The 55394-nt window shown below is 60.7% G+C and carries 65 protein-coding genes (1 of these 65 running past the window's edge); 29 read left to right on the top strand and 36 right to left on the bottom strand.

Features of this window, described 5'->3' with window-relative positions:
• Both Q7S58_RS12395 and Q7S58_RS12400 read left to right on the top strand, forming a co-directional pair.
• A partial coding sequence (locus Q7S58_RS12395) for an acyl-CoA dehydrogenase family protein (protein ID WP_304825790.1) occupies positions 1 to 714 on the top strand: 714 nt, incomplete at its 5' end.
• Between the two features lie 311 nt (positions 715 to 1025).
• A complete protein-coding gene (locus tag Q7S58_RS12400) occupies positions 1026 to 1394 on the top strand; it encodes a hypothetical protein (protein WP_304825793.1) in 369 nt (122 codons plus the stop codon).
• Positions 1395 to 1807: 413 nt separating this feature from the next.
• On the opposite strand, the gene Q7S58_RS12405 is transcribed toward Q7S58_RS12400, so the two are convergent.
• Together Q7S58_RS12405 and Q7S58_RS12410 are read right to left on the bottom strand one after the other, a co-directional pair.
• Positions 1808 to 2293 (bottom strand): hypothetical protein, encoded by a 486-nt coding sequence (locus tag Q7S58_RS12405; RefSeq protein ID WP_304825796.1) that lies wholly within the window; start codon positions 2291 to 2293, stop codon positions 1808 to 1810.
• Positions 2294 to 2770: 477 nt separating this feature from the next.
• Positions 2771 to 3370, bottom strand: coding sequence for a hypothetical protein (locus Q7S58_RS12410; protein ID WP_304825799.1), 600 nt, complete (start codon positions 3368 to 3370; stop codon positions 2771 to 2773).
• A gap of 930 nt (positions 3371 to 4300) precedes the next feature.
• On the opposite strand from Q7S58_RS12410, the gene mnmG reads away from it, so the two are divergent.
• The 5 genes from mnmG to Q7S58_RS12435 all read left to right on the top strand — a co-directional run bounded on the left by mnmG (position 4301) and on the right by Q7S58_RS12435 (position 11290).
• A complete protein-coding gene (mnmG, locus tag Q7S58_RS12415; RefSeq protein WP_304825802.1) occupies positions 4301 to 6178 on the top strand; it encodes a tRNA uridine-5-carboxymethylaminomethyl(34) synthesis enzyme MnmG in 1878 nt (625 codons plus the stop codon).
• Between the two features lie 624 nt (positions 6179 to 6802).
• Positions 6803 to 7525, top strand: a complete 723-nt coding sequence (locus Q7S58_RS12420; protein WP_304825804.1) for a 16S rRNA (guanine(527)-N(7))-methyltransferase RsmG — start codon at positions 6803 to 6805, stop codon at positions 7523 to 7525.
• Positions 7526 to 8087: 562 nt separating this feature from the next.
• Complete coding sequence (locus tag Q7S58_RS12425; protein WP_370655512.1) at positions 8088 to 8969, top strand: ParA family protein; 882 nt, start codon at positions 8088 to 8090, stop codon at positions 8967 to 8969.
• Between the two features lie 129 nt (positions 8970 to 9098).
• Positions 9099 to 10040, top strand: a complete 942-nt coding sequence (locus tag Q7S58_RS12430; protein ID WP_304825805.1) for a ParB/RepB/Spo0J family partition protein — start codon at positions 9099 to 9101, stop codon at positions 10038 to 10040.
• 323 nt (positions 10041 to 10363) lie between these two features.
• A complete protein-coding gene (locus Q7S58_RS12435) occupies positions 10364 to 11290 on the top strand; it encodes an IS1595 family transposase (RefSeq protein ID WP_304825807.1) in 927 nt (308 codons plus the stop codon).
• Between the two features lie 216 nt (positions 11291 to 11506).
• Here the strand turns inward: Q7S58_RS12435 and Q7S58_RS12440 are convergent, their stop codons facing one another.
• The 3 genes from Q7S58_RS12440 to Q7S58_RS12450 all read right to left on the bottom strand — a co-directional run bounded on the left by Q7S58_RS12440 (position 11507) and on the right by Q7S58_RS12450 (position 13975).
• Positions 11507 to 12202, bottom strand: coding sequence for a hypothetical protein (locus Q7S58_RS12440; protein WP_304825810.1), 696 nt, complete (start codon positions 12200 to 12202; stop codon positions 11507 to 11509).
• Between the two features lie 273 nt (positions 12203 to 12475).
• On the bottom strand, positions 12476 to 13489 hold the full coding sequence (locus Q7S58_RS12445; protein ID WP_304825813.1) for an LLM class flavin-dependent oxidoreductase: 1014 nt from the start codon (positions 13487 to 13489) through the stop codon (positions 12476 to 12478).
• A gap of 15 nt (positions 13490 to 13504) precedes the next feature.
• Positions 13505 to 13975, bottom strand: a complete 471-nt coding sequence (locus Q7S58_RS12450) for a nuclear transport factor 2 family protein (protein ID WP_304825816.1) — start codon at positions 13973 to 13975, stop codon at positions 13505 to 13507.
• A gap of 165 nt (positions 13976 to 14140) precedes the next feature.
• Here Q7S58_RS12450 and Q7S58_RS12455 point away from each other — a divergent pair, with 165 nt between their 5' ends.
• Positions 14141 to 14992, top strand: coding sequence for an MBL fold metallo-hydrolase (locus Q7S58_RS12455; RefSeq protein WP_304825819.1), 852 nt, complete (start codon positions 14141 to 14143; stop codon positions 14990 to 14992).
• A gap of 63 nt (positions 14993 to 15055) precedes the next feature.
• Here the strand turns inward: Q7S58_RS12455 and Q7S58_RS12460 are convergent, their stop codons facing one another.
• On the bottom strand, positions 15056 to 15835 hold the full coding sequence (locus tag Q7S58_RS12460) for a glutathione S-transferase family protein (protein ID WP_304825822.1): 780 nt from the start codon (positions 15833 to 15835) through the stop codon (positions 15056 to 15058).
• A gap of 136 nt (positions 15836 to 15971) precedes the next feature.
• Here Q7S58_RS12460 and Q7S58_RS12465 point away from each other — a divergent pair, with 136 nt between their 5' ends.
• The 4 genes from Q7S58_RS12465 to Q7S58_RS12480 all read left to right on the top strand — a co-directional run bounded on the left by Q7S58_RS12465 (position 15972) and on the right by Q7S58_RS12480 (position 18938).
• Positions 15972 to 17024 (top strand): LLM class flavin-dependent oxidoreductase, encoded by a 1053-nt coding sequence (locus Q7S58_RS12465; RefSeq protein ID WP_304825826.1) that lies wholly within the window; start codon positions 15972 to 15974, stop codon positions 17022 to 17024.
• Positions 17025 to 17128: 104 nt separating this feature from the next.
• Positions 17129 to 17437, top strand: coding sequence for a hypothetical protein (locus tag Q7S58_RS12470; protein ID WP_304825829.1), 309 nt, complete (start codon positions 17129 to 17131; stop codon positions 17435 to 17437).
• Entirely contained in the window at positions 17438 to 17611 is a 174-nt protein-coding gene (locus tag Q7S58_RS12475; protein ID WP_304825832.1) for a hypothetical protein, read from the top strand. It begins immediately after the preceding gene.
• Positions 17612 to 17735: 124 nt separating this feature from the next.
• Positions 17736 to 18938, top strand: coding sequence for an FIST N-terminal domain-containing protein (locus Q7S58_RS12480; protein ID WP_304825835.1), 1203 nt, complete (start codon positions 17736 to 17738; stop codon positions 18936 to 18938).
• A gap of 340 nt (positions 18939 to 19278) precedes the next feature.
• Here the strand turns inward: Q7S58_RS12480 and Q7S58_RS12485 are convergent, their stop codons facing one another.
• From Q7S58_RS12485 to gvpA, 15 genes are all read right to left on the bottom strand, one after another.
• Positions 19279 to 19920 (bottom strand): hypothetical protein, encoded by a 642-nt coding sequence (locus Q7S58_RS12485; RefSeq protein WP_304825838.1) that lies wholly within the window; start codon positions 19918 to 19920, stop codon positions 19279 to 19281.
• A gap of 80 nt (positions 19921 to 20000) precedes the next feature.
• Complete coding sequence (locus Q7S58_RS12490; RefSeq protein ID WP_304825841.1) at positions 20001 to 20717, bottom strand: GvpL/GvpF family gas vesicle protein; 717 nt, start codon at positions 20715 to 20717, stop codon at positions 20001 to 20003.
• A complete protein-coding gene (locus Q7S58_RS12495; protein ID WP_304825844.1) occupies positions 20714 to 21499 on the bottom strand; it encodes a GvpL/GvpF family gas vesicle protein in 786 nt (261 codons plus the stop codon). The genes Q7S58_RS12490 and Q7S58_RS12495 overlap by 4 nt, the downstream gene beginning before the upstream one ends.
• A 4-nt stretch (positions 21500 to 21503) precedes the next feature.
• A complete protein-coding gene (locus Q7S58_RS12500; RefSeq protein ID WP_304825847.1) occupies positions 21504 to 23654 on the bottom strand; it encodes a CDC48 family AAA ATPase in 2151 nt (716 codons plus the stop codon).
• The gene (gene gvpH, locus Q7S58_RS12505; protein ID WP_304825850.1) at positions 23651 to 24163 is read right to left on the bottom strand and encodes a gas vesicle protein GvpH; all 513 of its coding nucleotides are present in this window, start codon (positions 24161 to 24163) and stop codon (positions 23651 to 23653) included. Before gvpH ends, Q7S58_RS12500 begins: the two co-directional genes overlap by 4 nt.
• Positions 24153 to 24491 (bottom strand): gas vesicle protein, encoded by a 339-nt coding sequence (locus Q7S58_RS12510; RefSeq protein ID WP_304825853.1) that lies wholly within the window; start codon positions 24489 to 24491, stop codon positions 24153 to 24155. The genes gvpH and Q7S58_RS12510 overlap by 11 nt, the downstream gene beginning before the upstream one ends.
• Before the next feature lie 13 nt (positions 24492 to 24504).
• Positions 24505 to 24882 carry a gas vesicle protein K gene (locus tag Q7S58_RS12515; RefSeq protein ID WP_304825856.1) on the bottom strand — a complete coding sequence of 126 codons (378 nt, stop codon included), beginning with the start codon at positions 24880 to 24882 and terminating at the stop codon, positions 24505 to 24507.
• Complete coding sequence (locus Q7S58_RS12520; RefSeq protein ID WP_304825859.1) at positions 24875 to 25078, bottom strand: gas vesicle protein; 204 nt, start codon at positions 25076 to 25078, stop codon at positions 24875 to 24877. Before Q7S58_RS12520 ends, Q7S58_RS12515 begins: the two co-directional genes overlap by 8 nt.
• A complete protein-coding gene (locus Q7S58_RS12525) occupies positions 25068 to 25340 on the bottom strand; it encodes a gas vesicle protein GvpG (RefSeq protein ID WP_304825862.1) in 273 nt (90 codons plus the stop codon). The genes Q7S58_RS12520 and Q7S58_RS12525 overlap by 11 nt, the downstream gene beginning before the upstream one ends.
• A gap of 5 nt (positions 25341 to 25345) precedes the next feature.
• Positions 25346 to 26131, bottom strand: coding sequence for a GvpL/GvpF family gas vesicle protein (locus Q7S58_RS12530; protein WP_304825865.1), 786 nt, complete (start codon positions 26129 to 26131; stop codon positions 25346 to 25348).
• Positions 26128 to 26391 carry a hypothetical protein gene (locus tag Q7S58_RS12535; protein ID WP_304825868.1) on the bottom strand — a complete coding sequence of 88 codons (264 nt, stop codon included), beginning with the start codon at positions 26389 to 26391 and terminating at the stop codon, positions 26128 to 26130. Before Q7S58_RS12535 ends, Q7S58_RS12530 begins: the two co-directional genes overlap by 4 nt.
• 9 nt (positions 26392 to 26400) lie before the next feature.
• Positions 26401 to 26718, bottom strand: coding sequence for a hypothetical protein (locus Q7S58_RS12540; RefSeq protein ID WP_304825872.1), 318 nt, complete (start codon positions 26716 to 26718; stop codon positions 26401 to 26403).
• Positions 26719 to 27771, bottom strand: coding sequence for a gas vesicle protein GvpN (gene gvpN, locus Q7S58_RS12545; RefSeq protein WP_304825876.1), 1053 nt, complete (start codon positions 27769 to 27771; stop codon positions 26719 to 26721). It abuts the gene before it with no gap.
• Positions 27768 to 28055, bottom strand: a complete 288-nt coding sequence (locus Q7S58_RS12550; RefSeq protein ID WP_304825878.1) for a hypothetical protein — start codon at positions 28053 to 28055, stop codon at positions 27768 to 27770. Before Q7S58_RS12550 ends, gvpN begins: the two co-directional genes overlap by 4 nt.
• Positions 28056 to 28153: 98 nt before the next feature.
• Entirely contained in the window at positions 28154 to 28372 is a 219-nt protein-coding gene (gene gvpA / locus Q7S58_RS12555; protein WP_304825881.1) for a gas vesicle structural protein GvpA, read from the bottom strand.
• A 624-nt stretch (positions 28373 to 28996) separates the two neighbouring features.
• Here gvpA and Q7S58_RS12560 point away from each other — a divergent pair.
• From Q7S58_RS12560 to Q7S58_RS12575, 4 genes are all read left to right on the top strand, one after another.
• Positions 28997 to 29284: a helix-turn-helix domain-containing protein gene (locus tag Q7S58_RS12560; RefSeq protein ID WP_304825884.1), complete on the top strand. Its 288-nt coding sequence runs from the start codon at positions 28997 to 28999 to the stop codon at positions 29282 to 29284.
• Positions 29281 to 29418: a hypothetical protein gene (locus Q7S58_RS12565; protein ID WP_304825887.1), complete on the top strand. Its 138-nt coding sequence runs from the start codon at positions 29281 to 29283 to the stop codon at positions 29416 to 29418. The genes Q7S58_RS12560 and Q7S58_RS12565 overlap by 4 nt, the downstream gene beginning before the upstream one ends.
• 218 nt (positions 29419 to 29636) lie before the next feature.
• Positions 29637 to 30059: a TolC family protein gene (locus tag Q7S58_RS12570; protein ID WP_304826032.1), complete on the top strand. Its 423-nt coding sequence runs from the start codon at positions 29637 to 29639 to the stop codon at positions 30057 to 30059.
• Between the two features lie 178 nt (positions 30060 to 30237).
• On the top strand, positions 30238 to 30411 hold the full coding sequence (locus Q7S58_RS12575) for a hypothetical protein (RefSeq protein ID WP_304825890.1): 174 nt from the start codon (positions 30238 to 30240) through the stop codon (positions 30409 to 30411).
• Positions 30412 to 30679: 268 nt separating this feature from the next.
• On the opposite strand, the gene Q7S58_RS12580 is transcribed toward Q7S58_RS12575, so the two are convergent.
• On the bottom strand, positions 30680 to 31564 hold the full coding sequence (locus tag Q7S58_RS12580; protein WP_304825893.1) for a phytanoyl-CoA dioxygenase family protein: 885 nt from the start codon (positions 31562 to 31564) through the stop codon (positions 30680 to 30682).
• Positions 31565 to 31607: 43 nt separating this feature from the next.
• Positions 31608 to 32051: a pyridoxamine 5'-phosphate oxidase family protein gene (locus tag Q7S58_RS12585; RefSeq protein ID WP_304825896.1), complete on the bottom strand. Its 444-nt coding sequence runs from the start codon at positions 32049 to 32051 to the stop codon at positions 31608 to 31610.
• Positions 32052 to 32217: 166 nt separating this feature from the next.
• Here Q7S58_RS12585 and Q7S58_RS12590 point away from each other — a divergent pair, with 166 nt between their 5' ends.
• The 7 genes from Q7S58_RS12590 to Q7S58_RS12620 all read left to right on the top strand — a co-directional run bounded on the left by Q7S58_RS12590 (position 32218) and on the right by Q7S58_RS12620 (position 40034).
• A complete protein-coding gene (locus Q7S58_RS12590) occupies positions 32218 to 33519 on the top strand; it encodes a hypothetical protein (protein ID WP_304825899.1) in 1302 nt (433 codons plus the stop codon).
• Positions 33520 to 34021: 502 nt separating this feature from the next.
• Positions 34022 to 34525, top strand: coding sequence for a hypothetical protein (locus tag Q7S58_RS12595; RefSeq protein WP_304825902.1), 504 nt, complete (start codon positions 34022 to 34024; stop codon positions 34523 to 34525).
• Between the two features lie 220 nt (positions 34526 to 34745).
• The gene (locus Q7S58_RS12600; RefSeq protein WP_304825905.1) at positions 34746 to 35522 is read left to right on the top strand and encodes a hypothetical protein; all 777 of its coding nucleotides are present in this window, start codon (positions 34746 to 34748) and stop codon (positions 35520 to 35522) included.
• Between the two features lie 106 nt (positions 35523 to 35628).
• Positions 35629 to 36573 (top strand): alpha/beta hydrolase, encoded by a 945-nt coding sequence (locus Q7S58_RS12605; RefSeq protein WP_304825908.1) that lies wholly within the window; start codon positions 35629 to 35631, stop codon positions 36571 to 36573.
• Positions 36574 to 36633: 60 nt separating this feature from the next.
• Positions 36634 to 37503, top strand: coding sequence for an ion channel (locus Q7S58_RS12610; protein WP_304825911.1), 870 nt, complete (start codon positions 36634 to 36636; stop codon positions 37501 to 37503).
• 115 nt (positions 37504 to 37618) lie between these two features.
• Positions 37619 to 38731 carry an acyl-CoA desaturase gene (locus Q7S58_RS12615; protein WP_304825914.1) on the top strand — a complete coding sequence of 371 codons (1113 nt, stop codon included), beginning with the start codon at positions 37619 to 37621 and terminating at the stop codon, positions 38729 to 38731.
• Between the two features lies 1 nt (position 38732).
• Entirely contained in the window at positions 38733 to 40034 is a 1302-nt protein-coding gene (locus Q7S58_RS12620; RefSeq protein WP_304825917.1) for a cyclopropane-fatty-acyl-phospholipid synthase family protein, read from the top strand.
• Between the two features lie 93 nt (positions 40035 to 40127).
• On the opposite strand, the gene Q7S58_RS12625 is transcribed toward Q7S58_RS12620, so the two are convergent.
• From Q7S58_RS12625 to Q7S58_RS12655, 7 genes are all read right to left on the bottom strand, one after another.
• A complete protein-coding gene (locus Q7S58_RS12625; protein ID WP_304825920.1) occupies positions 40128 to 40607 on the bottom strand; it encodes a hypothetical protein in 480 nt (159 codons plus the stop codon).
• Between the two features lie 202 nt (positions 40608 to 40809).
• Entirely contained in the window at positions 40810 to 40935 is a 126-nt protein-coding gene (locus Q7S58_RS12630) for a hypothetical protein (RefSeq protein ID WP_304825923.1), read from the bottom strand.
• 25 nt (positions 40936 to 40960) lie between these two features.
• Positions 40961 to 42211, bottom strand: a complete 1251-nt coding sequence (locus tag Q7S58_RS12635) for a D-alanyl-D-alanine carboxypeptidase family protein (RefSeq protein ID WP_304825926.1) — start codon at positions 42209 to 42211, stop codon at positions 40961 to 40963.
• A 29-nt stretch (positions 42212 to 42240) separates the two neighbouring features.
• A complete protein-coding gene (locus Q7S58_RS12640) occupies positions 42241 to 42924 on the bottom strand; it encodes a lipopolysaccharide assembly protein LapB (RefSeq protein WP_304825929.1) in 684 nt (227 codons plus the stop codon).
• A 244-nt stretch (positions 42925 to 43168) separates the two neighbouring features.
• Positions 43169 to 43477 (bottom strand): hypothetical protein, encoded by a 309-nt coding sequence (locus Q7S58_RS12645; protein WP_304825932.1) that lies wholly within the window; start codon positions 43475 to 43477, stop codon positions 43169 to 43171.
• 205 nt (positions 43478 to 43682) lie between these two features.
• The gene (locus tag Q7S58_RS12650) at positions 43683 to 44423 is read right to left on the bottom strand and encodes a glycosyltransferase family 2 protein (protein WP_304825935.1); all 741 of its coding nucleotides are present in this window, start codon (positions 44421 to 44423) and stop codon (positions 43683 to 43685) included.
• 78 nt (positions 44424 to 44501) lie between these two features.
• A complete protein-coding gene (locus Q7S58_RS12655) occupies positions 44502 to 44981 on the bottom strand; it encodes a flavin reductase family protein (RefSeq protein ID WP_304825937.1) in 480 nt (159 codons plus the stop codon).
• 106 nt (positions 44982 to 45087) lie between these two features.
• Between Q7S58_RS12655 and Q7S58_RS12660 the strand changes: the two genes are divergently transcribed.
• From Q7S58_RS12660 to Q7S58_RS12670, 3 genes are all read left to right on the top strand, one after another.
• Positions 45088 to 45759 carry an IS1595 family transposase gene (locus tag Q7S58_RS12660; protein WP_304825940.1) on the top strand — a complete coding sequence of 224 codons (672 nt, stop codon included), beginning with the start codon at positions 45088 to 45090 and terminating at the stop codon, positions 45757 to 45759.
• A 132-nt stretch (positions 45760 to 45891) separates the two neighbouring features.
• Entirely contained in the window at positions 45892 to 46179 is a 288-nt protein-coding gene (locus tag Q7S58_RS12665) for a hypothetical protein (RefSeq protein WP_304825944.1), read from the top strand.
• The gene (locus tag Q7S58_RS12670) at positions 46160 to 46786 is read left to right on the top strand and encodes a DUF29 domain-containing protein (RefSeq protein ID WP_304825947.1); all 627 of its coding nucleotides are present in this window, start codon (positions 46160 to 46162) and stop codon (positions 46784 to 46786) included. The genes Q7S58_RS12665 and Q7S58_RS12670 overlap by 20 nt, the downstream gene beginning before the upstream one ends.
• Before the next feature lie 103 nt (positions 46787 to 46889).
• On the opposite strand, the gene Q7S58_RS12675 is transcribed toward Q7S58_RS12670, so the two are convergent.
• Positions 46890 to 47405 (bottom strand): flavin reductase family protein, encoded by a 516-nt coding sequence (locus Q7S58_RS12675; RefSeq protein ID WP_304825950.1) that lies wholly within the window; start codon positions 47403 to 47405, stop codon positions 46890 to 46892.
• Positions 47406 to 47559: 154 nt separating this feature from the next.
• Here Q7S58_RS12675 and Q7S58_RS12680 point away from each other — a divergent pair, with 154 nt between their 5' ends.
• The 3 genes from Q7S58_RS12680 to Q7S58_RS12690 are packed head-to-tail and all read left to right on the top strand — an operon-like array spanning position 47560 to position 51798.
• The gene (locus Q7S58_RS12680; RefSeq protein WP_304825953.1) at positions 47560 to 48450 is read left to right on the top strand and encodes a murein L,D-transpeptidase family protein; all 891 of its coding nucleotides are present in this window, start codon (positions 47560 to 47562) and stop codon (positions 48448 to 48450) included.
• A 49-nt stretch (positions 48451 to 48499) separates the two neighbouring features.
• Positions 48500 to 49630 carry an iron-containing alcohol dehydrogenase gene (locus Q7S58_RS12685; protein WP_304825956.1) on the top strand — a complete coding sequence of 377 codons (1131 nt, stop codon included), beginning with the start codon at positions 48500 to 48502 and terminating at the stop codon, positions 49628 to 49630.
• Positions 49631 to 49647: 17 nt separating this feature from the next.
• On the top strand, positions 49648 to 51798 hold the full coding sequence (locus tag Q7S58_RS12690) for a mechanosensitive ion channel family protein (protein WP_304825959.1): 2151 nt from the start codon (positions 49648 to 49650) through the stop codon (positions 51796 to 51798).
• A 33-nt stretch (positions 51799 to 51831) separates the two neighbouring features.
• On the opposite strand, the gene Q7S58_RS12695 is transcribed toward Q7S58_RS12690, so the two are convergent.
• From Q7S58_RS12695 to Q7S58_RS12715, 5 genes are all read right to left on the bottom strand, one after another.
• Positions 51832 to 52197 (bottom strand): DUF4870 domain-containing protein, encoded by a 366-nt coding sequence (locus Q7S58_RS12695; RefSeq protein ID WP_304825962.1) that lies wholly within the window; start codon positions 52195 to 52197, stop codon positions 51832 to 51834.
• Between the two features lie 133 nt (positions 52198 to 52330).
• On the bottom strand, positions 52331 to 52774 hold the full coding sequence (locus Q7S58_RS12700; RefSeq protein WP_304825966.1) for a PleD family two-component system response regulator: 444 nt from the start codon (positions 52772 to 52774) through the stop codon (positions 52331 to 52333).
• 1 nt (position 52775) lies between these two features.
• The gene (locus Q7S58_RS12705; protein WP_304825969.1) at positions 52776 to 53822 is read right to left on the bottom strand and encodes a sigma-54-dependent Fis family transcriptional regulator; all 1047 of its coding nucleotides are present in this window, start codon (positions 53820 to 53822) and stop codon (positions 52776 to 52778) included.
• Positions 53823 to 54005: 183 nt separating this feature from the next.
• A complete protein-coding gene (locus Q7S58_RS12710) occupies positions 54006 to 54512 on the bottom strand; it encodes a 6-carboxytetrahydropterin synthase (RefSeq protein ID WP_304825972.1) in 507 nt (168 codons plus the stop codon).
• Between the two features lie 10 nt (positions 54513 to 54522).
• A protein-coding gene (locus Q7S58_RS12715; RefSeq protein WP_304825975.1) for a hypothetical protein crosses the window boundary here: on the bottom strand, positions 54523 to 55394 show its 3' portion. The gene runs 31 nt beyond the window's last position; only the last 872 of its 903 coding nucleotides appear in the window; the start codon falls outside the window, past its right edge; its stop codon occupies positions 54523 to 54525.

A 55394-nucleotide genomic window follows, 5' to 3' on the forward strand; every position in this document is an offset into this window, starting at 1 on the left:
TGGATCATGCTCGGATGCGCCGATCCCGAGACCCACGGCCCGCGCGTTCATGTCGTTATCCCGCGCGCCGAGATCGAGGTCGATGACACCTGGCACGTCCTCGGGCTGCAAGGAACCGGCAGCAAGGATCTCCTCGCGCACGACGTCTTCGTCCCAGCGCATCGCACTATCGACACCCGCCTGATGTTTCGTGGCGACAGTCCTCACGCCGCCAATCACGCCACCAATCTTTATCGTATGTCTGCCGAATCGATGCTCTCGACGTCGGTCGCCACCGCGGTCCTCGGTTCCGCAAAATTCGCCGTCGATAGTTTTGTTGAGCGCACCAAGGAACGCCGCGTGATTCAGACCGGAGCGCGCAAGGCCGAGCACGCGCCGACCCAGGTCCGCCTCGCCGAGGCCGCCGCCGAGGTCCGATGCGCCGACTTGTTGCTGCATGATAGCCTCGCGAATTTCGATCGCCTGATGACCACCGGCGAGAAGTTCACCACCCAGGATCGCGCGCGCGCCAAATGGTCGGCTGCCTACACCGCCGAGCTATGCCGCCGCGCCGTCGCGCGTCTCTTCTCCGGCTCGGGCGCGCACGCGGTGTATCAAGCTAGTCCGCTGCAAACAGCCTTTCGCAATGTGAATGTAGGCGCGCAGCACGCCAGCATCGATTTCGACAATTCCGCCGAGTTTTACGGCCGCACGCTATTGGGTTTGGGTATCTAGTCTTTCAGTCAACGCGACGATTCTCGCGTCATGTGTCTGCATAGGTGTTGCAGGTTGCGACACTCTGCCTTGCGCGACGCGTTTTTTGCCGAGCGCCGATAAAATGCCGCGCCGACATTTCTTTGCCGCTTGATCCTCGTCCGATCGCCGTTGCACCCACGATTACTCACTTCTTTTCCGGCACTGCCCTCGATCGCATTCCGGCACGGACTTTGCCCCTTGACCACTGCGCACCTCGGGTCCTCAATTTTGCGCTCGACAGCAGGCAGGCAACCGTGAGTCACAGCACGAAAATGTGGGCACTCGCAACTTTGACGCTGATCGCGATGTTGACCTTCGCAAGCACGGAATTTCCCGGACTCGCACATAGTACTGGCAGCATTGCCGCCACCGCTCCCCAGCAACCACTTATCCTCGAGCAAAATCTGCACATAAGTCCAACCGACCGCTTGGTACGATCGTTCGAGGCCTTTGCGCCCGTGCTCGCCCTCTTGTTCCTCACCCTGGTTGTGCTCGACACCATCTCGCACCGCGCAGGCGATCGCCGCCAACCCCGAGATCACCGCCGCCGCGATCATCTCGCCGTGGGCGGGTTCGGGGTGAATCGGCGCTCGATGGAGGCGATGGCCGCGGCGCCAAAGCGGCTCAGCGATCCGGCGGCATTAGCTAGTCGAACTTAGGGCGCCAACCAGCAAAATAGGTCAGCGCGGCTTGAAAGGTACTTATATCAGCGTCGAACCATTTCACCTGTTCCGCTATCTGGACGAACAGACGTTTCGATTCAATTAACGCAAAGCGAATGATGGCGGGCGATTTGTCAGTGCGATGCAGGGCATTACCGGAAAGCGCGTCACGTACGAAAAGCTGACTGGTAAGATGGAAGCAACTACGCCTGTCTGAAGGAAACGGCAAGAACGTGGAAAGCGCGGGCGAGTCAGCCAGCCGGGTTCTTCTTCAACCGTCGAGCTTCGCGCCAGCGTGCCTCTTCAATTGCCACTTCCTTTTTCGGTACGGTGATGATTCCACGAATAAGCTTCTGGACACGCTGGAAAAGAGTAGCGCTATTGGTTGGTTGGTTCGTTTTTCTTCGTTTTCATTGGTCCCAATCGTAACGGCGCCGCCTTAAAATACGAACGACTTGCCCGTATGTTCCGGTTCGTTCTAGGGTTTCAAGCGTCGCGTGTTCTATGTCAGAAAGATTGCCCAACTTACTAGACCATTTTCCATCTGGAAGTTGTCGCGCAACGTGCGAAGCTCCTTCGTCGTCTGCGTAAATCGCGACTTTTTCAAATCCCGGTTCATGGTTGCGATTATTCGCTAGTTCGTAGCCATGTAAAACAAAGATCTCCGCCCATTGGTCTGCCGTGTCGTCGTCGCCAACACCGGGAGGCCAATAGTAACCTTTAACTACGGCTCCAGAAACCCATTTCGTCCCTATGTCACCAACCGCCCAAGAGACACAATTGTACTTCGGGGTAGCGCAACTGGTAATCGCGCAGTCGGACCAGTTTAGGCCGGGAAATTCCTCGCCAATGTCGTCATGCGCCTTCAAGAGACGAGCTGTCTTTTCTTTCCCCAACTAAGCCAAGCATCAACTGCTTCGTCGAAACTAGCCTTCTCGGGTGCGGGGTCTTCGTGGGTAATTGAGTTAAGCGCCCACATCCAATCGTCTGGTCGCTCTGATAGTTCATTGAGGATTAACGGTACAACACCTGGGCCCATGCCAATTATTTGCTGGTACGCCGGATGAAGTATCTTTCGTTTTAGTGCAGATATAGCACGCGTTTCTCTTCGCCAAATACCAGCAAGCGTCCTAAATCTTTGCGGGAAATCGCTTTCTGTAGACTGCGGCTCATTTTCGGGATTTGTCTCGCGAATGTAGTGTATCGCGATCGCGAAACGATCGACAGAACGTCTAAAATCTACGGAAGGTTTAGTCCGAAGCCATGGTCGTATCTTTTGACTAGGCTTCAATTCAAAAATTTGATGGCTTTTAGTTGCGCGGGATTGGCGCGTTGGAGCCTCCATACACAATGCTAAAGATGCACGCATTGGCTTATGACTCCACGACCGGGATGTTCACCATTTCGAAAGTCTTTTTAAGACTTTCTTCCTTTTGTTGGGCCCGATCGAGTACGTCTTTTAGGTATTCAACATCGTCTTTATCCAAGGCGATAAAAAACTCCCCGAAGCCATCGTCTTTTGAAAAGTTAAGTTTAAGAGTATGCGAAATTACGAAAGCTGAAGGAGTGCTACTTGGGTCAGCACCGTATACAGGCCGAGCATCAGTCAGGACGCGTGCGTAGTAAAACACTCTCTCGTGATCAGTTCGCAAATGCATCGCCTTAGATGCAGTCCTAAGCGAATCGAAGCTGAGTAGCCGGGTTAGGCGGTCTCTGACTTCTTTTTCCTTGTCTGCCGAAACAACAAGCTCCTTGCGCCCACTCTGCGCCATCGCGTCCAGAACGTCATCGACGAATTCAGGCACCGGAGCATCGAAATGTCCGCGCGTTGCGTTCAACGTGAGCAAGACATGAATTAGTTTATCTAGTTCCTCTGAAGTCGCTGACGTTACTTTTGACGAGATAACCTTGCGAATGGTCTCTCTATTCAGAGAAACCGGAACCTCCTCTGCCGCTGACAACAATTCAGACATCACTTCGTCCGATACTCGGACTAGTGTGCCTAACGCTTCTAGTGATGACTCGGGAATAGTAATGCCAGCCAAATCGTTCACCTTCAGGCGGCGGGCGAATCGATGGCTTTGATGACCTTTATTTCTAGAACCAACCGCTACTCGATTGTCAAGCCTCCTAACCCGTCCGCCTCAGAGGACTTTAGGCGAAGCATACCGGGCGTGCAAGCATGCGAGCGCTGGCATGCTGCGTCGGGGCGCGGCGGATCGTAGCGGGCAGGACTACGCCCCTGCCCGCATTTGCTTCAGTCCGTTTAGCGCCGACTGCTTGGATCGCGCGGATTGGTGTCGATTATCTCAACCCATTTTCCGCCTCGATGCTGCGTCGGAGGTGCAGTTTTGCCTCGAACAAGCGTCGAACGCTCGCCCGAAGACGTGTCGCGGTAAATGCCCGAATCGGTCACTTTCCCGGAGGAACAATCTTCTTGCTCACTTTGCGCAAGACTCCATTGTGCGGCTTCAAGGTGAAGCCGGTTATGGACTTGCCAAGCTGTCGGGAAATCGCTAGTGTCGCGCTTGCGTAAAGCACAACAAAACGGTTTCTGACTAGCTCGTCAAGTCAGTATGAGAAGGCCCTTTCGACTCCAATCGATTGGGCCTTCGCCTTCAGATTAATAGCATGATCTGGTGGGTCTGAAACAATAGGTAGTGCCATATATGGCGCGCGAGGCGCTATATATAGTGTTTCGAGTTTTGATCGCCCACCTTCTAGCCTATCGCGTCATACGCACTCTAGCAGGTCGGGTGAACTGCGCGCAGTTCACCGATCGCGCAGCTCTAGCGCAAACTTGTTTGAATGCCTCTTCTACTGTAGTTAAGCACGATCGGGACGATCTCGCCGCTGCACGGCTTTGCGCGCGAGTGCAGCACAGGACATAATCGCCCATCGCCATGAACTATGACGTTATCGTAGTCGGCGCCGGCCACGCCGGTATCGAAGCCTCGCTCGCCACAGCGCGGATGGGCGCGAGCACCCTGATGCTCACGCTCAACCTCGACCATATCGGCCAGATGTCGTGCAACCCCGCGATCGGCGGGATCGGCAAGGGCCACCTGGTGCGCGAGATCGACGCGCTCGGCGGCGAGATGGGACTCGCGATCGACGAGACCGGAATCCAGTTCCGCTTCCTCAATACGCGCAAGGGCCCCGCGGTCCGCGCGCGCCGCGCCCAAGCCGACAAGGCGGCCTATCGAACGCGCAGCAAGCGCGTCCTCGAGCAACAGCCGAACCTGCAGATTCGGCAAGCCAGCGTCGAGCGATTGATCGTCGAGGACGGCGCGGTGCGAGGCGTCGAATCGCAGATCGGCGAGGTGTTCGAAGCGCCGACCGTCGTCCTGACGACCGGCACGTTCCTGAAGGGGCTGGTGCATATCGGGCTCAAGAATTTCTCGGCCGGTCGCGCGGGTGATTTCGCTGCGATGGGCCTGAGTTCTCATCTCGCCGAGTTGGGATTTCGAATCGGGCGGCTCAAGACCGGCACCTGTCCGCGGCTCGACGCGCGCTCGATCGATTACTCGGCGCTCGAGATTCAGCCGGGCGACGAACCGCCCCCGCCGTTCTCGTTCCGCACCCGCCGGATCGAGCAGCCGCAAATCCCCTGTCATCTGACTTACACCAACGCGCGCACCCACGAGATTATCCGCGCCGGAATCGACCGCTCGCCGATGTACTCGGGCGTGATTCAGAGCAAGGGGCCGCGCTACTGCCCGTCGGTCGAGGACAAGGTGATGCGCTTCGCCGACAAGACGCGGCATCAGATTTTCCTCGAGCCCGAGGGGCGCGACACGGTCGAGGTTTATCCAAACGGACTCTCGACCAGCCTGCCGCTCGACGTACAGCTCGAGATGGTGCGATCGATAGCTGGCCTCGAGCACGCCGAGATCATGCGGCCGGGCTACGCGATCGAGTATGACTTCTCGGATCCGACGCAGCTCGAGGCGTCGCTCGAGACCCGGCTCGTTGGCGGGCTCTTTTTCGCCGGACAAATCAACGGGACGACCGGCTATGAAGAAGCAGGCGCGCAGGGGCTGATTGCGGGAATTAACGCGGCGCTCAAATGCCGCCGCGAGCCGCCGCTGCTCCTGCGCCGCGACGAAGCCTATATCGGCGTGATGATCGACGACCTGGTCACGCGCGGAATCGGCGGCGAGCCATACCGGATGTTCACCTCGCGCGCCGAGTACCGGCTGCTGCTCCGCGAAGACAACGCCGACCGGCGGCTCTCGCCAATCGGCGCGCGGCTCGGCCTGCTCGACGCGTCGGCAATCGCGCGGGTGAGCGCCAAGACCGAGGCGGTGCGCAGTGAGATCGCGCGGCTCAGTGCGGCGGTGGTGTATCCGTCGGAGTCGGTCAACGCGATCATGGCGGAGCATGGCGCAACTCCGATCGGGCAGGCGGTGAAGGCGATCGAGCTGCTGAGGCGTCCCGAACTTGCCTTTCGTGCCGTTGTCGAGATGATCGGCGGTGTGGCGAGCGCGCTCAACCTCGACGAGGCGGCCGAACTCGAAACCGAGGTCAAATACGACGGCTATATCCGGCGGCAGGCCGAGACGGTCGAGCGGGCGAGGCGGCTCGAGGACACTGCGATTCCCGATTGGATGGATTTCAGCGGGATCAGCGGACTCTCGGCCGAGGTATCGGAGCGGCTCACGCGGATTCGGCCGCGCTCGCTCGGGCAGGCGGCGCGCATGCCTGGAATCACGCCGGCGGCGATCTCGCTGCTCGCGGTGCATCTCAAGGCCCGCCGCGCCGGCTCAGCATCAGGCTAGGCGATCGGTCGGCGCAGCACCTGCGATTTTCTGGATGATCGTTCGGGTTAGAGCTTGAGGCCCGACTCCTCGCGGAGTCAGGTTTGCTCCGCTTCGGACGAGATGGCTGAAAAAACGTTTCACGTGAAACATTCCGGAGTGCGAAACCCCTCACGGGTGGAGTTTACCCTGAGCCTCGAAGGGCGCTTCCTGGGGTGACGCGAAGCCGACTTCGGGCCGCAGGGCCGAATCGCGATAAGTGAAGATGCGCGCTTCGCGCTGTTCGTAAAGGACAACACCGGTGACGTTTCACGTGAGACGTCAGCGCTCTGGTCGTCCGAGCGATGCGCGCTGCGCGCTGTTAGTAGAGGATGCGGAAGGGAGGATGCTGAAGAGATGTTTCTCGTCCGATGCCTCGCCCGCTTTGTTGCGAGAGGCAGACCGAGGCGCGCAGCGACGAGGGCGGTGAGGGTGCAGTCGGAGCGGCGCGCCATCCATGGGACGTTTCACGTGAAACGTGCTATCTCAACGTCTTCTGCTACTAAACAGTGCGTAGCGCGCATCTTCGTTGCAACGGGAAGCCCGAAACTTGCGGGAGGTTTCGGCCTCCTGAATGTTTCACGTGAAACATGATAGGGCGATGCGATGAAGAAGGCGGTCAAGGAGAAAATGGTCGATCCGGCGAAAATCGGTGCGGAGGTCCGCGCCCGGATCGCGCCGGCGCTGCCCGGAATCGGAATAATCGCTAAAAATCAGCAGTTTCTCGACCGAATCGAGCATCTGGCGACGACGTTGGCGCTCTGGGGCCCTAAAATCAATCTCACCGCGAATCCCACCGACCCCGACGAGATCGTCTTTCATATCTTCGATAGCCTGATTCCGATTTCGCTGGCGGTGGCCGGCAAGGTACTCAAGCTGCGGGCGCCGTCGGAGCCGGAACGGCGGATTGCCGACATCGGCAGCGGCGCCGGCTTTCCGGGGCTGGTGATCGCGGCGGCGCTGAATGCGCACGTCACGCTGATCGAGTCGAGGCGGAAGCGGGCGACGTTTCTCGAGGCGGCCGCGATGGAGATGGAGCTGCGTGATGTGACGGTCGAGGGGCGGCGGGCCGAGGAGGTCGGATCGGCGCCCGGCGGCTTTGACCTGGTGACGGCGCGCGCGGTCGGAAGGCCGGGGGAGCTGTTCGCGGTCGCGGCGCGGCTGCTTCATCCGGGGGGCCTGCTGATGCTGTACGCGGGCGGCTCGACTCGATTTGACCGGGCCGAGGCGGTTGCGGCGGGATTGGTCGAGAATACGGTGCTCGATTACGACCTGCGGCACGGGAAGTCGGAATCGCGGCGGGTCGCAGTGGTGTGGACCCGTCACTGACGTTTCACGTGAAACATTTCAGCAGAGTGCGAAACCCCTCACGGGTGTAGTTTACCCTGAGCCTCGAAGGGCGTTTCCTGGGGTGACGCGCAGCGACTTCGGGCCGCAGGGCCGAATCGCGATAAGTGAAGATGCGCGCTACGCGCTGCTAGTAGTGGGAAAGACCAGAGGTTTCACGTGAAACATTGCAAGAGTTGGGTGCGGATGACTCTCCGAGTCAGAGCAGAATGCGCGACTTGCCCGCAGAGCCGGTTCGGGCAATAGTCCGGACGAGACGGCTGAAAAAATGTTTCACGTGAAACATTATCGCCCATTATCCTCGTTTTACCTAGGGTTTTTTCAGGATGATCGGTGCTCATGCGAGATCGGACGTTATCGGATTGATTTTGTTGGAGTGGGTCGGTTTAATGGAGAGGGATGTTTCACGTGAAACGTCGCGCGGTTCGGAATCTTGTTATGAACAGCGCGTAGCGCGCATCTTATCAGCCACGGGAAGCCCGAAACCTGCGTGAGGTTTCGGATTCTTCCGAGTCCGCATTGACTGCGCGCAGTGGGGTGGGTTGTGGGGCGGATAATCTCTATAGCCAATCAGAAAGGCGGAGTCGGCAAGACTACGACTGCGATTAACCTCGCGGTCGCGCTGGCCGAACTAGGTCGGCGAGTGCTGCTGCTCGACCTGGACCCCCAAGGCAACGCCACTTCGGGCGTGAGCCAACGCGAAGTGGCGACGGTGGCGCGGGAATCGGGCCGGACGATCTACCAGGTGCTGATCGGCGAGACGCCGCTGGCGCAGGTAACTATCCCGGTGCGGGCGACGCTCGATCTGGCGCCGGCGGGGGCGGATCTGGTCGGGGCGGAGATCGAGTTGGTGGCGGCGGAAGGGCGCGAACGTCGTTTGAAAATGGTACTAGGGCCGCTCGTGACAGATTATAACTATGTTCTAATCGATACGCCACCGTCGCTCGGAATCCTCACCCTGAATGCCCTCGTCGCGGCCGACTCGGTGCTGGTCCCGATGCAGTGCGAGTACTACGCACTGGAAGGTCTAAGCGCGCTGCTCGGCACGATCAAGAAGGTCAAGGCGGCGTTTCGGCCCGGGCTCGAAATCGAGGGGCTGCTGCTCACGATGTTCGACGCGCGAAATCGCCTGAGCCATGAGATCGCCGGCGAGATCCGGAGCCACTTTCCCGCGGAGACATTTAAAAGCGTGATTCCGCGCAGTGTGCGCCTGTCGGAAAGCCCGAGTCATGGGCTGTCGGTGCTCGAGTACGAATCGAAGTCGTCGGGGGCGGCTGCCTATCGGGCGCTCGCGGCCGAAATTATCCGCAAGCGCGAGGCGGGCGCCGAAGTCGCGGAGCAGAGTGCGGCGCCGGCGGATAAAAACGACGAGACGGATGCGGCGGCCGGCAAATCGCGCCTGGCGCGGCTGTTTGGACGGCGCTGAATTTTGATTTCACCGAATGCTGAAACGCCCGCGACCCGATCGAGTCGAAAAATCGGAAAATCTGAGAATCAGAAAAATTGAAAATCTGAAAATCAGAAAAACGAAATCGATCGGAAAGGATGATGAAGGATGATGCGGAAACCGTTGGGACGCGGACTCGATGCGTTGATTGGAAATTTCAGCGGGGCGTTGGCCGACAGCGCGCCATCAAACCCGACGGAGAATTTTCCCGGTAACGGAGGCCTGATGATGATGATCCCGGTCGGGCAAATCGTGCCCGGCAAATATCAGCCGCGGCTGAATTTCACGAAAGAACGGATGGAGGAGTTGAAGCGCGCGATCCAGTCGCAAGGGATTATCGAGCCGCTGATCGCGCGGCGAATCGAGCCGGGCGAGGACACTACACCGCGCTACGAGCTAGTCGCGGGCGAGCGGCGTCTGCGCGCGGCGCGCGAAGTGGGATTCGAGGCGGTGCCGGTGGTGGTGCGCGAGCTCGACGATCGGGCGGCGCTCGAGATGGCGCTGGTCGAGAATCTGGCGCGCGAGGAGCTGAGCGCGATCGAGGAAGGAATCGCGTTCAAGCGGCTGCATAAGCATTTCGAGCAGAGCCACGACGAAATCGCGGAGCGAGTCGGCAAGAGCCGGCCCTACGTGAGCAATACGATTCGGCTGCTCGAGCTGCCGCAGGAAGTGATCGAGCTGATCGCGGGCGGGCAGTTGAGCGCGGGGCAGGCGCGTCCGCTGCTGTCGATCGGCACGTCGGAAGGGCAGATTGCGGCGGCGCGAGGGATCGTCGCGGGGCGAATCTCGGCGCGCGGCGCGGAGCAGATCGGCGCGGCAGTGCGCGCGGGGCGGGCGCCGTCGTCGCGGGAGCGAGAAAATCTCGAAGGCGATCCGAATGAGAATGCGCTGGCGGAGAGCATGCAGCGGGCGCTGAAAAGAAAGGTCAGGATTGTGCGGGCGCGCGGGAACAGCGCCGGGCGAATCGAGATCGAGTACTACGACGATAACGATCTGACGGCGCTGGCGGAGACGATCGCGGGGCGCGGCCGCGATGGCGTGCACGCGTAGGAGGTAAAGAGGATCCGGACTCTGAAACCCCTCACGGGTTTCAGGCTTCCTGGGGCGACGCGAAGCCGACTTCGGGCCGCAGGGCCGAATCGCGATAAGTGAAGATGCGCGCTACGCGCTGTTAGTAATAGGAGGGATGACGGCAAGCGTGGGGATCATGAGGTCGATGCGGCACCCTCACCGCCTCTTTATCCTGGAGCGATTCGGCCCTGCGGCCCGACGTCGGCTTCGCGTGCGTTCCGCCACTGCGGCCGCCTCGCCCGTAACTTAAGGGGACTATGCCGTACTTGACGACGCACCATAGAATTGCTATATTTATTTTCATGAACGCAAAAGTTGAAGCTGGCGAACCGAAAATCACCCGTCAAATGACCATGCCGCAATTCGACCGGCTGTTTCCCAATGAGGAAGCTTGCCGCGCCTATCTGCGGGATCGCCGCTGGCCCAACGGCGTGCACTGCCCGCGTTGCGGGAACGAAAAGGTTTACGCGGGAAAAGCGCGTCCGTGGACTTGGGAATGCAAGAAGTGCGGAGCCGGTAAGAGCGCCTACCGCTTCTCCGTTATCGCGGGAACGATTTTCGAGAATACCAACTACCCGCTTCTGGTCTGGTTCAAAGTTCTGTACTTGATGCTGACCAGCAAGAAGGGGATCAGCGCGCTTCAAATCCATCGCATGATCGGCTCTGGCTCCTATCGTACCGCATGGTTCATGTGCCATCGGCTCCGCGCTGGCATGGCCGATCCTGACTTCCGGCAACTGATGGGCATCGTCGAAATCGACGAAACCTATTTTGGCGGCAAAGACTCTAATCGCCATTGGGATAAGAAGCGCCACATTCGCGGGACTGGCGACAAAACTCCGGTCATTGGCGCGATTTCCCGCAAGGGCAACGTGGTCTGCCAGATGATTGAGCACGCCGACATGCCGACGATGCACAGCTTTGTTGCAAAGATGGTCAGCCCGAAAGTCGAACTGGTCGCGACGGACGAGCACAGCGGCTATCAGTACCTTGATCGCTGGGCCAAACTGCCGCATCAGACCGTGAATCATCGTCAAGGCGAGTACGCGCGTGGCGTCATCCACACTAACAGCATGGAAAGCCTCTGGTCGCTATTAAAACGCGGAGTCGCCGGCACGTACCACAACGTGAGCAAAAAGTATCTGCCACTCTACCTGAACGAATTTCAATTCAGGTTCAACAATCGGAACGAGCGAGACATTTTCGGGAAGGCCGTTGCAGGATGCTGAAGCGTCCGAACTGGCGGATGCTTCTGCATCATTCCAGCAAGCCAACTCAACTGGAGCTTTTCCCGAGGGCACGGCGCTATACCTGACTGGCTGACCCTTTCGCCTTTCGCCGCTTCGCTGCTCTGCGTTTCTGCGCGCGATAGTGCGGGTGAGTTTTGAGGTGGTATTCCCCGCATGGTCGGCAGAAAAAATGGAGAATCTTTTGTTTGTACATTTTTACGCTACTAATTCGCAGGCATGAAGTTCCAATCCGTGCGAACTTACTTTATTAATCCGGCGTTGCACGGTGATGTTAGTGTCACGCGTGATCAATGATAGACGCTCGGTCCATGTATCGGAGAAGTACAGCGCAATCTGAATGTCAGGATATCTTTTATCCTCGTTCTTGACGAAGACGAACACTTGCCACAACTTCAACATGTCTGCGTGGTGTGACGCGTTGGAAACCTGGCCAGATATCTTCAGCCATTTGCCGATGTATGGTTGGATAAGCTTTTCGGCTTGTACGTCGATTAAATCTTTAAAAAATCCCGTTAGCTCTTGCGGCGATTTGGCGACAAACAATCGCTCACTGAGAGGCTGGTGCACCATCATAGGATAATACAACGCTATCCAATCAATTTCCTTCTGCGCGACGGGCGCTTGAACCCCTTTGGGCTCAGTCGGCGGGTGACTGCGTATCGCTATCGGATAACCTTCGCGATCATTGAGCAGACGACCTAGGCTCGCATGCGCGATGGCGTTGGCGACGAGTGCCATAATCGCCAAGCCAACCCCTACACTTAAGGATACAGAACCCGCCCACGCAGGCATCTGAGCATGGAAAGTCGGAAAGTGGTCAAGATACCAAGAGATCAAAGGTGGAACGCTCAATATGGACGCCCAGATGGATATTTTTGCAGTTATCTTCAAGGACGCACCCCCCGCATCGGGAAATTCATTCCCGAATTGCGAAGGTAGCACCGGCGAACTCTAGTCGTCAAGTCCGGCATAATCCCGTAACTTAAGGGGAGAGGTATTAAGGACAAAGATCCGAGATTCTTCGGCTGCGCAGCGTTCGGCTCAGAATGACAGCGGTGGCGCGAACGATCACCCGACCAAACATTCACAAACTCTGAGCGAAGTCGAAAGGAGGCCCGCCGCGCCGAGGCGGGTAGGTACCGATGCCGGATCGCCTGCCCACGCTCAACTGAAGTGCGGCATCAGATGCGTATACACATCGTCGAAGGTCTTCTGGGGCGGCACGCCCGGCGCCTCGAAGAACACCGGCGCGTTCATGCCGGCTTCGACAAGCCGCGCCAGGTTCTCGCGGCATCGCGCGGGACTGCCGGCGATCGCGAACGTATCGACCATCGCATCGGTTACCATGTCCTTCGGTACGACGCCGCGCGAAAAGCTCTCGCCAAAGGACTTGATCGTGTCAGGCGCGAGCCCTGCGGTCGCGAAGATCGGATTTTCGGGTTGCGGCGCCATGATTGATATCAGCATCGCGAGAAAAGGCCGCAGCGCATCGCGCGCCGCGCGTTCGTTCTCTGATATCGACGACAGGATGTATGCGCTAACCGGAAAATCGGTCGCATCGCGGTTCGATTTTTGGAGCCCGACGCGCAAATGTTCGGTGGCGAACTTGACGTACGCCGGTGACGACATCACGCTGAGCAACAATCCGTCGGCGATCTCGCCGGTCATTTCCATGTTCTTCGGACCGAGCACGCCGAGGTAAATCGGAATCCCGGCGCGAGCCGGTTTGAAGTTCAACTTCATCCGATCGCTCTGAAACACCCGGCCCGCGTAGGAGACGACTTCGCCGCGGAAGAGCGCGCGCGTAATCTCGACCATCTCGCGCATCGCGGACGCGGGCCGCGTGTACGGAATCTTGAGCCGTCCTTCGATCCAATCCTTGATGCCGGTGCCGATTCCCATGATCGCGCGCCCGCCCGATAGTTCGTCGAGCGCCGCGAACTCCATCGCGGTGAGCGAGGGATGGCGCGTGTAGGGATTGACGATGCCGAGTCCGACTTTCATTTTGCTGGTCGAGCACGCGACCGCCGCCGCGAGCGTGAATGCGCCGCGCATGAACGGATCTTCTGGCACCCAGAAAGTGCCGAAGCCCATTTCCTCCGCGCGCTTGGCATGCGATGCGAACTCGCGCGCGCTGAGGCTTTCGAAACCGACGCCGAACTCCCGAACTTTGGGCATCTCGATAGTCTCCGGTTATTTGTCGATGCCCATGCGCGGCTGGTCTTTGGGCGCGGCCCACGAAAAATGGCTATGCCACATTTTCCAGTTGGGATTGCCGTGTTCGTCTTCGCGCACGTAGATCTCGGTGCTGCGGAACCGGCCGCTGCCGGGGATCGCGGTGCCGTCTTCCATCGAGATCACGAAGTCGGCCGCGCAGGTGAGCCACGCGGTGTCGCCGCGGATCTGGATTTTCACATCTTCGTCGTCGCCGAGTTTGACGCGTGCTTTGGAGCCGATCAGAAATTTCCACAGCGTCGCCCATTCCTCGATTCCGCTGTATGCCCAGCCATTGAGGTTGTAGCCGAAGAATTTGTCGCCGCCGACGAACGCCTCGCGCATCATCGCGATGCTGCCCTTGCGATTCGCCGTGGTCCAGACATTGTGCAGCCGCGTGATTGTTTGAACGTCCTGCTGGTGGCTGTCATTCTTATGGCCGTCCTGCATCGCTGATTCCTCCGATCGCGCACGATGTACCTATAGCTGACTTCCGCGAAATTGCACCACCGCCGGCACGGTCCGGCGCGTTTGTCGCGCGCGCGACGATCGGGATAAGTTTGGGCGGGTTAAGTTTGCCGGGAATCGCGGCGACACGACGATCAGGAGGATCGCATGAACCAGTTCAAAATCGGCGACGTGAAAATCACCCGCATCATCGAAAGCGAGGCGCCGTGGCCGGGCACCTGGCTGATTCCCAACGCCACGCTCGACAACGTGAAGAAGGAAGCGGACTGGCTCTACCCGACGTTCTCGGACGAGAAGGGCAAACTCAGGATGAGCATCCACGCGCTGGTGATCGAATCGCAGGGCAAACGCATCATCGTCGATACCTGCATCGGCAACGAAAAGGTGCGCAGCAACGCCGCGTGGAACAATCTGCAGACGCCGTTTCTGAGCGACCTCGAGAAGGCGGGCTTCACCCGCGACAAGATCGATCACGTAATCTGCACGCATCTGCACGTCGATCACGTGGGCTGGAACACGATGCTGAAGAACGGCAAGTGGGTGCCGACTTTCACCAACGCGCAGTACCTGATCGGCGGCACCGAGTGGGATTACTGGTCGAAGTCCGACGTTAAGGACATGCGCGATCCGGTCGAGGATTCAGTGCGGCCGGTGATCGAAGATGGAATGGCGAAGCTGGTCGAATCGAATCATCGCGTCACCGGCGAGGTGTGGCTGGAGCCGACGCCGGGGCATACGCCGGGGCATCATAGCGTGCGGATTTCGTCGAATGGCGTCGAGGCGGTGATCACCGGCGATTTGATGCATCATCCGATTCAATGCCGCTATCCGGAGTGGGACGACACGTTCGATTCCGATGGCGCGCAGGCGAAGAAGACGCGGCGCGCGTTCTGCGAGAAGTACGCGGACTCGGGCGTGCTGGTGTTCGGGACGCATTTCGCGACGCCGTCGGCGGGCAAGATCGTCAAGAAGGACGATTCGTTCCGCTTCGTCGCCTAGCGAGGAATGTTTCGCGGCGCCAATCGCGATCCTAATTAGACGCGGCTGGCGCCATTTTTTTCCCTACGATACTTCGCTCGAAAATCGAATCGTCTTGTTCTTCATTCCTGCGAGCACCACCTCGACGCCGCCGCTGCGGATGATCCATTCGAGCCGATGATCGCGATACTGGCGCGCGAACGCGCCCGATTCGAGCATCTGCGGCAACACGTCGAGCGAGCCGGCGAATTGCGCGGCCGCATCGATCGTATTGCGCACGCTCGCCCGCTCCTCGACCCGGCTGAGCCATCGTGCCAGCGGCGTGTTTGCTTTCGGGCCGACGCCCCAGACCACCGAGCCGTGCACGTGCGGATAGACGCTCAAATCGCCGTAGCCGAACGATGCGCCGTTGAAATAATCGGACGATCCAAGCTCGCGTTCGAGCCATTTGAACACGCCGGCGGTCTGCAATGTCGCGCGCGATTCGAGTTGCCGCGCAGCGTCGCCGGTGACGCGCTTCCACGCGCGAACTTCCATCAGTCCCCAGTTGATCGCTTCGTAATAAGTGTCGCAGACGTCCTCGATCATGCGGACGCGGGCGCGCTCGCGCGGCGATGGCGGCAGCATCGCGGGCGCCGGCCATTTCTCCTCGATGTAATCGAGGATGATCGTCGAATCGAAAATCGCGAAGCCGTCGTCGATCAGCGCGGGCACTTCGAGGCGCGGATTCAGCTTGCCGAATTCGGTCGGCGCGCCGCTGAACGCGTCGGGCACTTCGGCTTCGAACGCGAGGTTCTTCTCGTAGAGCGCGATTTTGACCTTCTGCACGTAGGGCGAAAACGGATGCTCGAACAGTTTCAACATGATTGGTCCTTTTCGACGCAAGAGGATTGGAGGCCTCAAAACGATACGCGGATTTTCGCCGCGCGAAATGGTGATATTGAAGTGCAAGCCGGGCGACTCGCGTGCACCGCGATCGCGCCGCAAAAGGAGCATCGCGATGGATTTTGGAGTTGCACTCGCCTCGAACCTGGATGCGTGGAAAACGGTCAAGCGCGCCGAGGAGCTCGGTTTTTCGCACGCGTGGTTCTACGACTCGCAAATGCTGGCGCCCGACATCTTCGTCGCGATGGCGCTGGCGGCCGATCGGACATCAACCATCAAACTCGCGATGGGCGTGCTGGTACCGACGAATCGGATCGCGCCGGCCGCCGCCAACGGTCTCGCGTCGCTCAACAAGCTCGCGCCGGGGCGAATCGTCTTCGGCGTCGGCACCGGATTCACCGCGCGCAACACGATGGGATTGCCGCCGATGCGGCTCAGCGATCTGCGCGAGTATCTGCGTGTCGTGAAGGGGTTGCTCGGCGGCGAAACGGTGGAATGGGAATGCGAAGGCGCGCGCCACAAAATTCGCTTCCTCAATCCCGAGGCCGGCCTGATCAACATCAAGGATAAGATCCCGCTGCATCTGTCGGCGTTCGCTCCGAAGGCGCGCAAGATGACCGCCGAAATCGCGGACGGATGGATCACGTTTACGCCCACGGTGCCGCGCGCGATTAGCGAAGCCGGCGAACTCGCGAAAGCGTGCAAAGAAGTTGGTCGCGCGCCGGAGACGCTCTATCGCACGGCATTCGCGCTCGGATGCGTGCTCGGCCAAGGCGAATCGGCGGGTAGTGCGCGCGCCAAAGCGCAGGCCGGTCCGATGTCGGTGGTCTATCTGCACGGACTGGTGGAGGCGACGCTCGGTTTCGGCGTACCGCCGGAAGTTGCGACGATAATCGAGGCGTATCGCAAGCAGCACGCGACTTATCAGCCGTCCGACGCGAAGTATCTCCAGATGCACAAAATGCATTTGATCGGCGTGCGTCCCGAAGAGGAAAAATTTCTCTCGCCCGAGTTGATCAAGGCCACGACTTTCACCGCGACAAGCCTCGAGTTGCGCGATCGCATCCGGGCGCTGCGCGACGGCGGCTACAATCAATTCGTGGTTCAACTCGTGCCGGGCCACGAAGCGGCGCTCGAGGACTGGGCCGCGGTGTTCGACAGCGTGTGATCGATCTTTTCGGTGCCGCGACGCTCTGGTAACCTCGACTTATGCGTGTCTTGAAGGGTGTGCCTGATTACCAGCGATTCAGTCGCCGAATTTTGTGCGTGGCGATGCTCGCAGTTACGTTGCTTACGACCGCGGCATCCTGCTTCGCTTTCGATCTCGGCAAGTTCATCACCAACGACCCGGCGCCGCCCGATAAATTCAAAGTCATTCATATCGCCGATCTTCAAGGGATGCTTGCCAACCTGAATTCCCACGTCGAAATCTACGACGCCAACGGATGGGGGCTGCGCTCGCGGGTCGGAATCATCCCGGGCGCGCATCTGCTGAGCAGCGACGACAGATACGACGTCGCCGGTACGCTGCCGCCAAACAGAAACGCGAACCTGGTATTCTACTGCGCCGACACGCTTTGAATGGCCTCACATGAAGCCGCCCGTCGGGCGACTGATGCGGGATACATGAATGTGAGCGTGATGGCCGACGGTATTTTCGGCTGGAAGAACGCGGGGCAGCCGCTCGAGGTCGCGAGCACTTTGACTCCGATCGACAAGAATTCCGCGCCACCGTCCACCGACAAGGACCAGTAGCTCCACCTCGTTCGACACTTCTCGCGGCGCGGAAGACTTTCATCGCGCTGGACGGATAGCCTCGCGATTAGTCAGAATCAATCGCAAGCTTTGTAAATTGCCATTCGCGAGGCGAGACAGGTTCATGATTCGAGCCGGCGTTGGTTTTTCCAATTCGCACAATCCGCGGGTCGCGGCGGCCGAAGCGACCGCCTCTGCGCTCGCACAGGCGGGCCTGAATCGCGCGTTAGGTGCGCTCTGCTTCGCGACGCCCGCGTACGCTGCCGCATATCCGATGATTCTGCGGGTGGTGGGGAGCGACGCCCACACGCGCGAAGTCGCGGGATGCTCGAGCATGGGCGTGATCGCCGGTGAACACGAAGTAGAATCGGGTCACGCTCTCTGCGTGATGGTGATCGGCGCGGACGAGCATCGCGACGAACTTCGCGCGGCGCGATTTTTCGTGCCCTCGCTGCGCGGCCGCGCACAAGGCGTCGCTGCCGAGGTCGCCACCGCCGTCAGGCCCGCGCTCGGCAAAACGAATTTGCTCATCCTGCTCGCCGATACGTACAACTTCGAAGCCGAAGCGACTCTCGCGGCGCTTACCAGCGAACTGCCGAAGGTCGCAATCACCGGCGGCGGCGCCAGCGAGGACGGCTCGATCGGCGAGACGTTTGTTTTCTGCGGCGACGTGGTTAGTTCGAATGCCGTCTCCGGGATGCTGCTGTCCGGCGATTTCGATCTCACGATGATGAGTTCGCTCGCCTGTTCTCCTATCGGTCCCGCGCATCGCGTGACCGCCGCACGTGACAATATCCTGCTCGAACTCGACGGCCGCGGCGCCTTCGACGTTTTCGCCGAAGCCGCCGGTCCGCTGGCGACTGATCTGCGCCGCGCGCTCAGGTATGTCTTCGCGGCCATCCCGCTCGACCCGCGCGCGACGACTATCGAGCGCGGACGTTTCGTCGTACGTAACATAGTCGGCGCCAGCGAAGAGCATGGCGTCGTGGCCGTGTCGTTCGTGCCCAGGGTCGGCGACACGATCGGATTCGTCCTGCGCGACGCGGAACGATCGCGCCGCGACCTGAAGGCTTCGCTCGAGGAGGTCAGCGGAAAACTTATTTCGCCGCCAGCGTTTGGATTATATTTCGATTGTATCTCGCGCGGCGCGGGACTCTATGGTATCCCGGGCCACGACTCGGCCTATCTCCGCCAGTCGCTCGGCCAAGTGCCTATCGGCGGCTTCTTCACGGGCTTTGAAATCGGCCCGTTAGGCGACCAAACCGCGCTGCTGCAGTATTCCGGTGTCCTCGCGCTGATTTCCAACAAGCCGGTAGCGCCCTCCTGATTCGATAGATGGCAAGGCTCGATGTGAATAGCGAGCGAATGTCGCTACTATTCATCAACTAGAGATGGGAGTAGGGCGGTGCAGAGCGCCAGCTGTCCTCTCAACGATCCGGCTCGTGGATGGCCGCGTGCTTAGTCGTTGGCGGCGACTCCCAAGGACAGGGCTCAAGACTCGCGAGTGCGGGGCTGTACGATCCGGCGACACGCTAAGCCAGCTTAACGTGCCATCTCATACGCGCCCGGGATGCGATCGAAAACGCTTGCGGTAGCCGGAACCCGCCACGGAATCCGGCAGAGAGATCGGATCGGGAACACGCGCCCGGTGGGTCAACCGCGTCGCATCAGGCGGAGCCGCGCGTCGCTTCGCGGAGCTTTCTTCCCAATCCGGCCGCCTCGCCCGACAACGGACGCGTCGCGATGACGGTGATGTCGCTTGCGAGGTAGCGCTGCACCGAATGCAGCATCCCGACGAACAGAATCCCAATCTCGCCGGGCTGCAGCGTGCGATCGATTCGCTCCGCCATGAATCGATCGCGCTTCTGAATCAGCGCCGGGCCCGCGTCGATCGTCCGGCCAGCTTTCGCCGTCGCGCCCGATTGGGCGAGGATCTGCTTCACGCGCCGGTACTCCTCGATCAGAAGCTCCCCGGATTCGGTGCCCATTATCGTCGCGCCCTTTTTGGCAAGCTCCGCGATTAGGCGATGATTGCGGCTCCCCGCTTTAGCCAGTTCATTGACGATATCCATCTCGCGTCCGCAGACCGGAAGACCGTCCTGGTAAATCCGCACCTTGCCGTACGGCAGGTCGATTTCGGCGAGCATCGTTTCGATTCTGTCCCACAGGCTATCGACGGCGGTTTCGTTTTTTTGCTGCCATCGCGGACCAAGTTCTTTGGCGAGCCGGCTCCCGATTTCCTTCGCCAGCGTACCCATCTCGGCCTGGGTGTGAATTATCGGGATATGAATGAGAACCCTGTCCGCCACTGGCTACCTTATATACCCCGCGTCGGGCAGGGTAAACGCGAGGTCGCGGCGCCGACACGCGAGGAGGTCGCGCGCAAATGTCAGATAGTTAGCGCGCGGGTTTTCGTCGAGACGAAGTTATAGGGCGGCCATGGTCCGCTGACTTCGATCGATCGACGACGATCTGCCAGCAACGCACGGGAGAATTCCGCGACGCCCGCGCGCGGGACTAGGAAGTGGATCGTCAGCATCGATTTCCGGTCGTGACTCGAGTGCTCGGCGATGGCGCGCATGAACTTCCCCTCGGCCATCGCGCAGAGTGATTTGCGAACTTCCTCGCGCCGCGCGCCGGACTGATCGACAAGCGAGTAATGCCGCGCCCGCCCAGCGAGATAGCCCATGCCGGTTGGCATCGCGGACGATAACAATCGCGAAGGAGGCGTCGCGCGATCATCGCGAGGGTCGTCGAAGGCCACACTGGCCGACATTTCCACGCGCCCATCGAGTTCGTCGAGCAATGCGCCGAAGGGTCCCTGCTCTCTCTTAAGAAACTCGGCGATGTCGCCGATGGTTTTGAAGCGGCAGCCGTATCGCATCGGGATAACGGCGCGCTCATGGTTGAACGACTCGATTATTTTCGAATAGATCAGCAGGCGCGCCACGTCGGGGTCCGCATCCGCCGGCGACAGCTTGGATACGATCGCACCCAGCCGAGTGGTCCGCGCCATGATCGAAGCGCGCGGATAGCCCAGGAACCTGAGCTTTTCACGCGGCTCGATTCGGTCGCCGTGAACGATGCCGTAAAGCAGGAAGCTCACGGCGGTGACTCGAGGGCCGGACAGAAGCTGTACGGCGGCCACGGCCCGCTGACGGCGAAGCTCAATCCATCCTCGGCGCGCTCGCGGTTGATAGCCTCGATGCGCCGGCGAAATTCGGCCACTCGGTCACGCGCCAGCAGCGCCGCCAGGTTGAAAACCTCTTCGCGCCCATCGGGCTGCTTTGAATCGTCGATAATTCGCCGCTCACACGAACGCGCCGCACATTGGTCGAGCGCGTCGGCAACTACTCCAAGATTCTGCTCGAGCCACGCACTCGACTGTTGATCCGCCATCTGCTCGGCGCGGCGCTCGCGCAGATAGCGAAGGCCGGGAGAGGCGGCGGCGGATTCCGTTTGCGTGATCGATTCGACCAGCGATCGCTTGAGCCGCTCGCGATCAAGCAATGCCTTGATGCCCCATTCCTCGCAGTCCGCCGCATACTCGAAGAATCCCTTGATCAGATCGGCGTTCCGCTCGAGAAAATCGCCTAAAACCGCGGGCGACGAGAACAGCGTGCCGAACGGTACCGGCAACACCGGGCTGCCACGAAAGACCTCCGCGATGACCCGTCCATGGTCGATCGCGCGGGGCGTCACCCACTCCGGATCCGCGAGCCGCCGGTCAGCATCGGGTCCGCAGAATTCCTCGAGCGAAACCCGTTTGGCGATTGCGCAGAGGTTGCCGTGCCGATGCAGAAATAAGCGGTCGAGCTCCGAGGACGACTCGGGGAGGTCCGGGCACTGCAGGTTGCTGAGGCAGAAGATATATAGTCCAGCGTCCATTTACCTAGGCCGGGTTTCTGTCGGTCAGATGAGCTGCGAGATCTTCCGGCTCGACGCGCACTTTCACGCTCGAGTCGGGTTTTTCAGCGAGTCGCCCCACCGCGCGGCGAACCGCGCTCAAGCCGGCCTTCCTGCATAGCCACGCCAGATCGGCGCCGCTGTAGCCCTCGGTATCCCGGGCCAGGCGCTCGACGCTGACCTCCGGCGCCACCAATTTGCCGCGCAAATGAACCTCGAGGATGGCTTTGCGATCTGCTTCGCCCGGCGGCGGAATCTCGATGATCTCGTCGAAACGTCCGGGGCGGAGCACTGCGGGATCGAGCCGGTCGAGCCGATTGGTCGCCCCGAGCACCAGCACGCCTTTGAGTTCCTCGATTCCGTCGAACTCGCTTAGAAACTGGCTGAGTACGCGGTCGGCCACCGGGTCGCTCGAGAGGCCGCCGCCGCGAGTCGGCACCAGCGCATCGATCTCGTCGAAAAAAATGATCGCCGGAGCGGCCTGGCGCGCCTTGCGGAAGATGTCGCGCAATCCACGCTCCGACTCGCCCACCCATTTCGATAGCAGCTCGGGACCTTTCACCGACAAGAAATTGACGCCGCTCTCAGTTGCCAAGGCTTTCGCGAGCATGGTCTTGCCGCATCCCGGCGTACCCGACAGCAAGATCCCTTTGGGTGGCTTAAGATGGGCCTGCGCGAACAGTTCGCCATACTTAAGCGGCCATTCGACGCTCTCGCGCAACCGCTGCTTGGTCTCCAGCAGCCCGCCGATGTCGCTCCAGGCGACGTTCGGCACCTCGACGAACACCTCGCGAATCGCGGACGGCTCGACTTCCCGCAGTGCGTTGCGGAAGTCATCCATCCGCACTTCGATTTTCGAAAGCCGTTCATAAAAGACTTGCTCGGTGGCGGAATCGATGTCGGGCAGAATACCGCGGATGGTCAGCATCGCGGCCTCCCGGCACAGCGCCGCCAGATCGGCACCGACGAAGCCGTGGGTAATCGAAGCAAGATGCGGCAGATCGACGTCGGCCGCGAGCGGCATCCCGCGGCTGTGTATTTCCAGCATCTCGAGCCGCGCCGATCGATCGGGGATCGGGATTGCCAGTTCGCGATCGAAGCGGCCCGGACGGCGCAGCGCGGGATCGAGCGCATTGGGCAGGTTGGTGGCCCCAATCACAATCACGTTCTGGCGCTGATTCAGCCCGTCCATCAGCGCCAGCAACTGCGCGACGATCCGCTTCTCGACCTCGCCGGTTACGCGTTCGCGTGGCGGCGCGATCGCATCGATCTCGTCGATAAAAATGATGCTCGGTCCCTGGCGAGCCGCATCTTCGAAGATCTTGCGCAGGCGCGCTTCGCTTTCGCCGTAAAATTTGTGGACGATCTCGGGGCCGCTGACCGAGAAGAAGTTCGCCTCGGTTTCGTGCGCAATCGCGCGCGCGATCAGCGTCTTGCCGCATCCTGGCGGACCGTGGAGCAAGACCCCCTTGGGCGCGTCGATTCCCAGCCGATCGAAAATTTCGGGATGCCGCAGCGGCAATTCGATCATCTCGCGGATGCGCTGAAGTTGCGGCTTGAGTCCGCCGATATCCTCATAAGAGATCGAACGCGCCGTCGGTCCGGCGGTCGGCTCCCCGATGATCAGCCGGGTGGTCGGCGCGATCAGGACCGGACCCCTGGGCACCGTGGCTTCGACTTTGAAATCCGCCCAGCGGCTGCCGAACAGCGTCGCGCGGATGCGATTCCCCTCCAGCACCGGCAGCCCGTCGAGCAGGCTTCCGATATAATCGAGGTCGCGCTCCGACGGACGCACGTTGGTCGGCGCGAGCGTTACCTGGTCTGCGATCCGGCACGCGACCTTGCGGATAGTCACGAATTCGCCCAAGCCCGCTCCCGCGCTCTCGCGGCTCACGCCGTCCATCTGCACCGAAGATTTGCCGCGCGACTCGGCATACGCCGGCATCAGCTTGCACACGGTCTTGCGCTTGCCGGAGATCTCGACGGTGTCGCCGATAGCGGCGTTCATCCGGACAATGTCCTCGGGACTTATCCGCGCATACGCGTGGCCAGTATCCCTGGTCATCGCCTCCGCGACCTTCAGCTTGATACCGGCGGCGGCGGACTTTTCCGGCTCGATGGGCGCGGCGCTGTTCATTTCAGCGGACAGCTGATTTCGACGATTCCGTTGTTGCAGGCAACTTTGATCCGGCTGCGCAGCACCGGCTTGGGGAGCAGAATCTCCTTGCTATACTTGCGGTCGCGGCGCGAGGCCTCGACGTTCATCACGTCCCCGTCGACCGAGACCGAAATGTCATCGGTGGTGATCCCCGGCATCTCGGCGATCACCAGGATTCGATCCTTCTCTTCGATCACGTCGAAGAGCGGTTCGCGGACTTCATGGACCACCGCCTGGCGCGACTTCTTGTCTAACTTGACGTTGCCAAATGGCTCGATATCGACGGCGTCACCGCCGTGCCCGACTTTCATGCGGAAGCCGTAAACGCCCTTGAGCTGGTCGCCCTCGCCGAGCACGCCCTCGCGGCGCATTTCGCGGCCGGTCTCGGCCAGGTCGCCCAGTTTTTCGATCAAGTCGGACAGCCCCTTGACGAATCCTGAGCCGGCTTCGCCGGCGCCGTCGCGCGCTACTCTTCGTTTAACGCTCATCGTGAGCCTCCTTGGGAACCATCGAACGATTGGCTGCGAGTTCGGCTTCGAGTTTTGCGATCCGGGCTTCGAAGCCCTGCTCTGGCGCGGGCAGGAGTTGCCCCTCGGCGAGCGCCTCGACCCGCTTGGGATTCCACCAATCGAGGCCGAGCTCCTTGGCCTTTTCGACCGAGCACACCACCAGCCGGATTTGGATCGTAAGCAGTTCCACCTCGACCAGTTTGATCTTGATGTCGCCGGCGATGACGATTCCCTTGTCGAGCACCCGCTCGAGCAGGTCGGCGAGGGTCGACGACTGGACCGAATGCTGCATGGATTGCGACGCCATGAATCGAGTTACCTCAAACCAGTTTGCCCAACGGCCCGAGATCGATATTCAGGTCCTCGCGTGAGAGCCCGAACCCTTCCCGAAGGGCGTCTATTTGTTCACTTTGCCGCATCAAGGTCAGTCCCAAGCGCTCGCAATCCCCCTCGCTCAGGCGGCCGGATTCAATCCGGGCGAGGGCCTGGCGTTCGAGCAATTCGTGCAGCAGGTTCACCAGCGCCAGCACCAGTTGCGCGAGCCCATTCTTGAGATCGTCGGGTTTCAGATTGATCCGGCGCTCGCCGCCGGTCTGCGGCGGATCGCCGAGCAGCGTCTCGCCGAAGCCGCTGTCGCGCGGCCGCGAAAACGGCTCGCGAACCGGTTTGCCGGCCGGGCGCCGGGATGCGTTAATCATCGCGCGCCGCCTCGACCGAGCTGATCATGACCTGGAGCCCGAGGTAGATGAGGTCGATATCGGCGACCGAGATAGTGACCTCGCCCGCGACTACCGCGCCCTTGTTCAGCACCCGATCGAGGGTTTCGCAGAGCGAGACTCGCTCGCTCGGACGCATCGAGAGTCTTTCCATGGGACGCACGCGCTCAGTCTTCATCGTCGTGATTTGCTGCGGCGCTCTCGAGGTCTTCGGTTTCGCCGCGGATCCGGTCGAGATGATCGAGCATTTCCTTCTCGCGCGCATCGAATTGCGCTTCGGAGATCGCGCCGCTTTCGAGCTTTCGATGCAGCTCGCTCAATTCCGCCGTGATGCGCACGGCGTCGTTCTCGAGTTCTTCGGCGGCGGCCTCATGGACCTTGCGCATCACCCAGATGAGAAAACTGCCCGGAGCCAGGATCAGATCGTCGATTAAAAACATGGCGGCTAACTCTTGATCGTGATCTCGGCGAAGCTGGCGGGCGGCCACGGGCCGTTGTAGTCGAAGGCGAAGTTGTTGTCGAAATGAGTCGCCGCGCGGAACACGCCTTGCTCGAATTCCGCGCGCCGGTCCTTTCCGACCAGGCACGCGAGGTTCATTATCTCGCGATCGTCGCGCAGCGCGCCGCGCTTGATTGCCGCGCATAGCGGTTCGAGTTCTTCCTCGACCATCGCGCAATGGGCCACGCGATCGGCTTCGTGCAGCCGCTCGAACATCCGTCCGAGCTCGATCCGATCATTCTGCGACGGCTGATTGGCGCCGCCGAACAGGCCGTCGCGCGCCTCTTTAAGATCCGGATGCGCATCGATGAAATATTCGAAGATATTGGGCACGTCCCATACCACCCGCACCCCCATCTCGAGCTTCCCCGCGATCCCCTTCAGTTGGCTTTCGAAGATCTGCCGGTTGGACGTGAGCAGGCTTTTGATCTCGTTCGCGTTCGCCGCGATAGTGCCGAAGCGCATCGGCAGAACCGCTTCTTCCACCGCCATCAGCCCGTTCAGGACCGCGCGATGCGCCGCGAGATTGCGCCGCTCTGGACGGATCCTGCCGCTCTCGAGGTCGCTGACCACCGCCGCTATCCCGCGATGCGTAATCGCATACACGGGCCGATCGTCCAGCCCTCTGAAATCGAGCGCCTGCTCTGCGGCCTGCGCGACCACTGCATAGATGTAGCGGCCACGCGCGGCTTTGACACCCGCATCGATCCGGCGCACGGGCTCTCCGCTCACTGGATTTTGTCCGCATGCTCGAGCCGCGCGCGGCCGTGCAGCTCAGGTCCGCGGTGGTGATTGTCCGACTGATCGCCGTTGGCCGCGCGCTCGAGAAGCTCGTGCGGTGCGCACAGATGAACCCGGCGCAGGCCGCCCTGCTCAGTCTTGATCTTGAGCGTCGCGCCGCAGGCGTAGCACTTGATCGCGCCTTCGTAATTCTCCGCGTAGGCGTCATCAAGGTCCACGTTATGCCCGCATGAGAGGCAGTTTATCTTCATTGATCTTCCTCAGTATTTGAGTGAGACGCCGCCGGAGCGCCGTGCTTGCGAGCGATGCGCGCCCTGGCGCACGCCCACCGTGCATCCAGCCGGCGCTTCCATCGCGGCCAGCAGCGCCGCTTTCTCGTGGCCGATTTCCTCGCAGCGCGCATCGATCTCGCCGATCCGCCGCGCGGCGTGCTGCCGGACCCGGCTCAGGCGCAATTTCTCGAGCTCGAGCGAAGTGATCTTCATGTACGCCGCATGCGGCGCAAGGGTGGCCGCGCCGAGTGCGCCGGTGGTGCGCAGATCTTTCATTCCGCGAAGATGGCGTTTGGGCTGCTGCATCTAGCCTCCAACTTTTCGCCGCGCGCGCGCGCGCGGCCGGCAGACCTTGCGGATCGCTTCGTCGATCTTGTGACTCATCTGGGATTCGCCGCCGCGCGTCACCTTGGCGGTGTCGACGTTGAGCACGTCGTGACAAACCCAGCGGAACACGGCGTCGTCGATACGCGCCCGCGCGCCCTTGCGCGCCAGTACGCTGGCGATCGCGATGCACGCGCGGATGGTCGGACGATGATTGTTGACCCCGACTCCGCGCAGTTCCCGCACCAGGTCGACCACGATTTCGCCGTCGGCGCGCGCGATTCCCGAGCGCGCCGCTGCAATCCTGATTTCGGTCTCGCGATCATAGTGGCCGAGGTCGAGCGTGATCAGCCGGTCCATCAGGGCGTCGGGCGCCTTATGCACCCCGGCATACTCCTCGGGATTGGAGGTGAAGATGGCGCGAAACTCGGGATGCACCTCGATGTAGCCGCCCTGGACCTTGCCCAGCGACGGCAGGCTCAGCATCTTTTCTTCCAGCACGCTCAGCAGCACGTTGTTGGCTTCCGCGCGGGAGCGGTTGAATTCGTCGTAGATAAGCGTGTAGCCGTCGCGGCAGGCGGTGGTCAGGCGATTCTCCATCCACAGCACCCGCATGTTCTCTTCCGACTTGAGCACCGAGTGGATGTAATTGTCGATGAACTTGGATTTCTTGTAGCCGACATCCTTGCCGGTGAGGTCCGAGCTCACGAACTCGTCGTCGCCATGAATCAGGATGACCGGGCGCCCGAGTTTGGCCGCGATATGAAAGGCGATGGTGGTCTTGCCGGTGCCGGCGAAGCCCGCCAGGTGCAGTGGGTACCCGATTTCGAGATAGGTCAGCGCCCGCTGCGTAAGATCCTCGACGTAGGGGCTGGATACGAAGCCGTCGCTAGCCTCGGGCAGAAAGACGCTGTCGGGAGCGTCCGGCGCGCGGTCATCCGCGCGCGCGTCCGCTTCGGTCTCCTCCTGCTCGAGCAGGCTTTCGAGCGGCGCGCTGCGGTATCCCGACCCGTTGAGATCTTGCGCGCCCTTCATGCTTTCTTACCCATGAAATTGCGCCGCGCGCGCGCCCGCTCGCCGTGCAGTCCGCGCATCAGGTCGTGGATACCGCGCTGATTTTCCGCGTTGAAGGCGCCGCGCATCTCGCGCATCTTGCCATGCTCCTCGTGCATCGCTTTGCGCATCGCCGCGAGCATCTTCGCGGTGTCGGACTGGAGGCTGCTGCCAAATCGGCGCAGCCGATCGACCATTTTTCGCCGATCGCGGCGCAGGGTGTCAATTTCGTGCCGGAGATTCATCATGTCGCTGGCAAAGTGCATTGTTGTGATCCTCGTTTTTTTTCGATTGGTTGCTGCGGTCCCTCGGCTAGCGCCGGAAAGGTTTCTTTCACCCTTCCGGCCGCTAACCTCGGGAGTCACTACGCCGGCGTTGCCGCCGATGCCGTCAATCCGATCGCTTCGGCGTACTTGAGGTACGTCTCGACCGACGCGATCACCACTCTCGCTTCGATCGAGAGCAGCTCGATCCCCACCAACGACACCTTGACCCACGCGTCAATCACGATGCCTTTGTCGAGGATTCGATCCACGACCTCGGCGAGACTGGACGAATCGGTCGCCTTCTGAACTCGTGCCACTTTGCAGTCCTCCTTTGTGTCTTCTCGCGATCACCTGCGGCGGTGGGCGGAAGCAATTTCGACAGTTCATTGCAGAGCACCGATCATGCCCGAAGTTAGGTGCTCGAATTGCTCGGTTAAGCGCGGGCAAGACCAAATTTGACGATCGGGAGACCCAAGTAGTGACATTTTGTGGACGTTCGATCGCACTCATGCGCCATTTTGACGCCACAGGTCTACATTCGGATGCGAACGGTTTGGCGAAAATGTTTGAAAAATAGGAGGCGAAGGGTCGCGGAAACGCCCCCTGATCGAGTTCGGGCGGCGGTTCTACAACCAGGTGCAGCCACACAGCGCATTGCGTGATAGCGCACCGGCCGTGTTCGCGGGGCCGGCCTTAACCGGACTGCGCAGGCCATATCCTTAAATTCGACTTGGTATGCTTTTGCAGGGCAGGTCAGACGTGGCCTGCACCCCGATGCCCATCAAGGAGAAGTAGAGTCGTTTGATATTTGACCAGCCGACTGCTGTTCTGGAACGAATGCGGAAGTTAGAGGGCGAGATCAAATGACGAATTTCAACGATGATTGTTCGAGGGTTTAATCGAATGAGCAGCAAGACCAACAAAACGAGTTCGTTTGAAGAATGGCTCGACGCGAAAGTCATCGCGAGGGCCTGAAGGAGGAAGTCGACGAATTGGTGGACGAGATTCCGATCCAGCAAAACCTGGTCGATTTGCGCGTCGTGCTCGGACTCAGCCAGCGTGAGTTGGCTCGCCGGATCGACGTCAGTCAGCCGGTGATCGCAAGAATCGAGTCGCGGCGCATCAAGAACGTGACGCTCGAAACCCTGGTCCGAGCCGCCGCTGCTTTGGGCGCGCGACTGAAAATTGAACTTGAATCGCCACGATTTCTGTCACGGGGGACCGCATGAGCATCGATTTTGTTTTGCTCGCCAGCCGCGCCGCGATCGCATTCGCACTGTGTCTTGGGGGATGCACCTACGTCGCGGAGCAGCCGGAGGTGAATCCGGCGAAATTTGCGCCGCCGTCGAGCGATCGTCCGTGAACTGCGCCGCGCGCCTACTCGATTCCGCTTGAACAGCGCCCCGGAAATTCACTGCCCGATACTGGCGCGCATGGAAGTTCTGCCAACGCCGCCAGCAAATACGATTTGTCCGCGCTGATCGATATCGCACTGCACAACAATCCGGATACGCGCGCGAGCTGGGATCGCGCACGCGCCGCCGCGTATGGCGCGTCGCAGCGCAACTCAAATCGTTGGAGGTGGGCGCGATCAGTTCGGTGTGGCGCGCGTATTACGAATTTCAGACCGCGCTGAAGGGTTACGATTACGCGAAGGCATTGCTCGCGGCGTCGAACGAATCGTACGCCGCCAATATCGACACGTATCACCAGGGACTCAGCACGATCGTCGAGTTGCTGACCGCCGACCGCGATCTCGCGAGCGCCCGCTACACGATGGTGCAGAGCTGCGCCGATCTGCTGACGTCATCGGCGGGCGGTGGCATACGCGGTCGGGGCGATCGAAATGCCACGCCATCCGTGATCGAGTCGAGGCGCGTCGGGAATCGTTTGCAGTGCATACAATTCGCTGCTCGCAAAATGGAAGCATCCGCGAATTGCGGAAGTAGGAGAATGCAGGATTTTTCGAATATGCAATCGAATATTTCGCGAATCGCAAACTAGACAAAATGCACTAGTCAGAAATTCCGCTTGTGAATACTCACTTGAAGCCCGCTGGCATCGGCCTTGCTCATACCCTCGCAAACGATTTCGACGCATCAAACTTTACCGAATGTCGAAATCACCATTTATCGGTCGACATATAAACGAGACCGAACAGAAATACGGGAGAAAAAGAATCATGGCTGCTACCACTGCAAAAGCAACACTCGCGGGCTTCGGACGCAACCAGGAGCAGACCGAGACGGCGCTGGCGGTACGGATCGCGCAAAACAGCTTTCTGAGCGAACTGCCAGGCGTAACTTTCGCGTTCCTGACCCTGGCTTACATCGTATTCTCGTTCGCGGCTCTTTAAGCGCCCGCGACTTGGGAACGATCGACCAGGTCATACTGCGCCTTTTGGGGCGGTGTGATTGGAGAGAGTAGTACAATGACTATGGAAGTAATCTCACTGTTCGCGGGAGTAGCTATTGCCGCGATCATCATCGTGACGCCGGCGCGGAACTATTTCAGGCGCTCGCGCGCGCAGGACGTAAGTTCCCCGACAACGCCTGATCGTGTTGAGGCGCGGAGGGGTCGCTGAGCGGCCGCTCCGCGTCCTCGCTCACTGGCAAACTCGATAGCTAATTCTTGCGAGGCGCATCGGGGAACATCCCGATCTTCTGGATGTTCGCGTGCAGGTCGCCGATTGGCACCGTCGGCGGATCGGGCAAGTCGCCCGCCGCTCGCGGCCAGGCAATCGGCGTGACGGGACTATCGATCGCGTCGCCAATCTTGATCCCGAAGCGATCCACCGCGAAATGCGGGAACTGATTTCCGCGCGTGGTTCCATCGCGAAAGAAAATCATCGTATGCACGCGCCGCGTATGCGATCCGCGGTTCGGCTTCGCCAGATGCACCGTCAGGCCGTGATGAAACGCGACGCCTCCGCGCGGCGCCTCGATCCACTCGGGCGGCGTATCCTTGAATTGCGGTAGCGCGAGAATGTCCAGCGCTTCTTCGGGCTGGAAGATGTTCACGAACTTCTTGAGTCCGGCCAGATGCGAACCCGGAATATATCCCATGCATCCGGTCGCATGCGATGAGCCGTCGAACGGAATCCACGCGGTGATCGTGTCGGTCTCGCGCATCGGCCAGTACGGCTGATCCTGATGCGGGTCGGTCTTGCGTCCGCCCGCTTCCTTGTAGAGCGCCTGATCGTGCCACAGCCGGATCGCATCGACGCCGAGCAATCGCGCCGCCGCCTCGCACACAACCGGATGAAACGTCAGCGGCCGCACCGCCGGCGAGTCCTCCCACAAATTGATGCACTGGATGAACGACTGCTCGTAGAGTGACTTCTGCCGAAGCTCGCGATGGTCGAAACGCTTGCGCCGCGCGACCGCTTCATCGACCGCCGCGCCGTAGCGATCGATCTCCTCGAGGCTCAGCAAGTCAGGCACCATGACGAATCCGTCGCGCCGAAACTGCGCGGCATAGGGAGCGATCTTCTCAGCGAGACTCGTCACTGCGCCTCCTTGATCATCCGGCACGACTCCGACGCTGCATGAATTATAGTTCCGCCTTGAACGTCTGCCGATCTGCGCCCGCATAGGACAGGCGCTTCGGCTTGATCGTCAGCATCCGGAGCGTCGGATACTTGAAGAATGGCGCCTCGAAGGGACTCTTCTTCAGGAACACCTGCTTCAAGCGCTGCCATTCGGCGCTATCGCGCGGGACCTCGGCCGCGACGCCCTGGATCATCAGCCGCGAAATCTCGAACGTCTCGACCTTGCCTTTTTCGCGCGCGTCGAAATACACCGTAACGTGCGGATTTCCGAGCGCGTTCTGAAATTTGTCGGCGGTGTCATTCATGATGAAAATCAGGTCGAGTTCGGGCGTTTCCGCGAACGCCTGCATCGTGGCCGTCGGCCACTGCTCTCCCTGCGTTACGATAATTGCTACTTGCTCTTCGGCGAGCAACGCGGCAACTCTTTCTTTCTGTGCGGCATCCACCTGTGATTCCTCGTCGATTCGAATCGCGCCGATCGCGCGCGAGAATTGAGTCTAGTCAGCGGCGCGCGCTATGGAAGCGCAGTCGCGAACGCTGCGATGCCTAATCTTCCTTGCCATGCCATTCTCGATCCGCAATGTTGACCATTCGTGACCTCGTGAGGCTTCCATGAAATACGACAGTCGCGGCCTGCCTGTCACCACCGATTCGGACGCGGTGATCCGCGCGATCGACAGTTACGCGCACGAACTGGTCTCGCTCGGCTCCAACTCCGCGCTGGTGCGCGCCGCCGCCGACTCGAATCCCGGATGCGCTATCCTGCAGGCGTACGCGGCGTCGCTTTTTCTTTACTCGCAGACTACCGCCGACGCGAAGAGAGCTGCGCCCTACCTTTCGCGCGCGATCGAACGGCTCGGCGACTTGACTGAACGCGAGCAGGTTTTCATCCGCGCAGTTAACGCTGGATGCGCCGGCGACTTCGAATCGGCGCTCCAACTTTACGAAACGATCGCCGAACGCTGGCCGCGCGATATCGTTGCGGCCAAAATCGCGGAGTTCCATTTCTTCGAGACCGGCCTCGCGCGGCGCCAACTCGACGTGATGAGCAAGGCCGCGGCGGCGAATCCCGATATCAGCCACGTGCTCGCGATGCATGCGTTTGCGCTCGAACTGAACGGCGATCGGGATCGCGCCGACGAGGTCGCTCTGACAGCGCTCGCGATCGACTACGACACGATGTGGGCGCAGCATTGCCGCGCGCACGTGTTCGCGGGCCAGTCGCGAATCGCGGAAGGGATTGCCGCGATGGAGCAATACGCGCCGTCGTGGAATCGCTACAGCCATTACGTGATCTCGCACAACTGGTTCCATCTAGCGACGCTCTACCTGGCCGACTTGAGATTCGACGCGGTCAGCAGCGCCTATCGAAAATACATCTGGGGCGTCGCGCCGGACGCGGTGGTCGAGCACACCGACGCGATCCTGCTGCTGTGGTACGTCGAGCTTGCGGGCGGCAAAGTTGATTCCGAGTGGCGCGAGATCGCCCCGCACATCCGGGCCAACGCGCGCGATCATCTGTTTCCATTTTTGAATTGCATCTATCTGTACGCGCTCGCGCGCGCGGGCGAATCGAAGGAAGTGGCAATCGCGATCGCGGAAATGGAACGGCACGCGCAACGCCAGAGCGGCGAGCTTGCTCACGTGTGGCAACGAGTCGGAGTGCCGATCGCGAAAGGATCGATTGCGTTTGCCAACGGCGACTACGATCGCGCCGCCGATCTGCTTGGTCCGGTTCTTGGCGAAGTCGCTTGCGGCGGAGGCAGCGACGAGCAACGCGGCGTGTTCATCGAATCGTATCTCGTTGCGCTGATTCGCGCCGGCCGCAAGGATGAAGCGCGCAGCGCGCTGACTGATTATATCGCGGATCGTCCCGAGACTTCGCTCCAGCGCCGGTGGTCATCCTGGATCTGACGTTGCGCCAACGCTTTCGAGTATCGATTGCGACTGTCCTCGCGCTGGCGGGGATTTTTCTGGCGGCGCCGAGAGCCATCTCTGCCGCCACAACCAACTCGGTTGCAGCAACGGCCACTCCCGAAGATCTCACTTCCAACACTCTGAATAGGCTCGCCGCGAAGCGCTTTGGCGCGCTCAGCGCCGCCGAACTCAAACTGGTGCGCGCCGCATCGCATCGGGAATTGCCGTGGCTCGGACCCAGCGACGATCCCAATGCGCCGGCGAATGACGTCACGCATGGGCACGCGCCGGCGGTATCTGGGACGATGAAGCAAGTTGGCCCGGGCCCGGCAACCTGGTTATCAACGGTTTCGTTTACAATGAGATCGCGGGCGGCCCCGGCGATGCGAGTGAGCGGCTGCGATGGCTCTCCCTGCAATCACCCGCCTATCGTCCTCAACCTTATAGGCAGCTAGCTAAGGTACTGACTGACAACGGCCGCGAGAACGGCGCGACCGAGGTGCGGATCGCCAAGGAGATCGCGCTGCGCAATTTCGGCCATCTTAGCCGCCTGCAACGCGCGTGGAGCATGATGCTCCAGGTGACGATTGGATTCGGCTATCGGCCGCTAAGAGCGCTTTGGTGGATAGGCGCATTCGTGCTGCTAGGTACGATACTGTTCGAGTGGGGTTATCATGCGGGACTGGTAACCCCGACCGAAGAAGGGGCTTACAAAACCTTCGTCAAGACCGGCGATGCGCCGCCGCACTATCCGTCCTTCAATCCGTTCGTCTATTCGCTCGAGAATTTTCTGCCAGTTGTCGTGCTCTATCAGGACCAATACTGGCGGCCGAATGCCCGCCATACGATTCGCCGCAAGATGCGGCGCGTGAACGATCGTCTCGACGGTAGTTCGCGACCCAGCCGGCTACTTAGGAGCTACTTGTGGCTGCACATCCTGGCCGGATGGATGATCACGCCGCTGCTATTCGCCGGCCTCTCCGGCCTGGTGCGCCCCGACTAGCAGCGCGCCCGCCAAGTTCGATGCGACAACGTTTCGCATAGCGGCTCAAGCGCGTGCCATGAAAGCGAGCTCTGCCGCAGGCTGATAACGGCACCAAATGGTCGATCACGCAACGCATCGCGTCGGTGTTCGATACGCTCGTGCGGGTTATTTCCTCACCTTGCCTGCAATCCGGTGCGCGGCACCTGATATGCTTCTAGATGTGATGCGGCGATCTCAGGTGCGGAATCTTTCGATTCGGTTGTATGCGTTGATGCTGTGCGCGCTGATTTTTTGCAGCGCGGCGGCGGCGCTCGCACAATCGACGCTCGAGGTCCCTCCGCCTACTCAGCAGAATCAGCCGAACTTCGCGCAGCCGCCACCGATCTTCGTGCTGCCCCAGCCGCGCGAGGGTGAGCCGATTCAATTGCTGCCGCCAGAACTGTTCATGCCGCAGCAGCAGGCGCCGCCTCCTCCTCGGCAACCGATACCGGCGCAGCCTCAGCCCGAGTCATCGCCCGAGCCGCCGCCGAGGATTAACGCGCCGATGACCACCCAAGGTCCGGTCCTGCCCGAAGTTTTCCGCGGATGCTGGCAGGGGATGGTGAGCAACGTCGATTGGATTCGCAAGGAACCGGGCGCGCGCAAGATCGGCTACTGGACGCCCAAGACTTATCGCATCTGCTACAAACGCGTCGGCAACGCGCCATTCAAGATGACGTTCACCGAGACCGGCATCGCGCCCAACGATCAGATACTCAATGTGCGGGGAAGCGTCGAGCCGCTGACGACTGACGGCCGCGCCTTCGCCACGATGCGCGCGAAGTTGCACTTCGACGAATACAGCGTCGGCCGCAACGCTACCGCGCCGACGTTCGCCGTCGATGAAGTCACGCATCTCGATTGCAAGATCAACGGCGACCTGATGACCGTCAGCGCCGACGTGTACGGCACGCGCGACGGCGCGCCGTGGTTCCGCGCTCATTGGCGCGCCGACTTCCGCCATTTTCCCGGCTAGTGCGCCTCCGCTTGCTATCGACGACGACAGTAGCCTAGGTTTTTTCCAGACGCCGCAATCGGCAATCAGTCCGCCGCGATTTCGCGATGACTCCAAGGAGACCCGCATGGCTCACGCACTCGATCCCCAGATGAAACAGTTCCTCGACTTCGCCAATGCGGCAGGCCCCTTGTTTCTGCGCGCCGAAACTCCCGAGCAGGCGCGCGCCAAGATGCAGGCGTTGCTCGCGGCGAGTCCCACGCCGCCCGCGCCGATCTATCGCGTCGAGGATCGGCATATCCCCGGACCCGCGGGCCAAATCCCGGTGCGCATCTACACCCCCGAAGGACAACCGCCGATGGGCGTGCTGGTGTACTATCACGGCGGCGGATGGGTGCTCGGCGATCTCGAGAGTCACGACAATGTTTGCCGCTCGCTCGCCAACGGCGCGGGATGCCTGGTCGTATCGATCGACTACCGGCTCGCGCCTGAGCATCCCTTTCCGGCCGCGCCCGAGGATTGCTACGCCGCCACCAAGTGGGTCGCCGAGAATGCAGAGTCGTTCGGTGGCGATCCGTCGCGGATCGCGGTCGGCGGCGACAGCGCCGGCGGCAATCTCGCGGCTGCGGTATCGATCATGGCGCGCGATCGTTCCGGTCCGGCGATTCGTTTCCAGTTGCTCTTCTATCCCGTCACCGATTGCGCGCTCGATACGCCCTCGCAGAAGGAGTTCGCCGGCGACGGTTTCGTACTCTCGCGCGCCGACATGGAATGGTTCTGGAATCACTACCTGGAGCCCCGCACCGATCGCCAGAATCCGTACGCCTGCCCGTTTCGCGCAAAAGATTTATCCAAACTGCCACCCGCTTTGATTTTGACCGCCAGCCACGATCCGCTCCGCGATGAAGGCGAGCGATTTGCCGAGCGCCTGATGACCGCCGGCTGCAAGGTCACCTGCACGCGCTACGACGGCGTCGTGCACGGCTTCGTCAGCTTCGCCGACGCGCTCGACCAGGGCAAAAAGGGCCTCCAGCAAGCGGCGGACGCATTGCGCCAGGCGTTCGCGCAATGACGCCGGCGCTCGCGCGGCTATCTGTATGTAATCCGCGCGCGTGCAGTATATTCTGCGCCCATGGCGCATCGCGTTCCGCGACCGGAGAGTGACAATGGTCCGTTCGTCCGCGCTCGTCCGGGCCCGCTCGACGATCTCTATCACTACCTGCTGACTGCGCCGTGGCCCGAACTGATCGCGTTCGTCGCGCTCTTTTTCGTCGCCGCGAATCTTGTGTTCGCGACCGGCTACTACCTCGACGGCGGCATCGAGAACACCCACTCGGGATCGTTTCTCGACATGTTCTTTTTCAGCATCCAGACCATGGCGACGATCGGTTACGGCAAGATGGCGCCGATATCGCTCTTTTGCAACGTCCTGGTTTCGATCGAGGCGCTGTTCGGACTGCTCGGGCTCGCGATGGTCACCGGGCTGGTGTTCTCGAAGTTTTCGCGGCCTACTGCGCGCGTCAGATTCAGCAGTTGCGCGATCGTCGCGCCGCGCGAGGGCGTCCCGAGCCTGATGTTCCGCATGGCGAATCTCCGCAACAACCGGATCGTCGAGGGCGAGATTCACGTCGTAGTCGCGCGCCAGGAAAACACGCTCGAGGGCGAATCGGTGCGCCGCTTCCATGATCTCGCGATGTCGCGCTCGCGCAGTGCGCTGTTCCAACTGACCTGGACCGCGATTCATCCGATCGTCGAGAACAGCCCCCTGCATGGGCATACGCGCGAATCGCTGGCGCGCTGCGAAGGCGAAATACTGGTCTCGCTGATCGGCTTCGACGAGACCTTCTCGCAGACGGTTCACGCGCGTCATTCGTATCGTTTCGATCAGATCGAATGGGGCGTGCGGTTCCTCGACGTACTGAAACGGCAACCCGACGGCCGCCTGAAGGTGGACTACGCGCACTTCGACGAGGTCGAGCCGCTGCAATCCGGGAAACCATAAAATTCATCGCAAATCGTGCTTAAGCGCCCTTTAGCTGTTCACACAGACCCTGAAATCTGTGCATGATCACGGACTGCTCTTGCGCGTCGCCGCGGCGCGCATGACGGAGAAACGTATGAACTCAAAGGTGCGCAGATTTTTGATCGCGTTCGCGCGATGGTTCGATACTTCGGCCGGCGGTATGCCGGAGGCCGACGGTCCCCAGGAAACGGATTGGCTGCGATGCATCCCGTTCGCGCTCGTTCACCTGATGTGCTTCGGCGTCATCTGGGTGGGATGGAGCCCGATTGCCGTCGCGGTCGCGGTCGCGATGTATTTCGCGCGGATGTTCGCGATTACCGGCTTCTACCATCGCTATTTTTCGCATCGCACGTTCAAGACTTCGCGCGTCGCGCAGCTTCTGTTCGGCGTCGCGGCTATGACTTCGGCGCAGCGCGGGCCGCTCTGGTGGGCGTCGCATCATCGATTGCATCATCAACGCTCCGACGAGCCGGCCGACGTCCATTCGCCGCGCCAGCACGGCTTCATCTGGAGCCACATCGGATGGATCACGTCGGAGTCGAATTTCCGCTCCGAGCTTCGCGTCGTGCGCGATCTATCGAAATATCCCGAACTGATGTTCCTCGATCGCTTCGACGTTCTGGTTCCCACCGCGCTTGGCTTCTCGATGTTCGGGCTGGGCGCGCTACTCGCGCATTACGCGCCGAGCCTCCACACCAGCGGCGCGCAGATGCTGATCTGGGGATTTTTTATTTCGACTGCGGTGCTCGCACACGGCACGTTTACGATCAACTCGCTCGCACACGTTATCGGCCGCCAGCGCTACAAGACCGGCGACGACAGCCGTAACAGCTTCGCACTCGCGCTGATCACGCTCGGCGAGGGCTGGCACAACAATCACCATCATTTTCCCGCGGCGGCGCGCAACGGATTTTTCTGGTGGGAGATCGACATCACCTACTACCTCCTGAAGATGCTGGCTGCGATGGGAATTATCTGGGATTTGCGTCCGGTGCCGGAGCAATTGCTGTACGAAGATCGCGTCGATATGCACCCGCGCGCGATCGCCACCGATCGGGCGCCGACGGCGGGCCACGTCACTGCGCCGGCGTATCGCGAGGAAGCCGAACGACGCAGCCCGGCGGCCACGATGCTCCAGGATGCCGCGGCGAAAGTCGTGCCGCGCGCGCGCCTCGGTGCGACGGCCGAGTCCGAAGCGGCGGGCTGAGATGCCCAAGTCCGGTTCAATCGTCGCGTCGGGCGTCGATGCGGCGCGGCGCCGCCGCCCCGCCATCATCGATCGCTTTGCGCGCGGCGCCGTGCTGGCGCGGTTGCAGGGCCTGAAGCGCGGCCGCCTCGTAATCGAGGATAGCGAACTCCCCGCCACTCGCGCGTTCGGCCAAAACGCCGATCAAGTCGGGTCCTCGGCCGAACTCTGCGCCACGATTCGCGTTCGCGACCCACGCTTCTACTCCGACCTCGCACTCGCCGGCAGTATCGGCGCCGGCGAAGCCTACATGGCGGGCTCGTGGACTACCGACGATCTCACCGCGCTCGTGCAAATCATGATTCGCAATCGCGACGTGATGGACGCGATGGATTCCGGCCTTGCGCGCCTAGCCAACCCGGTGCGGAAACTGCTCCACTACCTGAATCGCAACACCAAAGACGGCAGCGCGCGCAATATCGCGGCACACTACGATCTCGGCAATGACTTCTTCGAACTGGTGCTCGATCGCTCGCTGATGTACTCGTGCGCGATTTTCGAGCGGCCCGACGCGACGCTGGAAGAGGCGGCGCTCGCCAAGATCGATCGCATCTGCCGCAAGCTGGACCTTCGCCCGACTGATCATCTCGTTGAGATTGGCACCGGGTGGGGCGCGTTCGCGATTCACGCCGCGAAGAACTACGGATGCCGTGTTACGACCACCACTATCTCGCGCGAACAGCATGATTACGCCGTCAAGCGCATCGCGGATGAGAGCTTGCAGGATCGAATCACCGTACTGCTCAAGGACTATCGCGACTTGCAAGGTCAGTTCGACAAGGCCGTATCGATCGAGATGATCGAAGCGGTGGGGCATCACTTCGTCGATTCATATTTCAAGAAATGCAGTGAGCTGCTGAAGCCCGACGGCACGATGCTGCTGCAGGCGATCACGATCGCCGACCAGTACTACGCGAGCGCGCTGCGTAACGTCGATTTCATCAAGAAGTACATTTTCCCCGGCAGCTTCATCCCGTCGGTCACGGCGCTTTGCGATTCAATCACGCGCGCCAGCGACATGCGCCTCTTCCATCTCGAGGATCTCACGCCGAACTACGCCGAAACCCTCAAGCACTGGCGGCTCAATATGTTCCGCCATATCGATCGCGTGCGCGCGCTCGGCTATCCGGAGGAATTTATCCGGATGTGGGAATTTTATCTTTGCTACTGCGAAGGCGGCTTCCGTGAGCGCTATATCGGCGACGTCCAGATGCTACTGACCAAGCCCGCCTCCCGCCGCCCCCCGATCCTGCCTAGCTTGTAGTGCCGGAATCGGACCAATCAGTCTGAACTGAGATCGTGTTCGAGACTTTGGGATATTTTGCCGATCTCACTTTTCCGCGAGCGGAAGGGCTGATCAATGTGGCGTCTGCTCAGCCGCAAATTCCTCGGGACTCGCATAATTTCGGATCCCTCTCGCACGGTTGCGCTTGCCCAGAATCGTTCGGTCAACGCACCGCGGCAAATATTCCACCAGCTCGTTGAATCGTGCAGCGGGGCTAAAATATGTGGGGGCCTTGAACTCGCGCTCGATGTTTTTGAAGATAACCGCGTAACTGAATCGAGCCGTGCCACTGCCAAATCTCGCGTCGGCCTCGCGGAAACGGTGATAACGTTCGACCAGATATCTGACGTAGTTTCGCTGCAACAGGTTTCTTCCAATCGAACCAACGGGATATTCGGTCGGCCGACTGGACGGTCGGCTGCGATGAATCTGATTGATGGTCGTCGGACCGGTGTGCACGCCGCCGTGAATGGCATTGTTCGCGATCGAGGTGACGTTCACGCCGTTTATGATCGTGCTTTTCTCCGCGCCTGTTGAGCTGCTGCGTTTCATCGCTTCTTCCTCGCGATCGCAACCACTTCGGAAACGCACTTGCAGACGGAAGAAAGGAAGAAATTTTCTTAACTGCGCGGAGCGCGCACCCGACCTTTCTCAATCCTGGACTGACCGTCCCCTTCTAACAGCGCGGAGCGCGCATCTTTGTTGCAACAGGAAGCCCGAAACCCGTAAGGGGTTTCGGACAGACATCTTCGACCTACTTGCCGCGGATGCGAGTGCGGCGCATCTTGCGCAGCCTCGACTTGGCCTGATGCGAATCGCTGCGTTTTTTGCGCGCGAGCTTGCGATTGCGGCGATTTCGCTGTTTGGACTCTACCTTCATTGGGTCTCCTGACTATATGTGAAATCTAGGGCGCCGGCGCCGCGACCGCGTTGTATCCTTCGGTTACGACCTGGTCGCTCGGGGTCGTGAACGCGATCGGGCAGATTGCCGAGGCTTCGGTCAGCACTTCGCCCTGGCTATGCACTGTCACCCGGCCGAGCGGATCTCCCGGACGCAACGGCCCCTCGACCATCGGCGGTATATCGTACACGAGCTTGACCGACGAGACATCGGTCTTGCGCATCACCACGTTCAGATCGCTGGCCGCCACCGGCCGGATTGCCGGCCCGCTTCGGATCTGCACTTGCACCGGCAGGGCCTCGCCCGATTTGAGCAGCGACACTGCGGTGTAGTGATCAAACGCCCATTCCATCAACTTGGCCGCCTGCGCGAAACGCTGCGCATTGGAGGGCGCGCCGAGCACGACCGCGATAATCCGCATATTGCCGCGCTTCGCGGTAGTCGTGACGTTGAATCCGGCCTGGTAGGTGAAGCCGGTCTTAAGCCCGTCGCATCCGTCGAAATGTCCGACCAGATGATTGGTGTTGTGCAGCATGCAGACGCCGCCGTCGAAATCCACGCTCTCCTGACTGGACCATTCGAGCAGGTTCGTCTCGCGGATGATCGCGCGGCCCACCGTCGCCAGATCGTATGCGGTGGTGCGATCGGCGTCGTGCGTCGGACGCGGCGGGAGTCCATCGACGGTCTGATACTCGGTGTGCGTCATGCCGAGTTCGCGCGCGCGTTGATTCATCATGCGAACCATCGCCTCGACCGAGCCGCCGATCTTTTCCGCGACCGCCACTGCGGCGTCATTCGCAGATTTGACCAGCGCCGCCTTGATCAACTCGCGCAGCGGATAAATGTCGCCCTCTTTGAGCCCGACCCGCGAGCCGCCGGTATGGGCCGAGCGCTCCGAGATGCGCACCATGTCGTTCGGACTGAAGCGTCCCTGCGAGATCTGCTCCTGCGCGACGAGCAGGAGCATCATCTTGGCCATCGAAGCCGGCGGCCATTCCATGTCGGCGTTGTATGCGAGCAACACGCGCCCGGTGTCAGCATCCTCGATCAGCGCGCCCTTATAGAGACGCCCATCCGTATAGGTGCGAGCGGGGGCCGCCGCGGCTGCTTTTTTCGCGTGCGATACTTTATGACGTCGCGGCGCTTGCTTGGTCGCGTTCGCGGTTGCCGAATCGGCGATACTCGCGAGACTGAAGATCGCAACCGCCAGCAGGAATCTCCTGGTAATCCACCGCCACCCTGCGCATCCCTCCACCTGTATTACCTCTTCCTTGAAACGCCGTCCTACGGCGTGTGCGTGAAGATGCTGACGCCGACGGTACCCTTCGGCGTGCTGCTCTCCACGTTCTGCAAGATTGCAAGATTGGTCCGCGCCGGCGTGTAATCCGGATTGGCCGACACCAGGTCGCGCCATTCCTCTCCGGCGCGCAAGAATTTGCCTTCCTCGGCGTAGATCGCGCCAAGCGTATTGCGCGCATCCGGCTGATTCGGATCGATTTGCAAGGATAGCAGCGCCTCCTGCTCGGCCTGTGCTAGCGCGCCGCGCCGCTCGTATGCCAACGCCAGGTTGAAGTGCGTCTCCGGCCGCGCCGGTCCGAGCAGGGTCGCGAGGCGCAGGACTGCGGTCGCGTCGGCGACCTGGCCATTTTCAAGATAAGCGAGGCCCAAATTCAGGAACAACTGCCAGTCCTCGAGACCGAGGTTCACCGCGCGCTGGTACTCGGAGAGTTCCTTCCGATGCTGCCCCGTGACGCCATACGCAAAGCCTAAGTGATAGTGTGCGAGCGCATTGCTCGGATCATCGACGAGGACTCCGCGATGACGCTGGATTGCTTCGTTGTAGTCTTCCATCCCGAGGAAATAATCGGCGAGCGGATTGCAAACCTGCTCGTCAACCGCGTTATTGTCGTTGGTGGCGAGGGCCCACGCGCTGATTGGCACCTGGAAAACCAGGCTTATCAGAGCCACCAAATAGAGGCGTGAAGCGCGCCAGCTCAACGAATCAACGGCTCCCGCGGCCCGCAAAAATGCGCGGGGACGCGTACGGATGCTAGCAGAAACTTTCGATGAAAAAAAAGCGCACAACGCATTTCTACGCTGCGCGCGTCAGGAAGGTGCGACGGACACGCTCCTGCGCGCCGCCGACAAGCGAGCGGCGGTCCGGCGCCGGAGGCGGAAGTCGTTTCCGCCCCCGGTCTTCAGATGATCGAAGTTACTTGGTTGTCGGCTCGGTGCTGGCCGGCGAAGCCGCTGCCGCAGGGGCGCTGCTGTCAGTCGAAGACTCGGTCGTGGTCGTCGACTTCTTGTGATGATGGCGATGGCGATGCTTGGGGGCCGAGGCGGTCGTCGAGGACGAATCGGTCGCGGTGGTCGTCGAAGACGAGGTTTCCGCAGCCGCAGCCGGGCTAGCCATTGCCGCCGGCGACGCGTCGCCAGCCGGCATCGCATCGGCCGCAAAGACCGGTGCCGAGAGGGCGGTCGCGAAGAGGGCTGCGGTCAGAACTGATAGGGTGCGCTTCATAACGAGAATCTCCTTGAGTTGGGCGGCGTTGAGTTGGCCGCGGTGTCATTCGCGTATAGTGCGATACCCGTGCCATGAATGCCGACCCGAAATCTCAAGCAGAATACGCGCGTTTGCGGAATTGGATACACGCCCTATGACGTAAAGGGGCGATACCCTACCCCTTTGGCGTACATCGATACCGAACCTTGGCAGGATACGCCGCCTAGCTGACCGACCTTCGCTGATCCTTTAATTCACGGTAAAGCGCGAACAATTCCTTGAAAGCGAGCGTAACTACCTTTAGATTCGCGCCCGATTGCTCTCCCGCCAGCCGTGGCAGATGCTGCACCTCGACTTCCTTCACTTTTGCGCCGCGGCCGGCCAGTCGCGCCATCAATTCGGTCGAGATCATCGCGCCGTGCGCGCGCAGTTCGAGACCGTCGAGCAGTTCGCGCTTGAACAGCTTGAAGCCGCAATCGATATCCCTGATTGTGATTCCGAGCAGCGCGCGGACCAGCATCGTCCACGCCTTGCCATTGATTCGGCGCATCAGGGGGTCCGCGCGGCGCGCCCGATGGCCGGCGACGACATCGTAATCGGGCACGAACGGGAGCATGCGCTCGATATCAGCCGGGTCAAACTGCCCGTCGCCGTCGGAGAGCAGCACGTACGGTTGCGTGCTCGCCCTGATTCCGGACGTCACCGCGCCGCCGTAGCCGCGATTTACCGGATGATGGACCACTTTGACGCGGGGATTCTCTGCGGCCAGCCGATCGGCGATCTCGCCGGTGCGATCGCGACTGCCGTCATCGACGACGATCACCTCGTAATTGTCGGCGACGCGCGGCAATTCGGCGAGAAACGCGCTCACGATCCGCTCGACGTTGCCTTCCTCGTTATGCGAGGGCAGGAAGACGCTCAGCCCGGGCACGCGCACGGGTGATATCCCCTTTGCCTGGCTCATCGTGGCCGCGGATGGGCGCGCGGTATCGGCAACCGACTCCGGGTGCCTGATTTCGCCGCGCGATCGAGTGAATACCGGCTAGTCACCCATCTCGCGATAGCCGCCGCGGAAAAACAGCAATGGCTTGCCTTCGTGCGGAGTCTCGGCCTGCTGAATGTCGCCGAGATAGAGGGTGTGATCGCCTGCATCGACTTCCTGCGAGACCGCGCACTCGATATATGCGAGCGTGCCGTCGAGAATGGGCGCGCCGTTGGCCCCGATCCGGTAGCTGACGCCTTCGAACTTGTTGCCGCCACTGACGGAGAACTTGCGCGACAGCGCTTCCTGATCGGACGAGAGGATGTTCACGGTGAAGACCCTGGTTTCCGAGAAGCATGGGTAGCTCTCGGCCTTCTTGTCCACGCAAATCAGCAGGAGCGGCGGCACCAGGGAGACCGAGGTAAAGGCATTGGCGGTAAGGCCGTGCAGTTCGCCCGAGCTTCGCACCGACGTGATAATCGTGACGCCGGTGGCGAAATGGCCCATGATGCGCCGCAGTTCATTCTTCTCAATTGGCATCTAAAGTCTCCAACGAAGGCGGATGGTATCAGACGATTTTGCAGGAGGTCAAATTAGGGCAGGCAACATACTTGACTAATCCTCGGGCAGTTGTTACTCTCTAAACGTGAACGCGAAAACACCCACCACGCTTGTCAATGCCGTTCGATACTTCCGCGATCAGAAAGCCTGCATAGATTTCATGGTTGCCCTTCGCTGGCCCGATGGCGTGCGATGCCCGACGTGCGAAAATGAGACGGTCAGTTTCCTGGAGCATCAAGGGCGCTGGCAATGCAGTAAAAAACATCCGAAGCGCCAGTTCAGTACCAAGGTAGGAACTATCTTTGAAGACTCGCCAATCGGGTTAGATAAGTGGTTGCCCGCCGTATGGGAAATTGTGAATTGCAAGAACGGAATCAGTTCTTACAAAACGGCACGCGCTCTTAGCGTGACACAAAAAACCGCGTGGTTCATGAGTCTTCGCATCCGGCTCGCGATGCATACGGGATCGTTCGAGAAGATGGTCGACCATGCCGAACGCTACGTTGACGGCAACGTGCATACAAATAAGATCGAGAATTTCTGGAGTCTGCTCAAGCGCGGCGAGCAAGCATTTCGCTTCAACGAGCGGAAGGGCACGGATGCCGATCGATTCGCGAAAGCGATGCGTTCCGTAACCGGACGGCGGGTCACGTACAAGCAGTTGATCGGAGAAAGCGAAGCGCCGCCGCATAAATCACGACAGGTAGAGGCAAGCGTTTTGGTCGGCACCGTCCGGTATGATATGCGAAAAGAGTGAGGCGTGTGATCGAATCTCAGTCCGATGATACCGCTTTTAGGCGATTCGCCAAGACCATGCGCGCGTTGATTGCGGTTCCCAAGAGCGAACTAGATAACAAACTGGCGGAAAACAAAGCAGAAAAGAGAAGCCGTGGCAGAGGAAAAAAAGACACTCACGTTAGGTGATCAGGAAGTTTCCGTCACCGAACTCGAAATTGTGAAACGCTCAGGTGAAAGCGTCGCTGAATATCTGTTGGAAGATGAAAGCGTTATCCGGGTCGCAAACGCTGCGGCAATTGTGTACCGGATGAATGATTCATTCGATACCGACGGTAATCCTTTCTATTTAGTGAAAATCGGAACGAGCGTAACAACAGTCAAGGCTCCAAAGCAGAACAAAAAGTTTGCACGAAAAAACGATGGAAAGACCGGTTCATAACCCGCTTCAGGATACGCTGAATGAAGGTTTCGCACAGTTTGTCGCAGGGCAACAACAGCTTGTCGGATCGCTCAAGGCTCCCAATCCCGTCCTTGTCGTCACGCCCACCCGTACCTTGCACGGAGCACTCGATTCGTTTTATCTGAGTTTTGTGGAGTCAACCCGAATAGAGAATGATTTCTGCGGCTGGCTTGCTGATCAAGTCAAGGTACTTCATTCTCGGCAGTACAATCGTCTCGATTGGGATAATCTAGCCGAGGAACTTGAAGCAATGGGGGTCAGCCAGCGAAGCGAACTTAAGAGTCGGCTTCATACTCTGTTGCTTCATTTGCTTAAATGGCAGACGCAATCAAATGAACGGGAGCAGAGAGCCCGCAGTTGGATGCAAACGATTCGCGAACAACGACGCAAGATAACCGATTTGCTGAAGCTTTCGCCCTCCCTCAAACACTATCTACCCGATCTTCTGGCCGAGGCTTGGGAATGGGCTTGCGAAGACGCGCTTGACGACAGCCCTGGTCACAGTTTTCCTGCCACTTGCCCTTGGGCTTACGACTTATTTATGGCGCGCGATTTCTTGTCGCCCGACTTGCCCGTCACTTCATAAAAACTTTCCCGACCTGTCACGTCGCGATCAGTTTATCACGAAGGATTAGTCAAGTATATTATTGCCCAAATTAGCCTTGGGCCGGGCGCGATCGGCCGTCGGATCAATCCCAGCCGGTGCGGTCGCGCGCGATCACCTGCTTGCCGCCGATATAAACGTAGTCGAGTTCGAGCGACGTCAGGGGACGATCATTGTCGCCGATTCGCACGCCGACCGGCGCGGCGACAAAGATGGTGTGATCGCCCACGACGAATCGATCGACGACGCGGGCCTCGATCGATACCATCGCGAGCGCGAGCCACGGCACCTGCAGCGCCGGCGACAGTTCGTACGCGAACTCGTCGAGGTTGTCCTCGCGGCGCGCGCGCGCCGAATAGAAGTAATCCTCTAGCGAGCGGCCGCGGCGTCCCACTATATTGAGGCCGAACGCTGCGGTCCGCGAGATCGCGCCGTTGCTGAAATGGCGGTTATCCACGGCGGCGGTGAAGAGCGGCGGCTCGCCCGAGACCTGCGCGACCCACGACGACGACATCCCGTGGCATCGCGCGTTTTCGCGCACGGTCAGAACGTAGATGCCGGTGGTCAACGACGCAAACGCATCCGCGAAATTTTCGTCCATCGCAAAATGACTCCCCTGCGTCAGGTTTCCAGTTGCATGCAAGCATGCTGAAATTCCATCTTCAAATGAAATTTCAGCGTTCGACCCGCTTGGGAATTGATCTTCGCCTCAAGCGTTTCCACAATGTAAAGCGTCAGGGGTGCATGTGGCTTAGATGGGCCGGATCGTTCGAAGTATAATCGCCGCCAGCTTGATTGTCCTGATCGCGCCCGCGCCGGCGTCGTGGGCGGCGCGCCACGGCAGGAGATCGCATCGAGCAACTGCGACCGCGACGCGCACTGCGACCCGCACACCGACTGCCACCGCGACGCCGACCCCGACTGCGAGTCCGACGCCGACTTTAGTCGTCGCAGAGAACGCGATCACCGCCAGCGACGCCGAAAGCGCCGGTACGCTGCCGCCGATGCCGTACGATCCCACGGTAGTGCAGTACGTCGATCCTGGGATGCCGACGCCGGAACCGCCCAGCCTGGGCCCGACTCCGTCGCCGACGCCGACGCCAACGCCCGCAGCGAAAAAAGATCCAAAAATGGTGGCGCTGACGCCGGGGCAAATCGCTTACCGCGCAACTCGCGACGCGTCATACATCGATCCGATCAATTGGTCGGTCACCATCTGGAAGAAGCGCCATCAACTGATCGTCTATTACAAGGGACGGCTCTTCAAAACTTATCACGCGGTATTCGGACGCAGCTTCGATCCCGGCACCAAGCTCTGGGAGGGAGATCGGCGAACGCCCGAGGGCGTGTATGCGATAATCGAGAAGCATCAGAGCCGCCGCTGGCTGTGTTTCCTGAAGCTCAACTATCCCAACGAGATCGATCGGCGCCGCTACGAGCAACTGCGCGACGGTGGTATCGTGCCGGCGGAGGATGGCAGCCCGATTGGCGCGGGCGGCAGAATCGGGATTCACGGTACCGACAATCCCATCCTGAACAAGGGCAACGTGAACTGGACCACCGGATGCATTTCGGTCGAGAACCAGATTATCGTCGAACTAAACAAGCTGCTGCCGGTGGGCACGGTTGTGATAATCAAGCCCTGACCCGGTAATTCCGAACTCGACCGGAGCAAACCGCTCGCAGGAGGTTCACGTGGACAAGACCGCTGGCGAATACCGCTTTACCCGGCTCGAGAGCGTGATCTTCGGCGCCGGCAAAATTGAATCGCTGGGCCCGGAACTTACGCGCCGCGACGCCAAGCGCACGCTGATCGTCACCGGCAATACGCTCGGCCGTTCGAAGCTGCTGGACAAAGTGAAGATGGCCGCGGGGTCCGCGCTGGCCGGAGTTTTCAGCGGCGCCGTGCAGCACGTGCCGTCGCGCACGGTGGCGGAGTTGATCGCGGATGCGCGCCGGCTCGAAGCGGACTCGATGGTGAGTTTCGGTGGCGGCAGTCCGATCGATACGGTGAAGGCCGCGGCGATGGCATTGATGAAAGAAAATGGTGGCCGCGAGATTTTGCATATCGCCGTGCCAACCACGCTGTCAGCAGGCGAATTTACACCAGCGGGCGGCATCACCGACGAAGCGACGCGGGTCAAAGGCGGCGTCGCGGACCCGCGCCTGCAGGCGAAGGTCGTCATTCTCGATCCGGCGCTGACGGTCGAAACGCCAGCGTGGCTGTGGGCCTCGACCGGGATGCGCGCGCTCGATCACGCGGTCGAGGGTTCGTATTCGATTCGGCATCAGATGATCACCGACACGCTGGCCACGAAGGCAATCGCGTTGCTCGACGCGCATCTGCTGCCGTCGCTGCAGACCGCCGGCGACGAGGAGCTCGAGCATCGGCTGCAATGCCAGTTGGCCGCGTGGTTTTCGATTTTCGGCATGATGAACACGCGGGTCGGCATCTCGCACGCGCTCGGTCATCAGATTGGACCGTACTGGAACGTGCCGCACGGCGTAACGTCATGCATCACGCTGCCGCACGTGATGCGCTTCATGGCCGGCGTCGCGGCGGATCGCTTTGGTCCGATCGCCGACGGCTTCGGCGTCCGCTTCGATCGCCAAAGTCCGCGCTCGGCCGCGCTGGAATGCGCCGATCGCACCGCAAAATTTATCAAGAAATTCGAAGTGCCGACGCGGCTGCGCGACGTCGGCGTGCCGCGCGAGGAGATTTCGCGGATCGCGGACACCGTGCTGGAGGAAGTGAAACGCTCGAACACGGTCGGCGCGGAAGTCAGCCTCGAGCAAATCGTCGCGATTCTGGATTCGGCGTACTGAGTAGTCCGGCGCGCCTGATGATTTTTTTCCGCGGCAATTTTTGGCGGCCTTGCGGCACCGCTGCGATCCTGATCGCCACGATGCTCGCGGTGATGAACAATCGCGCCGCGGCGCAATCGCCGCAGCCCGCGGATCCTGCTTCGCTCTCGTCTTCAGCGCCGACTGCGTCTCCGCTTTCGCCAACCGCGACGCCAAAAGGTAACCCGACGGGCACGCCGTCGCGCGCGCCGAAATCCGCCGCGACCGCGAAGCAACAACAAAACGCCACGACTGTCTCGCCGACCGATCCGCAAACGGTGCTCTCGTACCTAAGCGATCTGATCAGTTGGTATCGGCATCTCGGCGTCGAAGCGGAACTGGTCGAGGAGCCATACGAAACGCTGTTCCTTGCGAACAGCCGCCAGATCGCGAACGAGGTGTTGAACCTCGGCTTCGAGTATGCGCGCGCGCAGGCGAATTACATCGCGCAAACCACGGGCAAGACCGGCGCGGGCAACGGCAGGATCGTCGATTCGACCGAAGCTGCGCGGCTGACTGATCTCAAGCAGAAAGCCGACGCCGCCGATGCGCAGGTCGCAGCGCTGCAGACGCGCATCAAGGGTTTGCAAACCCGGCTGAACGCGTCGCGGGGGAGACCGCGGACCGTAATCGCGTCGGAGATCGGCACGGCGCAGAGCGAACTGGATCTCGCGCAGGCGCGGGCCGACGCGGCGAAGGCGATCCTGCAATTCGAGAGCGGGACGATCATGCCGGCCGAGGGCAACGACCTCGCCACTCAGATCGACGAACTCGAGCATTCGATTCCCGACGCCGAGCGCAACGCGAAGCATCCTGTGACGGGCGCTCCCGCCGCCGCGTCCGCTGCCGCACCCGCCACGTTCGCCGCGATCGCGCCGCGGAGACCGCAGCCGACCGGGATCCTCAGCCTGGCGACCGATCTGCTGGCGCTGCAACGCAAGGATGACACGCTCGAGCAAACGGCGGCGCTCACGCGCCAGCTAATCAAGCGCGCGCAAGGCGTGCTCGATCCGGTGCTGGCCCTGCTCAGGGACATCGATCGGCAGGGCAATTCGCTGCCGCAGGGAACCGCAGTTGCCGACGCCCAGGCGCTGCGGGATCGCAAATTAACGCTGGCAGCGCTGCTCGAACAGCATCGGCTCGCGGTGGCGGTTTCGCTGCCGCTGAACAAGCAGATCGCCGTCCTCAATCTGCATCTGAAGAATATCGCGCGATGGCAGGCGACGATCGATCAGCGCTCCTCGACCGAACTGCGGAGCCTCGCACTCCGGCTGGGCGGCCTCGCGACCATCCTGATCGTGATTTTTTTGAGCGGTGCGCTGTGGCGCATCTTTACCGACAAGTACGTGCAGGATATCCGCCGGCGCGGACAAGTGATGGCGCTACGGCGCATCGTGATAAGCCTGGTGATAGTTCTGGTCCTGATCATCACGTTCTCGGACGAACTCGGCTCGTTTGCGACTGTCATGGGCTTTGCGGCAGCCGGAATCGCGGTAGCGCTGCAGAACGTGATCCTGTCGATCGCCGGCTATTTTTTCCTGATCGGACGCTTCGGAATCAAGGCGGGCGATCGTGTTCAGATTGGCGGCGTGACCGGCGACGTGATCGAAATCGGACTCGTCAAGCTATCGCTGCTGGAACTCGCCGGCACCGGAATCTATCGACAGCCGACCGGGCGCGTGGTGGTCTTCTCGAACGCGATCGTATTTCAGCCGAGCGGCAACTTCTTCAAGCAGGCGCCCGGCACCAGCTTCATCTGGAATGAAGTCCGGCTCACGCTGGCGCCTGATTGTGATTATCGATTGGCGGAGAAGCGGCTGCTCGACGCGGTTGACGAAGTGTTCAGCCGCTATCGTGACCGGGTGCAGAGCGATTACCGGCATCTCGAGCGCGACCTCAACCTGCTGCTCGATACGCCCAAGCCGCAGAGTAGGCTGAGCCTCAGCCAGAGCGGCCTCGAGGTGATAATTCGCTATCCTTGCGAGGCGCATGCCGCGCCGCAGATCGCCGACGAAGTTTCGCGCCGCGTGCTCGACGCGATCAATCGCGAGCCGAGCCTAAGGCTTGCGATGCAGGGAATCGCGAACATCCAGGCGCAGGAGCCGCCGCCGCCGCCATCGCCGGGCGACGGTACCGTGATCCAAAAGTAGATTGAGGGACTCGCGCGCTCGAGGGGACGTTCTTTAGGGCGTGGTGCCCGCGACGTTATCGACGATGTCGGCGAGTTCGGGAATCCGATAGCGTTCGCCGTTGTAGGCCTTGTACATCAGGATGACCCAGAAAACCGCAAAGCCAGCATCGACCAGGCCCGAGATGAATCCGAGCAGTGAGGCAATCGGACGGGGCATCACTGCGATAAAAACCGCGAAGACGATGTGGGCGGCGAACCACGCGATCGTAAACGCGATCGATTGGCGCGCGTGGAAGCGAATGAAGTCGTCCTGGCTGTACGGTTCGACGAACAGAAAAATCACCCCGGTGACGAAAAATCCGAGGTACGCGAGCGCTGCGATCGGTTGGTTGCGGGCTCTGGCGGCGTCGCCGTTCATTGCGAATCCCTCCGTCACTTCGGATCCGGAATCAAGATCGACTCGTGAGCCATAAGGTGTAACCGAACGAGCGAGTGGATCGCAATGCGCGGCGGTGCAGCCGGGAGCCTGCGGCGATCGCGGCGAAATTCGGCTAGTGCTTTTCCGCGCGCTCCAGGCGATCGAGCGCCGCGGTGGCGTTGCGCGACGCTTCGAGAACCTCCAGTTGCGCGCGCACGCGAGTCGCGAGCTGCTTGCGGAAAACCGGCTTGGCGAGGAAGTCGCTCACGCCGAGGCGCATGCCCTCCTCGCGCGCGTCAAGGTCGTCGCGGGCGGTGATCATGATGATCGGGATTTCGGCGGTGATCGGATCGTTTTTCAGCGCGCGGACAACTTCGAAGCCGTCCATCTCGGGCATCATCAGGTCGAGCAGAATGACATCGACTTCGTTCTCGTGAACCAATTTGAGACATTGTGCGCCAGAGTTGGTCTCAATTGGAAGAAAGCCTTCGCGCTGAAGATGCCGCGAAAGAATAGCGACCGTGTCCTGGTCGTCATCCACCACCATGATTTGGGGCAGCCTGATTGAATCGCTCATACTATACCTGGCGTGAGTCTTTCTGGTTATCGTCCGCGGCGATTGCGATCACGCCGCATCGTCTGAGCTTGGCGGAAAACGTGGTCCGCTTGAGTCCCAGCAGCCGCGCCGCCGCCTGCTTGTTGCCGCCGGCCTGCTTGAGCGCGTCGTTGATCAACCTTCCTTCCAAGTCCCGTACCAATTGGTTCAGGTCGAGGCCGTCTTCCCCGAGTGATTCCGGGATTTGCGGAACCACCGGACGCGTGACTGCGACCACATTCTCGGGCAGGTTTGAAATATCGATTACGGAGCCGTCGCACAGGATCGCCATCCGCTCGATCAGGTTTTCCAGCTCGCGGATGTTGCCGGGCCAATCGTAGGACCACATCGCCACCATCGCTTCGCGGCTCACCTGGATATCGCGGTCCGGATTGCGCGCGCGGATTCGCTCGAGGAAGTGCGTTACCAGCAGCGGGATATCCGAGCGGCGCTCGCGGAGCGGCGGAATCATGATCGGAATCACCTGCAATCGATAAAACAGGTCCGCGCGAAACACGCCTCTCTGCACCGCTTTTGGCAAATCGACGTTGCTGGCCGCGATTACGCGCACGTCGATATGGCTCGCCCGATCGGAGCCGACCGGCCGCACCACGCCGTCCTCGATCACGCGCAGCAGTTTGGCTTGTAGCACATACGGCATTTCGCTGATCTCGTCGAGAAAGATCGTTCCGCGATCGGCACTCGCAAGCAGGCCGCCGCGCGGCGCCGCGGCGCCGGTGAAAGCTCCGCGCTCATGCCCGAACATTTCGGATTCCAGCAGTTCAGTTGGAATCGCGGCGCAGTTCACCGCCACGAATGGCTGGCGGCATCGCGGCGACAGCGCATGGATGGTATGCGCAACGACTTCTTTGCCGGTGCCGCTCTCGCCTGTGATCAGCACCGTTGCTTCGCTGGTCGCCACGCGTTCGACCAGTTTGCGCAGCTTGGCGATCGCGGGATGCTGCCCGATCATGGCGCGCTCGAACGGCGGAGGATTTTCGCTGGGAGCCAGTTTTGATTCGAGAGCCACAGATTTTCCGGCGGAGTGTTCCACCGCCATCTAAACTTCGGGGTAGCGAATAATCGCACTTCCATCGCGATGTGTACAGATGAACACTCGGAGTGGACAGCATAGCCTAGCAATGCTCGCGATAACCTTTGCTTGCTGAATTTCGACTCGACCAGCGTGAGCGCAGCGGCGCAGAGAGGCGGGTTATCTTTCCTGCGGCGGGATTTCGCTCCGATAAATCGCCGACTGGCCGGGGCCCTCGGCCACCGAAATCTCGATGACGGTGACGTCCGTGAGGGCGTCGCGCGCTTTCAGCGCGTTGGTGAGCTGATTCCAGATGTAGCGCGCGAGTTCCTCGGCGGAGCTATGAACGATCGGCACGAGGCAAACGTCGCTGGCCGGGAAAACGAACTCCTCGTTTTCGTAACGGACGCTGATGCGTCCGTCGGCGGGACCATCGATCGTCAGGCAATCGCTATCAGCGGGGATGATCGTATGCTCGTCGAGGCGATCGACGATTTCCTTGGTCAATTTTTTGATCAACCCGAAATCGATCACGTAGCCTGTGTTCGCAAGTCCGCCCTCGACGTAAACGCCGACCTGGTAGTTGTGCCCGTGCAGCGGTTCGCGGAAGCCCGCGTACGCGATGAAATGCGCGGCAGAAAATTTGAGGTTTTCCTTCGCGACGTGCACTGAAAATTTCGCCGTCATCGCTATTCAACTATATGACGCCCGCGAGCTTGAGAAGCGCCGACATGCTCGGATGCGCGCTCGCCGGGAAGCGCGCGCCGTAGCGCGCGATGTCGAGCGAAGTCGCCCGGATGAAGCGATCGCGCTCGCTTGCATGATGAAGCGAAATCCACTCGGCGAGTTCGGCGGCGCATCGCGCGTCGCCGGCGATGCTCTCCGCAAGGTCGTGAATCGCGACGCCGTGCAGGCCGCCGAGCAGGCATTCGGCGAAATATCCGATCTGGCCGGCGCGATCGAAGCCGGGCAATTCAAGTTGCAGCGCGTCCTCGAGCGAGAGCAGCCGATGCATCGCAAATTCTTCGCGCCGCGAGCGAATCGCGGGATCTCCGCTGCCATCGACACCCGATGCGATCGCGATGATCGCGACGCGGCCGTCGTCGATTTCCACGGGATGGAAAACGTAGCCGGGCGAAGTGTAATCGAGCAGGCTCCGGAGCGCGCGCCGATAGCCGAGCAGATCGAAGCGGGTCGCGCGCGCAATCGCGAGCAGATACTCGCCGAGTGGCTGGCCGGCGCGGTCCGCAATCGCGATCAGGCGCTCGAAAGCCTCGGGCGAATATTCCTCGCGGCGCGCAATCATCGGCGCGGATTCGCGATCGAAGGTGAGCAGCAATCCGCCGATACCACTATTGCCGCCGGCGATCGACGCCCATATCGGCGCCGCGCGATCGATCGGCTCGATATCCATCGCGAGATAACTGCCGTGGCTCGACGGCTTGGCGAGCCCGCGCCGCGCGTTGTGAATCGAGACCGGCTCGGCGTCGAGTGCGATCAGACGGCTGTTGCCGGCGCGCCGCTCACCCAGCAGGCCATAGCCGCTCAGCAGCGACCCGTATCCGATAA

The organism is Candidatus Binatus sp., assembly GCF_030646925.1.
GTDB lineage: Bacteria > Desulfobacterota > Binatia > Binatales > Binataceae > Binatus.

Excerpts from the sequence above, each read along its gene's own strand:
- Q7S58_RS12410 (WP_304825799.1), bottom strand. The coding sequence starts at position 3,370 with ATGTCTGAATTGTTGTCAGCGGCAGAGGAGGTTCCGGTTTCTCTGAAT.
- mnmG (WP_304825802.1), top strand. The coding sequence starts at position 4,301 with ATGAACTATGACGTTATCGTAGTCGGCGCCGGCCACGCCGGTATCGAA.
- Q7S58_RS12420 (WP_304825804.1), top strand. The coding sequence starts at position 6,803 with ATGAAGAAGGCGGTCAAGGAGAAAATGGTCGATCCGGCGAAAATCGGT.
- Q7S58_RS12430 (WP_304825805.1), top strand. The coding sequence starts at position 9,099 with ATGATGCGGAAACCGTTGGGACGCGGACTCGATGCGTTGATTGGAAAT.
- Q7S58_RS12435 (WP_304825807.1), top strand. The coding sequence starts at position 10,364 with ATGAACGCAAAAGTTGAAGCTGGCGAACCGAAAATCACCCGTCAAATG.
- Q7S58_RS12445 (WP_304825813.1), bottom strand. The coding sequence starts at position 13,489 with ATGCCCAAAGTTCGGGAGTTCGGCGTCGGTTTCGAAAGCCTCAGCGCG.
- Q7S58_RS12450 (WP_304825816.1), bottom strand. The coding sequence starts at position 13,975 with ATGCAGGACGGCCATAAGAATGACAGCCACCAGCAGGACGTTCAAACA.
- Q7S58_RS12455 (WP_304825819.1), top strand. The coding sequence starts at position 14,141 with ATGAACCAGTTCAAAATCGGCGACGTGAAAATCACCCGCATCATCGAA.
- Q7S58_RS12460 (WP_304825822.1), bottom strand. The coding sequence starts at position 15,835 with ATGTTGAAACTGTTCGAGCATCCGTTTTCGCCCTACGTGCAGAAGGTC.
- Q7S58_RS12465 (WP_304825826.1), top strand. The coding sequence starts at position 15,972 with ATGGATTTTGGAGTTGCACTCGCCTCGAACCTGGATGCGTGGAAAACG.
- Q7S58_RS12470 (WP_304825829.1), top strand. The coding sequence starts at position 17,129 with ATGCTCGCAGTTACGTTGCTTACGACCGCGGCATCCTGCTTCGCTTTC.
- Q7S58_RS12475 (WP_304825832.1), top strand. The coding sequence starts at position 17,438 with ATGGCCTCACATGAAGCCGCCCGTCGGGCGACTGATGCGGGATACATG.
- Q7S58_RS12480 (WP_304825835.1), top strand. The coding sequence starts at position 17,736 with ATGATTCGAGCCGGCGTTGGTTTTTCCAATTCGCACAATCCGCGGGTC.
- Q7S58_RS12495 (WP_304825844.1), bottom strand. The coding sequence starts at position 21,499 with ATGGACGCTGGACTATATATCTTCTGCCTCAGCAACCTGCAGTGCCCG.
- Q7S58_RS12500 (WP_304825847.1), bottom strand. The coding sequence starts at position 23,654 with ATGAACAGCGCCGCGCCCATCGAGCCGGAAAAGTCCGCCGCCGCCGGT.
- gvpH (WP_304825850.1), bottom strand. The coding sequence starts at position 24,163 with ATGAGCGTTAAACGAAGAGTAGCGCGCGACGGCGCCGGCGAAGCCGGC.
- Q7S58_RS12510 (WP_304825853.1), bottom strand. The coding sequence starts at position 24,491 with ATGGCGTCGCAATCCATGCAGCATTCGGTCCAGTCGTCGACCCTCGCC.
- Q7S58_RS12515 (WP_304825856.1), bottom strand. The coding sequence starts at position 24,882 with ATGATTAACGCATCCCGGCGCCCGGCCGGCAAACCGGTTCGCGAGCCG.
- Q7S58_RS12520 (WP_304825859.1), bottom strand. The coding sequence starts at position 25,078 with ATGAAGACTGAGCGCGTGCGTCCCATGGAAAGACTCTCGATGCGTCCG.
- Q7S58_RS12525 (WP_304825862.1), bottom strand. The coding sequence starts at position 25,340 with ATGTTTTTAATCGACGATCTGATCCTGGCTCCGGGCAGTTTTCTCATC.
- Q7S58_RS12535 (WP_304825868.1), bottom strand. The coding sequence starts at position 26,391 with ATGAAGATAAACTGCCTCTCATGCGGGCATAACGTGGACCTTGATGAC.
- Q7S58_RS12540 (WP_304825872.1), bottom strand. The coding sequence starts at position 26,718 with ATGCAGCAGCCCAAACGCCATCTTCGCGGAATGAAAGATCTGCGCACC.
- gvpN (WP_304825876.1), bottom strand. The coding sequence starts at position 27,771 with ATGAAGGGCGCGCAAGATCTCAACGGGTCGGGATACCGCAGCGCGCCG.
- Q7S58_RS12550 (WP_304825878.1), bottom strand. The coding sequence starts at position 28,055 with ATGCACTTTGCCAGCGACATGATGAATCTCCGGCACGAAATTGACACC.
- Q7S58_RS12560 (WP_304825884.1), top strand. The coding sequence starts at position 28,997 with ATGGCTCGACGCGAAAGTCATCGCGAGGGCCTGAAGGAGGAAGTCGAC.
- Q7S58_RS12565 (WP_304825887.1), top strand. The coding sequence starts at position 29,281 with ATGAGCATCGATTTTGTTTTGCTCGCCAGCCGCGCCGCGATCGCATTC.
- Q7S58_RS12575 (WP_304825890.1), top strand. The coding sequence starts at position 30,238 with ATGGCTGCTACCACTGCAAAAGCAACACTCGCGGGCTTCGGACGCAAC.
- Q7S58_RS12590 (WP_304825899.1), top strand. The coding sequence starts at position 32,218 with ATGAAATACGACAGTCGCGGCCTGCCTGTCACCACCGATTCGGACGCG.
- Q7S58_RS12605 (WP_304825908.1), top strand. The coding sequence starts at position 35,629 with ATGGCTCACGCACTCGATCCCCAGATGAAACAGTTCCTCGACTTCGCC.
- Q7S58_RS12610 (WP_304825911.1), top strand. The coding sequence starts at position 36,634 with ATGGCGCATCGCGTTCCGCGACCGGAGAGTGACAATGGTCCGTTCGTC.
- Q7S58_RS12615 (WP_304825914.1), top strand. The coding sequence starts at position 37,619 with ATGAACTCAAAGGTGCGCAGATTTTTGATCGCGTTCGCGCGATGGTTC.
- Q7S58_RS12620 (WP_304825917.1), top strand. The coding sequence starts at position 38,733 with ATGCCCAAGTCCGGTTCAATCGTCGCGTCGGGCGTCGATGCGGCGCGG.
- Q7S58_RS12625 (WP_304825920.1), bottom strand. The coding sequence starts at position 40,607 with ATGAAACGCAGCAGCTCAACAGGCGCGGAGAAAAGCACGATCATAAAC.
- Q7S58_RS12630 (WP_304825923.1), bottom strand. The coding sequence starts at position 40,935 with ATGAAGGTAGAGTCCAAACAGCGAAATCGCCGCAATCGCAAGCTCGCG.
- Q7S58_RS12645 (WP_304825932.1), bottom strand. The coding sequence starts at position 43,477 with ATGAAGCGCACCCTATCAGTTCTGACCGCAGCCCTCTTCGCGACCGCC.
- Q7S58_RS12650 (WP_304825935.1), bottom strand. The coding sequence starts at position 44,423 with ATGAGCCAGGCAAAGGGGATATCACCCGTGCGCGTGCCCGGGCTGAGC.
- Q7S58_RS12655 (WP_304825937.1), bottom strand. The coding sequence starts at position 44,981 with ATGCCAATTGAGAAGAATGAACTGCGGCGCATCATGGGCCATTTCGCC.
- Q7S58_RS12670 (WP_304825947.1), top strand. The coding sequence starts at position 46,160 with ATGGAAAGACCGGTTCATAACCCGCTTCAGGATACGCTGAATGAAGGT.
- Q7S58_RS12675 (WP_304825950.1), bottom strand. The coding sequence starts at position 47,405 with ATGGACGAAAATTTCGCGGATGCGTTTGCGTCGTTGACCACCGGCATC.
- Q7S58_RS12680 (WP_304825953.1), top strand. The coding sequence starts at position 47,560 with ATGGGCCGGATCGTTCGAAGTATAATCGCCGCCAGCTTGATTGTCCTG.
- Q7S58_RS12690 (WP_304825959.1), top strand. The coding sequence starts at position 49,648 with ATGATTTTTTTCCGCGGCAATTTTTGGCGGCCTTGCGGCACCGCTGCG.
- Q7S58_RS12695 (WP_304825962.1), bottom strand. The coding sequence starts at position 52,197 with ATGAACGGCGACGCCGCCAGAGCCCGCAACCAACCGATCGCAGCGCTC.
- Q7S58_RS12700 (WP_304825966.1), bottom strand. The coding sequence starts at position 52,774 with ATGAGCGATTCAATCAGGCTGCCCCAAATCATGGTGGTGGATGACGAC.
- Q7S58_RS12710 (WP_304825972.1), bottom strand. The coding sequence starts at position 54,512 with ATGACGGCGAAATTTTCAGTGCACGTCGCGAAGGAAAACCTCAAATTT.